Annotated in this window: 51 protein-coding genes and 1 tRNA gene (1 of these 52 cut by a window edge); 35 read left to right on the top strand and 17 right to left on the bottom strand. The window is 61.9% G+C overall.

The features are described 5' to 3' along the window. From ACODR6_RS24625 to ACODR6_RS24605, 5 genes are all read left to right on the top strand, one after another. Window positions 1-420: the 3' end of a carbohydrate ABC transporter permease gene (locus tag ACODR6_RS24625; protein WP_130279045.1), read on the top strand. It extends 594 nt beyond the left edge of the window; 420 of the gene's 1,014 nt are visible here — the last part of the coding sequence; its start codon lies beyond the left edge, outside the window; it ends in the stop codon at window positions 418-420. A 1-nt stretch (window position 421) separates the two neighbouring features. Then, window positions 422-1,585 (top strand): carbohydrate ABC transporter permease, encoded by a 1,164-nt coding sequence (locus tag ACODR6_RS24620; protein WP_112713228.1) that lies wholly within the window; start codon window positions 422-424, stop codon window positions 1,583-1,585. A 35-nt stretch (window positions 1,586-1,620) separates the two neighbouring features. After that, a complete protein-coding gene (gene bglA, locus ACODR6_RS24615; RefSeq protein ID WP_112713226.1) occupies window positions 1,621-3,273 on the top strand; it encodes a beta-galactosidase BglA in 1,653 nt (550 codons plus the stop codon). 20 nt (window positions 3,274-3,293) lie between these two features. Further along, window positions 3,294-4,382, top strand: coding sequence for an ABC transporter ATP-binding protein (locus ACODR6_RS24610; protein ID WP_112713224.1), 1,089 nt, complete (start codon window positions 3,294-3,296; stop codon window positions 4,380-4,382). Between the two features lie 175 nt (window positions 4,383-4,557). Beyond that, complete coding sequence (locus ACODR6_RS24605) at window positions 4,558-4,911, top strand: hypothetical protein (protein WP_112713222.1); 354 nt, start codon at window positions 4,558-4,560, stop codon at window positions 4,909-4,911. A gap of 56 nt (window positions 4,912-4,967) precedes the next feature. On the opposite strand, the gene edd is transcribed toward ACODR6_RS24605, so the two are convergent. The 5 genes from edd to ACODR6_RS24580 form a co-directional block, all read right to left on the bottom strand. Next, window positions 4,968-6,788, bottom strand: a complete 1,821-nt coding sequence (edd, locus tag ACODR6_RS24600) for a phosphogluconate dehydratase (protein ID WP_112713220.1) — start codon at window positions 6,786-6,788, stop codon at window positions 4,968-4,970. A 64-nt stretch (window positions 6,789-6,852) separates the two neighbouring features. Beyond that, entirely contained in the window at window positions 6,853-7,551 is a 699-nt protein-coding gene (pgl, locus tag ACODR6_RS24595; RefSeq protein WP_489024953.1) for a 6-phosphogluconolactonase, read from the bottom strand. 11 nt (window positions 7,552-7,562) lie between these two features. Further along, the gene (zwf, locus tag ACODR6_RS24590; RefSeq protein ID WP_199626196.1) at window positions 7,563-9,038 is read right to left on the bottom strand and encodes a glucose-6-phosphate dehydrogenase; all 1,476 of its coding nucleotides are present in this window, start codon (window positions 9,036-9,038) and stop codon (window positions 7,563-7,565) included. Window positions 9,039-9,173: 135 nt separating this feature from the next. Then, window positions 9,174-10,472 (bottom strand): NAD(P)/FAD-dependent oxidoreductase, encoded by a 1,299-nt coding sequence (locus ACODR6_RS24585; RefSeq protein WP_489024950.1) that lies wholly within the window; start codon window positions 10,470-10,472, stop codon window positions 9,174-9,176. A 13-nt stretch (window positions 10,473-10,485) separates the two neighbouring features. Further along, window positions 10,486-11,922: a glutamine synthetase family protein gene (locus tag ACODR6_RS24580; RefSeq protein WP_112713212.1), complete on the bottom strand. Its 1,437-nt coding sequence runs from the start codon at window positions 11,920-11,922 to the stop codon at window positions 10,486-10,488. Window positions 11,923-12,048: 126 nt separating this feature from the next. On the opposite strand from ACODR6_RS24580, the gene ACODR6_RS24575 reads away from it, so the two are divergent. From ACODR6_RS24575 to ACODR6_RS24560, 4 genes are all read left to right on the top strand, one after another. Beyond that, window positions 12,049-13,230 carry a BaiN/RdsA family NAD(P)/FAD-dependent oxidoreductase gene (locus ACODR6_RS24575; protein ID WP_489024948.1) on the top strand — a complete coding sequence of 394 codons (1,182 nt, stop codon included), beginning with the start codon at window positions 12,049-12,051 and terminating at the stop codon, window positions 13,228-13,230. 151 nt (window positions 13,231-13,381) lie between these two features. Beyond that, window positions 13,382-13,525 carry a hypothetical protein gene (locus ACODR6_RS24570; RefSeq protein ID WP_199626200.1) on the top strand — a complete coding sequence of 48 codons (144 nt, stop codon included), beginning with the start codon at window positions 13,382-13,384 and terminating at the stop codon, window positions 13,523-13,525. A 286-nt stretch (window positions 13,526-13,811) separates the two neighbouring features. Continuing rightward, complete coding sequence (locus ACODR6_RS24565; protein ID WP_489024947.1) at window positions 13,812-16,340, top strand: methyl-accepting chemotaxis protein; 2,529 nt, start codon at window positions 13,812-13,814, stop codon at window positions 16,338-16,340. Window positions 16,341-16,590: 250 nt separating this feature from the next. Beyond that, window positions 16,591-18,435 carry a methyl-accepting chemotaxis protein gene (locus tag ACODR6_RS24560; RefSeq protein WP_203429567.1) on the top strand — a complete coding sequence of 615 codons (1,845 nt, stop codon included), beginning with the start codon at window positions 16,591-16,593 and terminating at the stop codon, window positions 18,433-18,435. Here the strand turns inward: ACODR6_RS24560 and ACODR6_RS24555 are convergent. Then, on the bottom strand, window positions 18,408-18,641 hold the full coding sequence (locus ACODR6_RS24555) for a hypothetical protein (RefSeq protein WP_489024945.1): 234 nt from the start codon (window positions 18,639-18,641) through the stop codon (window positions 18,408-18,410). The two genes, ACODR6_RS24560 and ACODR6_RS24555, sit on opposite strands and share 28 nt — an antisense overlap. An 89-nt stretch (window positions 18,642-18,730) precedes the next feature. Between ACODR6_RS24555 and ACODR6_RS24550 the strand changes: the two genes are divergently transcribed. Next, window positions 18,731-19,600, top strand: coding sequence for a LysR family transcriptional regulator (locus ACODR6_RS24550; RefSeq protein ID WP_489024943.1), 870 nt, complete (start codon window positions 18,731-18,733; stop codon window positions 19,598-19,600). Between the two features lies 1 nt (window position 19,601). Here the strand turns inward: ACODR6_RS24550 and ACODR6_RS24545 are convergent, their stop codons facing one another. The 3 genes from ACODR6_RS24545 to aceA all read right to left on the bottom strand — a co-directional run bounded on the left by ACODR6_RS24545 (window position 19,602) and on the right by aceA (window position 22,334). Further along, window positions 19,602-20,678, bottom strand: a complete 1,077-nt coding sequence (locus tag ACODR6_RS24545; protein WP_489024941.1) for a helix-turn-helix transcriptional regulator — start codon at window positions 20,676-20,678, stop codon at window positions 19,602-19,604. Window positions 20,679-20,784: 106 nt separating this feature from the next. Continuing rightward, window positions 20,785-21,021 (bottom strand): SMc00767 family acetate metabolism repressor, encoded by a 237-nt coding sequence (locus ACODR6_RS24540; protein WP_112713198.1) that lies wholly within the window; start codon window positions 21,019-21,021, stop codon window positions 20,785-20,787. Window positions 21,022-21,044: 23 nt separating this feature from the next. After that, window positions 21,045-22,334 (bottom strand): isocitrate lyase, encoded by a 1,290-nt coding sequence (gene aceA, locus ACODR6_RS24535; RefSeq protein WP_489024939.1) that lies wholly within the window; start codon window positions 22,332-22,334, stop codon window positions 21,045-21,047. Between the two features lie 159 nt (window positions 22,335-22,493). Here aceA and ACODR6_RS24530 point away from each other — a divergent pair, with 159 nt between their 5' ends. The 5 genes from ACODR6_RS24530 (at window position 22,494) to ACODR6_RS24510 (ending at window position 28,110) form a co-directional block, all read left to right on the top strand. Continuing rightward, complete coding sequence (locus ACODR6_RS24530) at window positions 22,494-23,903, top strand: helix-turn-helix domain-containing protein (protein ID WP_489024937.1); 1,410 nt, start codon at window positions 22,494-22,496, stop codon at window positions 23,901-23,903. 133 nt (window positions 23,904-24,036) lie between these two features. Beyond that, entirely contained in the window at window positions 24,037-25,134 is a 1,098-nt protein-coding gene (locus tag ACODR6_RS24525; protein ID WP_112713192.1) for a polyamine ABC transporter substrate-binding protein, read from the top strand. Window positions 25,135-25,231: 97 nt separating this feature from the next. Continuing rightward, window positions 25,232-26,374, top strand: coding sequence for an ABC transporter ATP-binding protein (locus ACODR6_RS24520; protein ID WP_199626206.1), 1,143 nt, complete (start codon window positions 25,232-25,234; stop codon window positions 26,372-26,374). Window positions 26,375-26,376: 2 nt separating this feature from the next. Then, window positions 26,377-27,288, top strand: a complete 912-nt coding sequence (locus ACODR6_RS24515; protein WP_489024935.1) for an ABC transporter permease subunit — start codon at window positions 26,377-26,379, stop codon at window positions 27,286-27,288. 3 nt (window positions 27,289-27,291) lie between these two features. Further along, complete coding sequence (locus ACODR6_RS24510; protein WP_112713186.1) at window positions 27,292-28,110, top strand: ABC transporter permease; 819 nt, start codon at window positions 27,292-27,294, stop codon at window positions 28,108-28,110. On the opposite strand, the gene ACODR6_RS24505 is transcribed toward ACODR6_RS24510, so the two are convergent. After that, window positions 28,111-30,000 (bottom strand): AsmA family protein, encoded by a 1,890-nt coding sequence (locus ACODR6_RS24505; protein WP_130279031.1) that lies wholly within the window; start codon window positions 29,998-30,000, stop codon window positions 28,111-28,113. 163 nt (window positions 30,001-30,163) lie between these two features. Between ACODR6_RS24505 and ACODR6_RS24500 the strand changes: the two genes are divergently transcribed. Continuing rightward, window positions 30,164-32,116: an acetoacetate--CoA ligase gene (locus ACODR6_RS24500; protein WP_489024932.1), complete on the top strand. Its 1,953-nt coding sequence runs from the start codon at window positions 30,164-30,166 to the stop codon at window positions 32,114-32,116. A gap of 226 nt (window positions 32,117-32,342) precedes the next feature. Here ACODR6_RS24500 and ACODR6_RS24495 read toward each other — a convergent pair whose 3' ends face one another. Then, the gene (locus ACODR6_RS24495) at window positions 32,343-35,948 is read right to left on the bottom strand and encodes a sensor histidine kinase (RefSeq protein ID WP_203429559.1); all 3,606 of its coding nucleotides are present in this window, start codon (window positions 35,946-35,948) and stop codon (window positions 32,343-32,345) included. A 212-nt stretch (window positions 35,949-36,160) separates the two neighbouring features. On the opposite strand from ACODR6_RS24495, the gene ACODR6_RS24490 reads away from it, so the two are divergent. The 5 genes from ACODR6_RS24490 (at window position 36,161) to ACODR6_RS24470 (ending at window position 38,018) form a co-directional block, all read left to right on the top strand. After that, window positions 36,161-36,610: a phasin gene (locus ACODR6_RS24490; protein WP_112713178.1), complete on the top strand. Its 450-nt coding sequence runs from the start codon at window positions 36,161-36,163 to the stop codon at window positions 36,608-36,610. A gap of 129 nt (window positions 36,611-36,739) precedes the next feature. Beyond that, window positions 36,740-36,816 (top strand) — tRNA-His (locus ACODR6_RS24485). A gap of 200 nt (window positions 36,817-37,016) precedes the next feature. After that, window positions 37,017-37,262, top strand: coding sequence for a helix-turn-helix domain-containing protein (locus tag ACODR6_RS24480; protein ID WP_112713176.1), 246 nt, complete (start codon window positions 37,017-37,019; stop codon window positions 37,260-37,262). A 127-nt stretch (window positions 37,263-37,389) separates the two neighbouring features. Beyond that, window positions 37,390-37,827 (top strand): DUF4174 domain-containing protein, encoded by a 438-nt coding sequence (locus tag ACODR6_RS24475; protein WP_489024929.1) that lies wholly within the window; start codon window positions 37,390-37,392, stop codon window positions 37,825-37,827. Between the two features lie 29 nt (window positions 37,828-37,856). Further along, window positions 37,857-38,018 carry a hypothetical protein gene (locus ACODR6_RS24470; protein ID WP_165402627.1) on the top strand — a complete coding sequence of 54 codons (162 nt, stop codon included), beginning with the start codon at window positions 37,857-37,859 and terminating at the stop codon, window positions 38,016-38,018. Here the strand turns inward: ACODR6_RS24470 and ACODR6_RS24465 are convergent. Together ACODR6_RS24465 and ACODR6_RS24460 are read right to left on the bottom strand one after the other, a co-directional pair. After that, window positions 38,013-38,894 (bottom strand): LysR family transcriptional regulator, encoded by an 882-nt coding sequence (locus tag ACODR6_RS24465; RefSeq protein WP_449099086.1) that lies wholly within the window; start codon window positions 38,892-38,894, stop codon window positions 38,013-38,015. The two genes, ACODR6_RS24470 and ACODR6_RS24465, sit on opposite strands and share 6 nt — an antisense overlap. Then, a complete protein-coding gene (locus ACODR6_RS24460) occupies window positions 38,891-39,205 on the bottom strand; it encodes a putative quinol monooxygenase (RefSeq protein WP_489024928.1) in 315 nt (104 codons plus the stop codon). The genes ACODR6_RS24465 and ACODR6_RS24460 overlap by 4 nt, the downstream gene beginning before the upstream one ends. Before the next feature lie 170 nt (window positions 39,206-39,375). On the opposite strand from ACODR6_RS24460, the gene ACODR6_RS24455 reads away from it, so the two are divergent. The 8 genes from ACODR6_RS24455 (at window position 39,376) to ACODR6_RS24420 (ending at window position 47,693) form a co-directional block, all read left to right on the top strand. Continuing rightward, entirely contained in the window at window positions 39,376-40,872 is a 1,497-nt protein-coding gene (locus tag ACODR6_RS24455; protein ID WP_489024926.1) for a CoA-acylating methylmalonate-semialdehyde dehydrogenase, read from the top strand. A 173-nt stretch (window positions 40,873-41,045) separates the two neighbouring features. Next, entirely contained in the window at window positions 41,046-41,525 is a 480-nt protein-coding gene (gene rirA / locus ACODR6_RS24450) for an iron-responsive transcriptional regulator RirA (RefSeq protein WP_112713166.1), read from the top strand. Window positions 41,526-41,872: 347 nt separating this feature from the next. Further along, window positions 41,873-43,468, top strand: coding sequence for an ABC transporter substrate-binding protein (locus tag ACODR6_RS24445; RefSeq protein WP_112713164.1), 1,596 nt, complete (start codon window positions 41,873-41,875; stop codon window positions 43,466-43,468). Window positions 43,469-43,555: 87 nt separating this feature from the next. After that, window positions 43,556-44,560: an ABC transporter permease subunit gene (locus ACODR6_RS24440; protein ID WP_112713162.1), complete on the top strand. Its 1,005-nt coding sequence runs from the start codon at window positions 43,556-43,558 to the stop codon at window positions 44,558-44,560. Between the two features lie 9 nt (window positions 44,561-44,569). Next, window positions 44,570-45,460 carry an ABC transporter permease subunit gene (locus ACODR6_RS24435; RefSeq protein WP_112713160.1) on the top strand — a complete coding sequence of 297 codons (891 nt, stop codon included), beginning with the start codon at window positions 44,570-44,572 and terminating at the stop codon, window positions 45,458-45,460. Between the two features lies 1 nt (window position 45,461). Then, entirely contained in the window at window positions 45,462-46,301 is an 840-nt protein-coding gene (locus ACODR6_RS24430) for an ABC transporter ATP-binding protein (protein WP_489024922.1), read from the top strand. Continuing rightward, the gene (locus ACODR6_RS24425) at window positions 46,298-47,131 is read left to right on the top strand and encodes a dipeptide ABC transporter ATP-binding protein (RefSeq protein WP_112713156.1); all 834 of its coding nucleotides are present in this window, start codon (window positions 46,298-46,300) and stop codon (window positions 47,129-47,131) included. The genes ACODR6_RS24430 and ACODR6_RS24425 overlap by 4 nt, the downstream gene beginning before the upstream one ends. A 28-nt stretch (window positions 47,132-47,159) precedes the next feature. Beyond that, the gene (locus ACODR6_RS24420) at window positions 47,160-47,693 is read left to right on the top strand and encodes a gluconokinase (protein ID WP_203429555.1); all 534 of its coding nucleotides are present in this window, start codon (window positions 47,160-47,162) and stop codon (window positions 47,691-47,693) included. Here the strand turns inward: ACODR6_RS24420 and ACODR6_RS24415 are convergent. The 4 genes from ACODR6_RS24415 to ACODR6_RS24400 all read right to left on the bottom strand — a co-directional run bounded on the left by ACODR6_RS24415 (window position 47,690) and on the right by ACODR6_RS24400 (window position 51,911). Then, window positions 47,690-48,910, bottom strand: a complete 1,221-nt coding sequence (locus ACODR6_RS24415; protein ID WP_203429554.1) for a YeeE/YedE family protein — start codon at window positions 48,908-48,910, stop codon at window positions 47,690-47,692. The two genes, ACODR6_RS24420 and ACODR6_RS24415, sit on opposite strands and share 4 nt — an antisense overlap. Window positions 48,911-49,034: 124 nt before the next feature. Continuing rightward, complete coding sequence (locus tag ACODR6_RS24410) at window positions 49,035-50,282, bottom strand: NAD(P)/FAD-dependent oxidoreductase (protein ID WP_112713150.1); 1,248 nt, start codon at window positions 50,280-50,282, stop codon at window positions 49,035-49,037. A gap of 88 nt (window positions 50,283-50,370) precedes the next feature. After that, window positions 50,371-50,862, bottom strand: coding sequence for an isoprenylcysteine carboxyl methyltransferase family protein (locus ACODR6_RS24405; protein ID WP_489024919.1), 492 nt, complete (start codon window positions 50,860-50,862; stop codon window positions 50,371-50,373). Further along, complete coding sequence (locus tag ACODR6_RS24400; protein ID WP_489024918.1) at window positions 50,859-51,911, bottom strand: type III polyketide synthase; 1,053 nt, start codon at window positions 51,909-51,911, stop codon at window positions 50,859-50,861. Before ACODR6_RS24400 ends, ACODR6_RS24405 begins: the two co-directional genes overlap by 4 nt. Before the next feature lie 167 nt (window positions 51,912-52,078). On the opposite strand from ACODR6_RS24400, the gene ACODR6_RS24395 reads away from it, so the two are divergent. The 6 genes from ACODR6_RS24395 (at window position 52,079) to ACODR6_RS24370 (ending at window position 56,180) form a co-directional block, all read left to right on the top strand. Beyond that, a complete protein-coding gene (locus ACODR6_RS24395) occupies window positions 52,079-52,615 on the top strand; it encodes a tetratricopeptide repeat protein (protein ID WP_489024916.1) in 537 nt (178 codons plus the stop codon). Window positions 52,616-52,657: 42 nt separating this feature from the next. Beyond that, complete coding sequence (locus tag ACODR6_RS24390) at window positions 52,658-53,263, top strand: RNA polymerase sigma factor (protein WP_489024914.1); 606 nt, start codon at window positions 52,658-52,660, stop codon at window positions 53,261-53,263. Further along, window positions 53,260-54,057, top strand: coding sequence for an anti-sigma factor family protein (locus ACODR6_RS24385; RefSeq protein ID WP_489024912.1), 798 nt, complete (start codon window positions 53,260-53,262; stop codon window positions 54,055-54,057). The genes ACODR6_RS24390 and ACODR6_RS24385 overlap by 4 nt, the downstream gene beginning before the upstream one ends. 55 nt (window positions 54,058-54,112) lie before the next feature. Continuing rightward, window positions 54,113-54,652: a hypothetical protein gene (locus tag ACODR6_RS24380; protein WP_489024910.1), complete on the top strand. Its 540-nt coding sequence runs from the start codon at window positions 54,113-54,115 to the stop codon at window positions 54,650-54,652. A gap of 94 nt (window positions 54,653-54,746) precedes the next feature. After that, complete coding sequence (locus ACODR6_RS24375) at window positions 54,747-54,908, top strand: DUF1328 domain-containing protein (RefSeq protein WP_112387679.1); 162 nt, start codon at window positions 54,747-54,749, stop codon at window positions 54,906-54,908. Between the two features lie 219 nt (window positions 54,909-55,127). Then, window positions 55,128-56,180 carry a glycoside hydrolase family 25 protein gene (locus ACODR6_RS24370; RefSeq protein WP_489024908.1) on the top strand — a complete coding sequence of 351 codons (1,053 nt, stop codon included), beginning with the start codon at window positions 55,128-55,130 and terminating at the stop codon, window positions 56,178-56,180. The last annotated feature ends 182 nt before the right edge of the window (window positions 56,181-56,362 follow it).

Raw genomic sequence — 56,362 nt, 5'->3', positions numbered from 1 at the left:
TTCTGGAACAATTTCTTCCTGATGGTCATCCTCATCTGGATCCAGACCGGCTTCGCCATGGTCATCCTCTCGGCTGCCCTTCGCGGCATTCCCGAGGAGACGATCGAGGCCGCCGTCATCGACGGCGCCAATGGCTGGCAGATTTTCTGGCGCATCATGGTGCCGCAGGTCTGGGGCACGATCGCCGTCGTCTGGACGACCATCACCATTCTCGTCCTCAAGGTCTTCGACATCGTTCTGACGATGACCAACGGCCAGTGGCAGACCATGGTGCTCGCCAACCTGATGTTCGACTGGATGTTCCGCGGAGGCGGGGATTCCGGCCGAAGCGCCGTCATCGCGCTGATCATCATGCTGGCCGTGACGCCGATCATGGTCTGGAACGTCCGCCGCGCCAACCGCGAACTCGGAGGCCACTGAGATGACTGCGACTGCAAGCTTCTTCAAGATCGGCCCCGCCCGTCTGTTCGTTCACGCCTGCGTTCTCCTGATCGTCATCATCTGGCTGATCCCGACGCTCGGCATCTTCGTCAGCGCGCTGCGTGACAAGGACCAGATCGTCGTCTCCGGCTGGTGGACTTCGTTCGCGGGTTCCACCCGCACCGTCGCCGCCCGCGTCGGCGGCGTCGACCAGCAGAAACAGGAAGGCGCGACCTATGTGATCGCGGGCAACCTGTTGCAGGGCCAGGAAGGTCATTCGCTGACCGCCTTCGGTACCCGCGTCCAGCAGCCCTCCGCCTACAAGGCCGGCGAAACCGCCGATCTCGGCGAGGGCCTGTCGCTGCAGGTCAATGCCGACGGCAGCTACCGCTATTCGAAGCCGGCGGCCTTCACCGATGACGATGCCGGCCGCCGCGTCTATGTCGCGGTCTCGACGCCGCCGGAATTCACCCTCGACAATTACCGCACCGTTTTGACGGGCGAGGGGATCGGCCAGTCCTTCATCAACTCGCTGACGGTGACCATCCCGGCAACCATCATTCCGATCCTGATCGCGGCTTTCGCGGCCTATGCGCTGAGCTGGATGGAATTCCCCGGCCGCGCGCTGCTAATCGCGCTGGTCGTCGGCCTCATCGTCGTGCCGCTGCAGATGTCGCTGATCCCGCTTCTGCGGCTCTACAATCAGGTCGGCATGCTGCTCGACGCGCCGTCCAAGACCTATCCCGGCATCTGGCTGGCGCATACCGCCTTCGGTATGCCGCTCGCCATCTATCTGCTCCGCGCCTATATCGCGGGGCTGCCGAAGGAGATCATCGAGTCCGCCCGCGTAGACGGCGCCAGCGATTTCGAGATCTTCGTGAAAATCGTTTTGCCCTTGTCCTTCCCCGCGCTCGCGTCCTTCGCGATCTTCCAGTTCCTGTGGGTGTGGAACGACCTGCTCGTCGCCATGGTTTTCCTCGGCACCGACAGGCAACACCTCGTGCTTACAGGTGCGCTCAATGCGCTCCTCGGTTCGCGCGGCGGCAACTGGGAAATCCTGACGGCCTCGGCCTTCGTCACCATCATCGTGCCGCTCTGCGTCTTCTTCGCGCTGCAACGGTATCTGGTGCGCGGCCTGCTGGCGGGCTCGGTCAAGGGCGGTTGATCAATCCCAAGACCTGACTTCGCATAGGAAAGCACATGAGCGTGGCATCTCAACCCCAACTGGCTGACGACAAGGACTGGTGGCGTGGCGCGGTGATCTATCAGATCTATCCGCGCTCCTACCAGGACTCCAACGGCGACGGCATCGGCGACCTCAAGGGCATCACCGCCCGGTTGCCACATGTCGCAAGCCTCGGCGCCGACGCCATCTGGATCTCGCCGTTCTTCACCTCGCCGATGCGCGACTTCGGTTACGACGTGTCGGATTACGAGAATGTCGACGCGATCTTCGGCACGCTCGTCGATTTCGACACGCTGATCGCCGAAGCCCATCGTCTCGGCATCCGCGTCATGATCGATCTGGTCATCTCGCACTCGTCGGACCAGCATCCCTGGTTCGTCGAGAGCCGCTCCAGCCGCACCAATGCCAAGGCCGACTGGTATGTCTGGGCGGATGCGAAGCCGGATGGCACGCCGCCGAACAACTGGCTGTCGATCTTCGGCGGCTCCGCATGGGCGTGGGATCCGACGCGCATGCAATATTACATGCACAACTTCCTGACCTCGCAGCCGGACATGAACCTTCATAATCCGGAGGTGCAGAACCGTCTGCTCGATGTCGTCCGCTTCTGGCTGAAGCGCGGCGTCGATGGCTTCCGCCTGGATACGATCAACTTCTACTTTCACGACAAGCAGCTGCGCGACAACCCGGCGCTGGCACCTGAACGCCGCAACGCCTCCACTGCGCCGGCCGTGAACCCCTATAATTTCCAGGAGCATATCTACGACAAGAATCGCCCCGAAAATCTCGAGTTCCTGAAGCGCTTCCGCGCCGTGCTCGAAGAATTTCCGGCGATCGCCGCCGTCGGCGAAGTCGGCGACAGCCAGCGCGGCCTAGAGATCGTCGGCGAATACACGTCCGGAAACGACAAGATGCATATGTGCTATGCCTTCGAGTTCCTGGCGCCCGATCCGCTGTCGCCCGATCGCGTCGAAGAGGTGATGAAGGATTTCGGCCGTGCGGCGCCCGATGGCTGGGCCTGCTGGGCCTTCTCCAACCACGACGTCATGCGCCATGTCAGCCGCTGGGGCTCGCTGGTCTCCGATCACGATGCCTTCGCCAAGCAATATGCATCGCTGTTGATGACGCTGCGCGGTTCGGTCTGCCTCTATCAGGGCGAAGAACTCGGGCTGACCGAAGCCGACCTGGCCTATCAGGATCTTCAGGATCCCTACGGCATCCAGTTCTGGCCGGAATTCAAGGGTCGCGACGGCTGCCGTACGCCAATGGTCTGGGACAGCCAGGTCGCCCAGGGCGGTTTCTCCACGGTCAAGCCGTGGCTGCCGGTTCCGGTCGAACACATCCTGCGCGCCGTCAGCGTTCAGCAGGGTGACGAGAACTCGGTGCTGGAGCATTACCGCCGCTTCCTCGCCTTCCGCAAGCAGTTCCCGGCTTTTGCAAAGGGCGAGATCGCTTTTGCCGAGCCGCAGGGCGACGCGCTGATCTTCATGCGCGAATATGGAAACGAGAAGCTGCTCTGCGTCTTCAATATGGGCGCTGCCGAAACCGCCGTGGCGCTGCCCGAGGGCAACTGGCAGGCGTTGACGGGTCACGGCTTCACCAGCAATAACTACGGTGGGAAGATAGATATTCCGGCGTGGGGCGCATATTTCGCCCGGCTCGCCTAAGAAATCAGAGGGAGGCACTGATGACAGGACTGTCGCTTAAGGAAATTCGCAAGTCATACGGTTCCGTGGACGTGCTCCACGGCATCGACCTTGAGATCAATCAGGGCGAGTTCATCGTTTTCGTTGGTCCTTCCGGCTGCGGCAAGTCTACGCTGCTGCGCATGATTGCCGGCCTCGAGAACATCACTGGCGGCGACATGTACATCGACGGCCAGCACGTCAATGACGTGCCGCCGTCGAAGCGCGGCATCGCCATGGTCTTCCAGTCCTACGCGCTCTACCCGCACATGACGGTCTTCGATAACATGGCCTTCGGCATGAAGATCGCCGGCGAGAGCAAGCAGGAGATCGACCGTCGCGTCCGCGCCGCTGCCGAGAGCCTGCAGCTCACCAAATATCTCGACCGCCTCCCGAAGGCGCTCTCCGGCGGTCAGCGCCAGCGTGTCGCCATCGGCCGCGCCATCTGCCGCAACCCGAAGGTCTTCCTCTTCGACGAGCCGCTGTCAAACCTCGACGCGGCCCTTCGCGTCGCAACCCGTATCGAGATCGCCCGTCTGAACGAGCAGATGGCCGATACGACGATGATCTACGTCACCCACGACCAGGTCGAGGCGATGACGCTGGCGGACCGCATCGTCGTTCTTTCCGCCGGCCATATCGAACAGGTCGGCGCCCCGCTCGAACTCTACGAGCGCCCGGCAAACCTCTTCGTCGCCAAGTTCATCGGCTCGCCGGCCATGAACATTATCCCGGCTGTCGTTGCCGAGGCTGGTAGCGCCACGACGGTGACGCTCACCGGCGGCAAGTCGGTCACGCTCGATATCGCAACTGCGGCGTCGGAGAAGGGCAAGTCGGCAAGCTTCGGTGTGCGCCCCGAGGATCTGATCATCGCCTCGGGCGACGACTACCTGTTCGAGGGCGAAGTCTCGATCGTCGAAGCGCTCGGCGAAGTGACGCTGCTTTATATCGAAGGCCTCGTTCAGGGCGAACCGATCATCGTCAAGCTGCCGGGCACCATCGACATCAAGAAGGGTCAGAAGATGCGGTTCTCGGCCGATCGCCAGAAGCTGCATCTCTTCGATGCCGAAGGCCGCACCTATCGCCGCTGAGGATGTCGCGGCCAAATTTGGGGGCTTTGAAAACAAGCCCCCAAACGTGTCTCTCCAATACCTTCTGTTAAGTCCCGGCTGCTAGCATTCCCCCATTGTATTGAGTGGGGTTACGGTCTTGGGTATTGCCAATCCATCGCCATCTGGGCATTTTTTGAATAAGGAAGAATCCTTCATGTACGACCGCGAACAGCGGTTCAAAATGGAGGACACGATGAACGCGGCGCGTCTCGAATATACCGAGAAGGGCGTCATGCACATGGCCTCGCGCCGTTGCGATATCATCCGCATTTCCATGAGCTCGGCGGTTCTCGCCATCCTGACGCAGTTCAATCTGCCGAAGCAGTTCTATCTGGATATTCCGGATGCGCGCATCACCAAGGTCGGCTGCATGCTGATGCGGGTGAATGCCAACAACACCGTCGAAGTCCGCTTCCTGCGCCTGCTGACGCAGAAGGAGCTGAACAAGATCTTCGTCTACAGCACGCATCCCGCTCATCGCGACTACGTTCTCGACGTACGCGGCTGATCGGCTGCAAGGCACGAAAGAAAAAGCCCGCGATCGTCTCGCGGGCTTTTTTCGTTTCAGTGGAAGAGAACGCTCGCCCCGTGGTCGGAGGCGCCGACCGCCCGGCGGAAGGGCGCGAAGAGCTCGCGGCCCATGCCATATTCGTTCTCGGAGAGGTCGGCCGTCACCGGCTCGCGCTCGGCCATGGTCGCGGCGTCGACGAGCACTTCGAGCGTGCCGCGGATCGCGTCGAGACGGATGATATCGCCATCCTTGATGCGCGCGATCGGGCCGCCCTCGACAGCCTCGGGGGTGACATGGATTGCAGCCGGAACCTTGCCCGATGCGCCGGACATGCGCCCGTCGGTCAGCAGCGCCACGCGGAAGCCGCGGTCCTGCAGCACGCCGAGCGGCGGCGTCAGCTTGTGCAGCTCAGGCATGCCGTTTGCCTTCGGACCCTGGAAGCGCACGACGGCAACGAAATCGCGGTTGAGCTTGCCTTCCTTGAAGGCGTCCTGCAGCTCCTGCTGGCTGTGGAAGACGATCGCCGGTGCCTCGATGATGTGGCGCTCCGGCTTGACGGCGGAGATCTTGATGACCGCCTTGCCGAGATTGCCGCGCAACATCTTCAGGCCGCCATTCGCCTGGAACGGCGTCTCGATGCTGGCGAGCACCTTCGGATCGTGGCTCTTCTCAGGGGAGGGCTCGCGCACGACAGTGTTGTTCTCGCCGAGGCGGGCGTCGATCGTATAGGCTTCAAGGCCCTGACCGGCGACTGTGCGCACGTCGTCGTGCAGCATGCCCTGCTTCAGCAGTTCCTTGATCAGGAAGCCCATGCCGCCTGCCGCGTGGAAGTGGTTCACGTCGGCAAGACCGTTCGGATAGACGCGGGCCAGCAGCGGGATCTCTTCCGAGAGCTCGGCAATATCCTGCCACGTCAGCTGGATGCCGGCGGCGCGTGCCATCGCCACGAGATGCAGCGTATGGTTCGTCGAACCGCCCGTTGCGTGCAGGCCGACGACGCCGTTGACCACCGAGCGCTCGTCGATCATCTCGCCGGCCGGCGTGAACTCGTTGCCGAGCGCGGTGATCGCCAGCGCACGCTTCGCGGCTTCACGAGTCAGCGCTTCGCGCAGCGGCGTGCCGGGATTGATGAAGGACGAACCGGGCAGATGGAAGCCCATGATCTCCATCAGCATCTGGTTCGAATTGGCGGTGCCGTAGAAGGTGCAGGTGCCCGGGCCGTGATAGGACTTGGATTCTGCTTCCAGCAGTTCGGCGCGGCCGACTTTGCCTTCGGCATAGAGCTGGCGCACGCGCGACTTCTCGTCGTTCGGCAAGCCCGTCGTCATCGGGCCTGCGGGCACGAAGATCGACGGAAGGTGGCCGAAGGAGAGGGCGGCGATGACCAGGCCCGGAACGATCTTGTCGCAGACGCCGAGGAACAGCGCCGCATCGAACATGTTGTGCGACAGGCCGACGCCTGCCGACATGGCGATCAGGTCGCGCGAGAAGAGCGAGAGCTCCATGCCCGGCTGTCCCTGGGTAACGCCATCGCACATGGCAGGCACGCCGCCCGCGACCTGGGCGATGCCGCCGGCTTCGGCGGCCGCTTGCCGAATGATCGCCGGATAGGTCTCGAACGGCTGGTGGGCCGAGAGCATGTCGTTATAGGCGGTGATGATGCCGAGGTTCGGAACGCGGTCGCCGGCGAGCGCGTCCTTTTCGGCGGGGGAACAGACCGCGAAGCCGTGGGCGAGGTTGGCGCAGCCGAGGATCGACCGGACGGCACCCTTCGATGCCGCGCCGCGCAGGCGCTCCAGATATCGCTCGCGCGTCGGTTTGGATCTCTCGACAATGCGGGACGTGATCGCAGAAATGCGTGCGTTAGCGGACATGGGAGTTATCCTGCCTTGGTTGCTGTTCAAATTGTATGTTCGCGGCTCGGCCCGAAGGCTTGGTTTACGGAGCCCAGTAGATATCGACAGGCGTCGCCGCCCGCCGCAGCACGGCCCGGATCGGCATCTCTGCCTCGTCTCCGGCGCCTTCAGCCTTCGTTAGCACGTCCTTCTTGCCCTGGCCTTCGATATGAAGCACCAGGAGCTTGGCGTCCTGAAGGCTGGAGAAAGTGAAGGTCAGGCGCGGTTCGCCCGCATCCTGCGCTTCCATGGTGATGATGCCGCGCGGCGTCTTTGGATCCAGCGCAACAGCCAGGTTGTTGCCGCCGGGGAAGAACGAGGCGGTATGACCGTCGCCGCCCATGCCGAGGATGACGATATCGAACGGGTTGCCGATCGATGCCGTCTCCGCGGCGGCAAGCTTCGCGGCCGTTTCCGCGGAGCCCGTGTCGTGGAACAGCGGCAGGAACCGCGCCGCCTTTGCCTTGTTCTGCAGCAGGTTGCTGGCAACCAGCAGATGGTTGGAGCGGTCGCTGGTCGCGGGCACGAAACGCTCGTCGACGAGCGTGATCGTCACCTTCGGCCAGTCGAGGTCCCGCGTCGAAAGCGCCTGGAAGAAGGCTTTCGGCGTGGAGCCGCCGGAAACGGCGATGGTGGCCGTTCCCTTCGCTGCGATCGCCTTGGAAAGCTCGTCCGCTACCTTGTCTGCAAGGTTGGCGGCCAGTTCCGCGGCATTGGCAAAAGCATGCATGGTCGCTGCCATCGCTGTTGATCCTAGATGTTGTCGTGCCAGGTGCGGCCGTCGCGCTCGATGAGTGCGATAGCTTGGCTCGGGCCCCAGGTGCCTGCGGTGTAACCTTGAACCAGCTGGCCGGTGGATTCCCAGCCCTTCAGGATCGGGTCAACCCAGTCCCATGCCGCCTCGACTTCGTCGCGGCGCATGAACAGCGTCTGGTTGGAGCGGATGACGTCCATCAGCAGGCGCTCGTAAGCATCCGGGTTACGGACATGGAACGCTTCCGCAAAGCTCATGTCGAGCGAAACGTTGCGCAGGCGCATGCCGCCCGGACCCGGGTCCTTGATCATCAGCGACTGCTTGACGCCTTCGTCCGGCTGCAGGCGGATGATCAGCTGGTTCTGGCTGATGCGGCCGGCAGACTGGTCGAAGACCGAGTGCGGGATCGACTTGAAGGTGATGACGATTTCCGACATGCGGCCGGCAAGACGCTTGCCGGTGCGGATGAAGAAGGGAACGCCGGCCCAGCGCCAGTTGTTGATCTCGGCCTTGATGGCGACGAAGGTTTCGGTATTGGAAACGCCGCCTTCCAGCTCTTCGAGATAACCCTTGACCGGACCGGTGCCGGACGCGCCGGCGCGGTACTGGCCGCGAACGGTGAACTGCTCGACATTCGAGGCGTCGATCGGCTTCAGGGCGCGCAGCACCTTGAGCTTCTCGTCGCGAACGGCTTCGGAGTCCATCGAGGAGGGAACTTCCATCGCCGTCAGGCAGAGCAGCTGCAGGATGTGGTTCTGCACCATGTCGCGCAGCGCGCCAGCCGTGTCGTAGTAACCGGCGCGGCCTTCGAGGCCAACGGCTTCAGCCACGGTGATCTGTACGTGGTCGATATAGTTGGCGTTCCACAGCGGCTCGTAGAGAGCGTTGGCAAAGCGCAGCGCCATCAGGTTCTGCACGGTTTCCTTGCCGAGATAGTGGTCGATACGGAAGATCTGCTCTTCTTTGAAGACCTTGCCGATCGTGTCGTTCAGCTGCAGGGCGGAAGCCAGGTCGCGGCCGATGGGCTTCTCGACGACGATGCGCGTCGACTTGGTGATCAGCTTGTGCTCGTGAATCTTCTGCGAGATATCGCCGAAAATGCCCGGGGCAACGGCGAGATAGAAGGCGCGAACGCGATCCTTGCCGTCGTCGAGCAGCTTCTTCAGCTTGTCCCAGCCGCCGTCGGAGCGGGCGTCGACCGATACGTAGTGCAGGCGCTTGCAGAACTTCTCGACTTCAGCCTCGTCATACTCGCCCTTCTTCAGGTGCTCCTTGAGAGCTTCCTGGGCGAATTTGCGGTATTCCTCGTCGGTCAGCGGGCTGCGCGAAGCGCCGATGATGCGGGTCGGCTCGGTGAACTGGCCCTCGATCTGGCGGTGATAGAGCGCCGGCAGAAGCTTGCGCTCGGCGAGATCGCCACTGCCGCCGAAGACGACATAGTCAAAGGGTTCAACGGGAATGATTTGGCTGCTCATGAGCTTTTCTCTCAATCAGTCTGGTTGGCGGCCGTTTTAATCTAATCGATTTAAAAAAGCCAGTGTGCGATGCAATGAATCTCTCGGGTCCCGGTTTTAAAGCGAATTGACCCGAGAGGAAATCCCGCAATCGCCCTAAAACTTGTCGCGCAGCGCGAACCAGGACAAGGCTAGAAACAGCAGTGGGGCACGCATTGCCGCACCGCCTGGAAAAGCCGGGATATCGAGCTCCTTGAAGAGATCGAGATCGGCGGATTTTCCAAGCACTGTTTCTGCATAAAGTTTGCCGCAGTAATTTGACAGCATGACGCCGTGCCCGGAATAACCGCCGATCGATGTGACATTTGGCATCACTTCGCGCACGAACGGCTGCCGCGGCATCGTGATCCCGACGGAGCCGCCCCAGGCATGCGTGATCTCGACATCCTTGAGAGCCGGATAGATCTCGGTGATCTGCCGGCGGATATGATCGGAAATGTCGCGCGGGTTATCCGCCGTATAGGCCTCGCGCCCGCCAAACAGCAGCCGGCCATCCCTGGATTTGCGGAAGTAGCGCACCACGAAGCGCGAGTCCGCCACCGCCTCGCTGCCTGGAATTACCGAGGGAAAGCTGTCGAGCGGTGCCGTCGCGCCGATGAAGGAGCGGATCGGCATCACATGGCTTGCGGTGACCGGTTCCAGATTGCCGATATAGCCGTTGCAGGCAATCAGCGCCTTGTCCGCGGTGATCGTCCCCTTCGGCGTATCGATCTTTACCTTGCCGCCTTCGTTGCGCACGGCATTTGCCGGCGTCATCTCGAAGATCTGCGCGCCCGCATTGGCTGCGACACGGGCGAGCCCGATCAGAAGCTTCAGCGGGTGGATATGCCCGGTGCCGGTGTCGCGTACGCCGCAGTAATAACGCTTCGAACCCAGTCGTTCCTGCGTCTCCTGCCTGTCCATGAACTGGACATGCGGATAGCCGTAACGTGAGGCAGCGATCTCCGCGTTTTCGATATAGGAGCGCTTGTAGCTCTCCTTGTGCGCCACGTTGATTTGCCCGGGCATGAACTCGATGTCGATCTGGTGTTCGCTGGCGAAATCGAGAAGATGCTTCTTCGCCCCTTCCGCCAGGTCGAACAGCGCCCTGGAGCGCTCGTAGCCGATCTTCTCTTCTAGTTCCTCCGGCCACCAGCGCTGGCCGGTGCCAAGCTGACCACCGTTGCGGCCGGATGCGCCATCGCCGAAGCGGTTGGCGTCGATCAATACGACCGACACCCCCGCCTTGGCGAGATTATAGGCTGCCTGCAGCCCTGTATATCCGCCGCCGACGATGGCGACGTCGCATGTCTTCGATCCGTCAAGTTCCGGATAGGTCGCCCGCTCGCCCGCCGTTGCCTGATACCAGGAAACGCCGGGCGCGATGGGGCTCTGCCAGTCTTGCTTCACAGCCATGAGGAACGCCTCCTCACACGTTGAGCAACAGGAACTCGCGCTCCCAGGGGCTGATCACTTCCATGAAGGTCTCGAACTCGCCGCGCTTGACGCCGGCATAGAGGCCGATGAACTCTTCGCCAAATACCTCTTCGAAGGCCGGCTCGTCTTCCATCAGCGCGATCGCTTCCAGCAGGCCACGCGGCAGGTCGATCGATCCCTCGTTGGCGGAATCCTCGGTCGGGGCGGTCGGCTCGATCTGCTTGGTGATGCCGAGCAGACCCGATGCCAGCGATGCGGCAAGCGCCAGATACGGATTGGCATCCGAGCTCGGCAGCCGGTTCTCGACGCGCCGCGCCTGCGGATCCGAAACCGGAACGCGGAAGGCGGTCGTGCGGTTGTCGTAGCCCCAGGCGTTGTTGACAGGGCAGGACATGTTCGGTGCCAGGCGGCGGTAGGAATTCACGTAAGGCGCCAGCATTGCCAGCGCGCTCGGCACGTATTTCTGCATGCCGCCGATGAAGTGGAAGAATTCCTTGGAGGGCGAACCGTCCGGATTGGAGAAGATGTTCTTGCCCGTGCCTTCATGCACCACCGACTGGTGGATGTGCATCGCCGAACCCGGCTGGCCCTGCATCGGCTTGGCCATGAAGGTGGCGTAGATGCCGTGCTTCAGCGCCGCCTCGCGGATCGTGCGCTTGAACATGAATACCTGGTCGGCAAGCTCGATCGGATTGCCGTGGCGCAGGTTGATTTCCAGCTGCGCCGGGCCCTCTTCATGGATCAGCGTGTCGATCTCGAGACCCTGCTTTTCCGAGAAGTGATAGATGTCGTCGATCAGTTCGTCGAACTCGTTGATCCCGGCGATCGAATAGCCCTGACCGCCGAGGATCGAACGGCCGGAGCGGCCCTTCGGCGGATGCAGCGGATAATCCGGGTCGTCGTTGGTGGCGACCAGATAGAACTCGATTTCGGGCGCGACGACCGGCTTCCAGCCGCGGGCGCTGTAGAGCCCCATGATGCGCTTCAAGACGTTGCGCGGCGTGTAGGACACCTCGGCGCCGTCGGAATTGACGATATCGCAGATCACCTGCGCCGTCGGATCGGTTTCCCACGGCACCACCGACAGCGTCGAAAGGTCGGGCACCAGCTTCAGGTCGCTGTCGCGCGGCTCGTAGCGGAAGCTTTCGGTCTCCTCGGGATAGGCACCGGAGATCGTGTGGCGGTAGATTGCCGAAGGCAGTGCGAGCGAGGTGTTGGAGGTGAATTTCGATGTCGGCATCATCTTGCCGCGCGGAACCCCGGCAAGGTCCGGCGTGATGCATTCGATGTCTTCGATGCCGCGTGCCCGTAGCCACTGTGCCGCTTCCTTCCAATTCGCTACGCCGCGCGACGACCCAGGGTCAGGGGGAGTCTTGATCGTGGGGCGGACGTTCTTGGCAGGCTTAAGCGTCGTCTTTTTTGGAGACATGACACACCGGTTACGTTGATCGGAAGGCCATCATAGCCAGAGTTTGGCAATTGGCGAGGGGGGTAGAGACGTTGACTTTCGCCATTTGATAGAAAAAGAAGACGCCGTTCAGAGAAGGATCGGGGCGTGGCAGAAAAAAGCGATGTGATCGTCATCGGCGCGGGCGCCGCCGGCATGATGTGCGCCATTCGCGCCGGTCAGCGCGGCCGCTCCGTGCTCGTCCTCGATCACGCCAAGACGCCGGGCGAGAAGATCCGGATTTCCGGCGGCGGCCGCTGCAACTTCACCAATATCCATGCCGGCCCGAAGAATTTCCTCTCGGCCAATCCGCATTTCTGCAAGTCGGCGCTCGCCCGCTTCACCCCCGCCGATTTCGTTGCCATGGTCGATCGCCACAAGATCGCCTGGTACGAGAAGACCCTCGGTCAGCTGTTCTGCGACGACAGCGCCAAGGACATCATCCATATGCTGCTCGACGAGATGCGGTCGGCCGGTGCCGAATGGCAGCTGCGCACCGAGATTACCGGCATCGAGAAGACCGATGGCGGCTTTCGCGTCAGCACATCGGAAGGCGCCTACGATTGCGCCTCGCTTGTCATCGCCACCGGCGGCAAGTCGATCCCGAAGATGGGCGCCACCGGCTTTGCCTATCGCATCGCCGAGCAGTTCGGTCTCGCCATGACCGAAACCCGCCCCGGCCTCGTGCCGCTGACGCTCGATCCCGTCCTGCTTGAAGCGATCGCACCGCTCTCGGGTATCGCCGCCCCGGCAGAAATCCGCCACGGCAAGACGGCATTCCGGGAAGCGCTGCTTTTCACCCATCGCGGCCTCAGCGGTCCTGCCATCCTGCAGATTTCGTCCTACTGGCGTGAAGGCGAGGGAATTACCGTCGATATCGAACCCGATGTCGATCTGCTCCAGCATCTGAAGAAAGCCAAGCAGGTGAACGGCCGCCAGTCGGCGCAGACGGCGCTCGCGGAAATCCTGCCGAAGCGTCTCGCCCAATATCTTACCGAGCGCGAAGGCATCTCCGGCAACATGGCCGATCTCTCCGACAAGGCGCTTTCAAGGCTTGCCGATGCCGCGCAGAACTGGACCGTCAAACCTTCGGGTTCCGAAGGATACCGAACGGCGGAAGTGACGCTCGGCGGCATCGACACATCGGCGCTTGACTCCAAGACGATGGAAGCGAAGGCCGTTCCCGGTCTCTATTTTATCGGCGAATGCGTCGATGTTACCGGCTGGCTCGGCGGCTATAACTTCCAATGGGCCTGGGCCTCGGGCTTTGCGGCAGGTGAATCCTTATAGGGTCGAATCCGGATCAATAGATTCAAGACTTCTTAAGCCGGGTGCGCCATCGTGTCCCAATGGCGTCCATGGAACAAGCTGCCCATTTAAAGCTTTACCGGACAGCCATTTTGATGGATTGTTACAGTATTGAGAAAGTGAGGTCCTTTACATGAATAGGAACACACGCCGCGCTCGCGCCATCGCAATCGCCCAGGCAAAGCCTGATACCAAGCTTGCGACGCTCCGCTTTCTCATGTTGGCCACCGGTGCAACTGCCGCGATTATCGCACTTCTGATCGCCCACACCATCTGACCATTCCCGCAATTGTCATATAAATAGCGGCTAGCCCTTTCGTGCCAGCCGCTTACGGGCGGCCATAAGTACGATTTCAAACGATTTGGCTTATCCGAAAATTAATATCTCTTCTGTCACACTTGCTGAAACTATGGGCATCCCGTTCGCGCGGCGATGACTTGGCAATGACTGCCGCCTGAGCCCTCGGGTTTCCCATTATTCCAAAAAAGTCAGCTCGATGCACTCGGCCGGCGCCGCAACAGCAGCCGGTGGGAGGAGTGGTGTATGGAAGGCCGGTATAGCCATGTTCATTGATAAGATCCTGTCGCGCTTCAAGATCAAGACGAAGGTGTTGATCTTCGTTCTGCCTTTCGTCGTCGCCATCTCGGCCGTCGGCCTTACCGGGCTTTATGCCTCGGGCATGCTGCAAGGGCGCATGGAGATTTCGAACAGCATCCTGCAGTCGCTCAGCGGCTTCAAGGATCTCTACGGTTCGATGGACGACTTCCTGCAGAACACCAATGAGCAGGCTCGCGACAAGCTCTATACGGATATCAAGACGCAGGGCCAGACGCTGAATTCCACGCTGTCGCAGATCGGCGAGAATGCCGGCCGCGAGAACCTGCAGGCCGCGATCGATGGCACCAGCGCCATCTCGGGTACTGTCGGCAAGCTCTGGACGCTGCATGAGCAGGAAGTCACGCTGCGCCAGCAGATCGAAGACTCCCAGAAGGTGATGATCACCAACCGCTTCAACGTCAGCTATGACGCCCGCCAGCTCGAAGAGAGCGTGCGCACCGATGAAGGCAACGCGACCGCGACGCTGCGCGCCGCCGACCGTCTGCTCAAGGGCGGCGACACGCTGGCGACGGCCATGAACGATTTCAGCAAGGCGCAGCTTCCTGCCGACAAGCTGAAAGTGGTGACCACGGCGCTGCCGTCGATCATCAAGGCCCAGCGCATGATCGAAATCTCGGTTCCGCAGAACCAGAAGAGCATGACGCAGTCGATGGCCCAGACCATCAGCGACCTGAAGACCCAGGCAGCCGCACCTGATGCCGGCACCGATGACGGTGTCGCCAATCTCGGCCGCCTCGTCTCGCGCTTCCGCCAGATGTCGACCTACACGCAGCTCACGGCAACGCAGATGATGCGCGAAGCCACCACCACCTTCGTCCAGCTCGACAGCCGCATCGCCCAGACCAACTCGGTTCTGGAAGACACCCGCCGTCTCGAGACCTCGATCTATTCGCTCCAGCTCGTTCTCGCCGATTTCAGCGCCAAGCCGAGCAAGGAAAACCGCGTTCGCCTGAACCAGGAAATCGCCACCCTCAACACCATGCTGAACACCCTGCAGGCCAGCGCCAAGGGCATGGATTTCGCCAGCGACATCATCGCTGCGATCAATCCGGCACTGGTCTCGATGGACAAGGACGCACAGAGCCTCGTCGACGTCATCAACCAGCGCGTTGCCGACTATGCCGCTGCCCGCCAGGAGCTCGACAGTGTCTGGGGCCAGCTGACGAGCTTCGCCGAACTGCAGAAGCAGACGGCCGGCGCCGAGCGCGATCAGGCCAACAGCATCTCCGTCGGCACCACCGGCCTCGGCATCCTGGTCTCGATCATCGGCGGTATCGCCCTGGTCCTGACCCTGCAGCGCCCGATCGGCCAGATCACCGCCGCAATGCGCCGCATCGCAGACGGCGCGCTCGACACCAGCATTTCCGGTGAGCAGCGCTTCGACGAAATCGGCGACATGGCCCGTGCACTGGGCATCTTCAAGGAAAACGCAATCTCCAAGATCCGTATCGAGGAGCAGAGCGACGAGGAGCGTCAGGCCGCCGAACACGAGCGCCAGCGCAACGATGCCGAAAAGCGCGAGATGGACCGCCAGATCGAATTCGCGGTCAACGAGCTCGCTGCCGGCCTCGAGCGCATGTCGCAGGGCGATATCTCCACGACTATCGACACGCCGTTCATCGGCCGCCTCGAGCAGCTGCGTGAAGACTTCAACGGCTCGATGCTCCGCCTCCAGGCAACGATGAGCCAGATCCGCGACAACGTGCAGATGATCCAGGGCAACGGCAACCAGATGGCCCAATCGGCCGAAGATCTCGCCAAGCGTACGGAACAGCAGGCGGCGTCTCTCGAAGAAACCGCCGCTGCCGTCGACGAGATCACCGTCACCGTCCGTTCGTCTGCCGAACGCGCCAAGGATGCCGACCAGATCGTCCGCCAGGCCAAGCGCAGCGCCGATGACTCGGCGACCGTCGTCGGCAAGGCGATCGACGCCATGGGCCGCATCGAGGATGCATCGCGTCAGATCGAGCAGATCATCGGCGTCATCGACGAGATCGCCTTCCAGACCAACCTGCTCGCTCTCAACGCCGGTATCGAAGCCGCGCGTGCCGGTGAGGCGGGCAAGGGCTTTGCCGTCGTCGCCATGGAAGTCCGTGAACTCGCCCAGCGCTCCGCCGCTGCCGCGCAGGAGATCAAGGGCCTGATCAACAAGTCGACCACCGAAGTCAGCTCCGGTTCGCAGTCCGTCCAGGAAACCGGCACGGTGCTCGCGAAGATCAGCGCCCAGATCGTCACCATCAGCCAGCATGTCGAGATGATCGCCCGCGCCAGCCACGATCAGTCCGGTGCGCTGCAGGAAGTCAACGCCACCGTCAACTCGATGGATCAGATGACCCAGCAGAACGCCGCGATGGTAGAGGAAACGACCGCCGCCAGCCGCGAGCTCGCCTCGCAGGCCGACAGCCTGCTGGCCCTCGTGCAGCAGTTCAAGATCGACGGCGAAACGCACGCGACCTACTATCGCGCCGCCTGAGACCAGCGAAAATTCAGACTATGAGAACGGCGCCGCAAGGCGCCGTTTTGTTTGTGCGGAATGTCTGAAATATGGACGCAAAGGTTGTGTTTCGAACGCGACGTCGCTGATTTTCTACCGATGTTCGAAAAGATGCTGACGAATAGTCATATTTATACAAGTTATTACAGCGTTTTCAGATAATTAGCGGATAATTTTCCTTAACGTTTAACGCATAGGATAGCTGCAATTCGTATTGCAGAGGATTGCTATGCTGCGCTTTTTCTCGACATCCATCGTCCGCCAGGCGGTTGCCATCACACTCGGCTTGCTTGTGGTCAGCACCGGCGCGATCGTTGCCGTGACCTATTATGACCTCAGCCGCTATGTCATGGACAATGCGGTGGCCGACGCCAAAGATGCCAGCCGCACGATGGCGATCCTCTACGGCGCGGCCGACGACAGCGCGAAGATCGCCGTCAAGGATGCGCAGCTCTCTACGGTCACCGAAGAAAAGATCCCCGCATTCACCGATCACTCGCTGGTGGATCGTACGGCTGAATCCATTGCCGGTGTCGCGACGATCTTCGACAAGCAGGGCAGCGATTACGTCCGCGTCTCCACCAATGTGAAGAAGGAAGACGGTAGCCGCGCCGTTGGCACCAACCTCGCCGCCGATCACCCGGCGCAGACCGCGCTCGCCAAAGGCGACGCCTATTACGGTCCGGCAGTGCTGTTCGGAAAGAACTACATGACCGGCTATTTCCCGGTGAAGAATGCCGCTGGCGCCAATACCGGCATCCTCTTCATCGGCATTCCGATGGAAGTCTATTTTGCCCGTCTCCAGCATCTGCAGATCCTCGTGATCGGCGCCGGTGCCGCCGTCATGCTGGTCGTCAGCCTGCTCGCCTTCTTCGCGATCCGCCGCACCGTCAGCCCGCTCCAGGCGCTGACCAAGACCGTGCATTCGATCTCCGCCGGCAATCTCTCCGGCGCGATCCCCTGCGTCGACAAGCCGAACGAATTCGGCGAGATCGGCCGGGCGCTGTCGGCCTTCCGCGATAGTGCCAAGGCGCGCCTGGATCTCGAAACGCAGGCCGCCGAGCAGCGTGCGCTGACCGAAGCCGAGCGCACCCGCAACGATGCCGAAAAGCGCACGCTCGACGGCCAGATCGATTTTGCCGTCAACCAGCTCGCCGCCGGTCTCGGCCGTCTGGCACAGGGCGATGTGTCCGAAACCATCGAGACGCCCTTCGTCGGCCGCCTCGAACAGCTGCGCGTCGATTTCAACAGTTCGCTGCTGCGCCTGCAGGACACGCTGACCCGCATCCGTGACAATGCCAACGCCATCCAGCGCAACAGTGGTGCAATGTTGGCTTCTGCCGGTGAGCTCTCGAAGCGCACGGAAGCACAGGCCGCCAGCCTTGAAGAAACCGCCGCCGCCGTCGAGGAGATCACGGTCACCGTGCGCTCATCCGCCGATCGCGCCCGCGAAGCCAACAATACGGTGGCACTGACCAAGAAGACCGCCGACAGCTCCGGCGCCGTCGTCGGCGATGCTGTTGCCGCCATGGGCCGCATCGAGGAAGCCTCGCAGCAGATCGAGCAGATCATCGAGGTCATCGACGACATCGCCTTCCAGACCAACCTTCTGGCACTGAATGCCGGCATCGAAGCGGCGCGCGCCGGTGAAGCCGGCAAGGGCTTTGCCGTCGTCGCGCAGGAAGTCCGCGAACTGGCCCAGCGCTCCGCCGATGCCGCCCGCGAGATCAAGGGCCTGATCGAAAAGTCGAGCCGAGAAGTCACCGCCGGTTCCGAGCTGGTGCAGAAAACCGGCAATGTTCTCGCCTCGATCAGCCAGGAAATCATCGTCATCAGCAAGCATGTCGATACGATCGCGACGGCAAGCCAGGATCAGTCGGCGGCTCTTCAGGAAGTCAACGGCTCCGTCAACGCGATGGACCAGATGACCCAGAAGAATGCCTCGATGGTCGAGGAGACGACGCAGGCAAGCCGCCAGCTTGCCGACGAGGCCGATGCCTTGATGGGCCTGCTTCAGCAGTTCCGCATCGGCAACGGTGCGGCCGCTCACCGCCCGGCAAGGCAGGCTGCCTGATCCAAGCGCTTTACACGAGTATCCTTGGGCCGCGCCTCGACAGCGCGGCCTTTGCTTTTCAGGCCTATGTCGGTCAGCCAGGCGACGGCGCGGATGATGCGCGAGCCGCCATATTGCTCATAGAATTCGTCTTCGGATGTCTGGCAGGCAATCCGGCCGCCCCGTGAGAAGCCGAGCATGCTGGCGATGGCGATCTGGTCGATCATGGTGATGTCCTCCGTTTCAAAGACATCACTTCAGATACACATCAAAAATCGCTTCTTAAACAGCTGAAATCGGCATACGATTTTCACCGATGAAAAACACGGCTTGGGATTCCTATCAGCTCTTCCTCCAGGTCGCCCGTCTCGGCGGCCTCACCGGCGCGAGCGGCACCAGTGGCCTCAGCCCGGCAACCGTCGGCCGCCGCATGCTGGAGCTCGAGCAGGAAACCGGCCGCACGCTCTTCGTCCGCAGCCAGACCGGTTACCGCTTGACGCCGGATGGTCAGGCTCTCCTCGATCACCTGCAGGAGATGGAGGCCGCCGCCCGCAAGGTCGATGCCTGGCGCCAGTCGGGCGAGGGCGGAGCGACGGTAAGGGTTGCGGCGGGAACCTGGGTTGCCTGGCTGCTGACCGAGAATTTCTCGGCGATCCGCATGCCCGGCGATGGCTTTGCCATCTCGCTGACGATCGGCGAAACCCGCGCCAATCTTTCCTACCGGGAGAGCGATATCGGCATCCGCGCCTTCGAACCCGACGAGGCAAACCTTGCCGCGCGTCTGCTCGGAGAGGTCGCCTATGCCGTCTATGTCAGGCGCAATGCTGCCGAGGCTGCGGAGCAATGGGTGGCCGTTGCCGAGGACGAGGCGATCTCCGGCTATCTGCGCTGGCCCTATCGCAACGCATCCGGCCCGATCGCCGCCACCGTCAACCGGCCGCGGTCGCTGCCGGATCTGGTGCGCGCTGGGGCGGGCAGGGCGGTGCTCCCCTGCTTCGTCGGCGATCTCGATCCGGAGCTTCAGCGTCTCGGCGGCGAAATTCCCGAGCTCAAGCATCGCCAGTGGATCGTCATGAACAACGAAGACCGCCACCGGCCGGAAATCCGCGCCGTTGCCGATCGGATGACCAAATTGCTGAAAAGCTATTCCGATCTTTTCGCCGGCAAGCGCGCCAGCCGCAGCTAGCTCACGGTATCAGTCTTCGTACCAAGGCCACCTGGCTGTTGACGCCGAGCTTGGAGAAGATGTTCTTCAGGTGCGAGCGCGCCGTCTCGTAGCTGATGTCGTTCAGCTTGGCGGTATCGCGCAGCGACAGGCCGCTGGCGATCGACGAGGCGATGCGCAGTTCGGCGGCGGTCAGGTGCTCGTTGCCGCTCAGCCTGTCGTTCAGATGGGCGCAGATGCCGCCGGAGCGCTCGATGATCAGCGCCGAGGTCGGCTCCTGCAGGAACTCGCTCATGAAATCGGACTGCAGCCGTACCAGCGTGTATTTGATGTTGCCGATGCGCCCGCTGCAAACCGGCTGCAGCGGCTCGCCGGAGCGGCCGGTGGCGCGCAGCTGCTCGTTGACATTGGCGTCGTTGACGTTCAGCCGCCCGGTCGGGGTCACGCTGATGCCGCATCCCTCCGTCAGCATCATCTGCGCCGCGGTGTTCATCGAGCGCACCTTGCGCTCCTCGCCGAGATAGATCAGTCCGACGCCGATCGCATCGAGCAGCGGCTTGCCGCCTGCCTCGTTGCTTCGCTCGCGGCGCAGGTAATCGAAGGCCCGACGCAGATGCGGGGCGAGTTCGGTCAGCACCTGGGCGTTGGCGCGGTTATAGCCGGCGTCGGTGCTCGATGTCAGCGTCGAGAGATTGAAGGACCGCCCCTTCTCCCGCATGATCGTCACACCGATGCTGCTGCGGCAGCCGATGCTGCGCAGGTAGTCGTGATAGAATTCGGTTTTCAGCAGCTCTTCGTGTGGCAGCATCTGATCGGCGATGACGCCGAGCCCGACGGGGCGCACGGCGGCCTTCGCCATCCACGGGTTCACGGTGCTGAAATGGGTGTTGTAAGCTTTCGCGGCAGCGTCTTCGAGGCCGGATGAAAGCGACAGCCCGCCGGAGCCGAGAACCGCATCATGAAAAAAGAGCGTCGACTTTCCATCCGGCATGCGCGTGTTCAGCGTATCCAGAAAACCCTGCCAGCTGGTTTCCCCGAGCAGTGCCCCATAGACCATATCGGTCAGGGACTGCACGTCCGCGCGTATTGTTGCAGGCATATGACGTCCCATAAGAGCTTGATGATATTATGCTCGCCTTTGCTGGGACTGACAATTGCGTCAAATGACGCAGAAGGCGCCGGTTTTCCCGGCGCCTTCTCACTCTTTAGGTGCGGTTGGCAACGACAACCGGGATCATCAGATCGCCCCAGTTGCCGTCGCCGCCGTGATGGCGGGCGGACCGGACAAGCTCTACCGAAATACCGGATTCAACCGCCTTCATGACAGACTGATTGAGCCGGTGCAGATCGTTGGCGAGCATGCGGATCATGCTCTGCTGGTCCGGCGTCATCGTCGAGGACTGCTCTTCCGCGCGTTCGCGGACACGTGAGATGGAAGCCATGGTCTTCTCCTCCTGTTGCGCGGTCATTCCGCTGCGGGCTTGAACTGTGCGTGCTCGGTGGATTCCCTCATCGCGGTCGTCGAGGACAGGCCGCCGGTGATGGCAAGCGATACGGCATCGAAATAGCCGGTGCCGACTTCGCGCTGGTGCTTGGTCGCGGTGTAGCCGTTGACCTCGGCGGCAAACTCCGCCTGCTGCAGCTCGGAATAGGCGGCCATCTGCCGGCTCTTGTAGCCGCGCGCCAGCTCGAACATGCCGAAGTTCAGCTGATGGAAGCCGGCAAGCGTGATGAACTGGAACTTGTAGCCCATGGCGCCGAGTTCGCGCTGGAACCTGGCGATCGTCGCCTCGTCCAGGTTTTTGCGCCAGTTGAAGGACGGCGAGCAGTTATAGGCAAGCAACTTGCCCGGGTGCACCTTGTGCACGCCTTCGGCAAAGCGCCGCGCCTGATCGAGATCGGGCTTCGACGTCTCGCACCAGATCAGATCGCAATAGGGCGCATAGGCGACCGCGCGGGCAATGCAGGGCTCCAACCCGTTGCGGACCTGATAGAAGCCCTCGACGGTGCGCCCGGCATCGTAATCGACGAAGGGCTGGTCGCGCTCGTCGATATCGGAAGTCAAAAGCTTTGCTGCCTCGGCATCCGTGCGCGCAATCACCAGCGTCGAAACGCCCATGACATCGGCTGCCAGACGCGCCGCGTTGAGATTGCGGATATGCGCCGCCGTCGGGATCAGAACCTTGCCGCCGAGATGGCCGCATTTCTTCTCTGATGCCAGCTGGTCCTCGAAATGGACGCCCGCAACGCCCGCCTCGATATAGGCCTTCATGATCTCGAAGGCGTTCAGCGGCCCGCCGAAACCGGCCTCGGCATCGGCAACGATTGGCGCAAACCAGTTCTCGACGGAGAGGCCCTTGCCTTCGGAGGTCTCGATCTGGTCGGCGCGCTGCAGTGTGCGGTTGATGCGCTTGGCAAGCTCCGGCCCGGCATTGGCGGGATAGAGCGACTGGTCCGGATACATCGCCGAGGCGGTATTGGCGTCTGCCGCGACCTGCCAGCCGGAGAGATAGATCGCCTTCAGTCCTGCGCGGACCATCTGCATGGCCTGACTGCCGGAGAGAGCGCCGAGCGCATTGACGAAATCGTCGCGGTGCAGCAGCTCCCAGAGCCTCGCAGCACCCATTTCTGCCAGCGAGTGGCTGATCTCCACGGAACCGCGCAGCCGTCTGACGTCCTCGGCGGAATAGGGGCGCTCGATGCCGTCGAAACGGCCAGCCGGTGCGTTGCGGATCAGCTTGTCAAACTCAGTCACAATATCCTCCTTCAGCTCGATTGCTTGTGTGACAGAATTTACAAGATCACCGCCAAAAGCCAGAAAAGACTTGCTTAAGTGCCTGAGAAAGAGGTTATATTGGCGCGAGATTTACAAGTTGGCTTTGTCAATTTGTAAAATTTTGTAAAAGGCATCGACATGGAACGGAAGATCTTTGCCGGACCGAAAGTCAGGCGCATCCGCAATGGCCTCGGCGTCACGCAGACGGCGATGGCCGAAGCCCTCGGCATCTCGCCGTCCTATCTGAACCTGATCGAACGCAACCAACGGCCGCTCACCGTTCAGCTGCTGTTGAAGCTCGCCTCGGTCTACAAGGTCGACCTCGATGAGCTCCAGAGCGAGCCGGGCAATAATCTCGCCGAACTGCGCGAAGTCTTTGCCGACCCGCTACTGTCGGGTGAGCTTCCCGGCGATCAGGAGCTGGTGGAGATATCGGACGCTGCGCCCAATGCGGCGAGCGGCATGGTGAAGCTCTACCGCGCCTACCGCGAACAGGCTGCCCGGCTTTCGGATCTCGGCGCGCTGATGGCTGACGGTGCGCAAGTCCCCGCTGCCGGTGCGCGCCTTCCGGCCGACGAGGTGCGCGACGCGCTGGAGCGGCGCCCGGCCTATTTCGCCGTCATCGAGGATGCCGCCGAACAGTTCTTCATGACGCTTCCCTCTGGCGATCTGCAACAGGTGTTGAGGGATTGGCTACAGAAGGAGCGCGGCATTACCGTGCGCGTCCTGCCTGTCCATGTCATGCCGGATCTGCGACGCCGCTTCGATCGCCACTCCATGCGGCTTTTCCTCTCCGAACGCCTGTCGCCGCAGGACCAGCTGCAGGAGATAGCCATCGAGGCCGCAACGCTCGCCCTGAAGGCGGCGATCGGCAAGGAGCTGGAAGGGCTCGCTCTGTCGACGCCGGAAGCCCAGCGCATCGCCCGCTTCGAGCTCGCCCGCGCTGCCGCACTGGCGCTGATGATGCCTTACGAGGCCTTCCTGACGGCGGCAAAAGCCGTGCGCTACGACATCGATCTGCTGCGTAGCCGCTTCGGCTGTTCCTTCGGCCAGGCGGCGGCTCGGCTCACGATGCTGCAGCGGCCGTCGAACAGCGCCGTGCCATTCTTCTTGATGGAGATCGATGCGGCAGGAAGCCGTCTGCGCCGGGCAGGGGCGTCGGGCTTCCCGCAGGCTCGCTTCGGCGGCGGCTGTCCCAAGCTGAATATTCACGCCGCCTTCCTGCAGCCCGGCCAGATCCTGGCGGAAACCGTAGAGACGCCGGATGGCAGCGCCTTTCTGACGATCGCACGAACGCTGGAAGGCCCGGCAGCCCCCTTCGGCGAGAGGGTCAGGCGCACTGCGCTGCTCATTGCCTGCGACGCCCAGTTCAGGGATGCGACCGTCTACGCCCTGGCGGCGTCATCTTCGCCACATGCAGTTGCAATTGGCCCGGCCTGCCGCCTTTGTGAACGAAAGGGCTGTCTTGCCCGCGCCGAGCCGCCGGTCACTCGCCCGCTTGGGCTAGACGAGATGGTGGCCGGTCTCAGCGCCTTTGATTTTCAGTGATAGTTGAAATCATTGAGAGCGCAGGATTTTGCGCTTGTCGGCTCTCAAAATCCTTCTTAGTCTAGCTAAAAATCCAGAGGGAATGGGTGTCCGGGGGCGTGATACCTAATAATTATAAGCCACAGGAGAGATTATGAGGTCAGTCATTGCAAAGCTCGCGGCAACTGTTGCCGTGGCCATTCTTGCCGCCGCGCCGTCCTACGCCCAGGAACGCGTCGTCAATGTCTACAACTGGTCCGATTATATCGACAGCTCGATCCTTGAGGACTTCACCAAGGAAACCGGCATCAAGGTCGTCTACGACACCTTCGATTCCAACGAGACGCTGGAGACCAAGCTGCTCGCGGGCGGCACCGGCTATGACGTCGTTGTTCCGACCGTTTCCTTCATGCAGCGCCAGATCGCTGCCGGTGTCTATCAGAAGCTCGACAAGTCGAAGCTGCCGAACCTGAAGAACATGTGGGACGTCGTCATGAAGGGCGTCGCGACCTTCGACCCCGGCAATGAATACAGCGTCGACTACATGTGGGGCACCACCGGCATTGGCTACAATGTCGACAAGGTCAAGGCCGCGCTCGGCACCGACGAGAAGCCCAACTGGGATGCGCTCTTCGACCCGGCAAAGGCCGAGAAGCTCAAGGATTGCGGCATCTACATGCTGGATTCGCCGACCGACGTCATCCCGTCGGTTCTCGCCTATCTCGGCCTCGACCCGAACAGCAAGAAGCAGGCCGATCTCGACAAGGCGCAGGAAGTCCTGCTCAAGGTTCGTCCCTTCGTGCGCAAGTTCCACTCGTCCGAATATATCAGCGCGCTCGCCAACGGCGATATCTGCATCGCGCTCGGCTATTCCGGCGACATGTTCCAGGCCCGCGACCGCGCTGCCGAAGCCAAGGCCGGCGTGACGATCGACTACTCGGTTCCGAGCCAGGGCGCGCAGATCTTCTTCGATGTCTTCGGTATCCCGAAGGATGCTCCGCATGTCGAGGAAGCGCATGAATTCATCAATTACATGATGAAGCCCGAAGTTGCCGCCAAGGCATCGAACTTCGTCTTCTACGCCAACGGCAACAAGGCCTCGCAGGAGTTCCTGGACAAGGAAGTCATCGGCGATACGGCGATCTATCCGACGCCCGAGGTCATGGCCAAGCTCTTCACGGTGCCGCCGCTCGATCCAAAAACGCAGCGCCTCGTGACACGAATCTGGACAAAGGTCGTCACCGGCCAGTAATCGAGACTTCGGCCCGGACGGCAACGCCCGGGCCTTTTATTGACGTGCCGGCCGTCGGGGGAGCGCCGGTTTCAAATTCATAATTTCGGGGAAAACCATGAAGTCTCTTGGCAATATTCGCCGCTCCTTCGCGCCCTGGGCCGATCCTGCCTCCAAGCCTTTTATCTCATTCAAGAACGTCACGAAGCGCTTCGGCGATTTCACCGCCGTCAACGATCTCAGCCTCAACATTTACCACCGCGAATTCTTCGCCCTTCTCGGCGCTTCCGGCTGCGGCAAGTCCACGCTGCTGCGCATGCTGGCCGGCTTCGAGCAGCCGACCGCGGGCGAGGTCATCCTCGACGGCACCGACATGGCCGGCACGCCGCCCTACAAGCGTCCCGTCAACATGATGTTCCAGAGCTACGCGCTCTTCCCGCATATGACCGTCGAGAAGAACATCGCCTTCGGCCTACGCCAGGATGGCATGGGCAAGGACGAGATCGCCGAGCGCGTGTCGCAGATGCTGAAGATGGTCAAGCTCGAGCAGTTCGCCTCGCGCAAGCCCAACCAGCTTTCCGGTGGCCAGCGCCAACGCGTCGCACTCGCCCGCTCGCTTGCCAAGCGCCCGAAGGTGCTGCTGCTCGACGAGCCGCTCGGTGCGCTCGACAAGAAGCTGCGCGAGGAAACCCAGTTCGAACTGATGGACCTGCAGCAGAATCTCGGCCTCACCTTCGTCGTCGTCACCCACGACCAGGAAGAAGCGATGACGATGGCAGACCGCATCGCCGTCATGAGCCATGGCAAGGTTGTGCAGGTCGCAACGCCCGCCGAAATCTACGAAGCACCGAACTGCCGCTTCGTCGCCGACTTCATCGGTGACGTGAACATTTTCGACGGCAAGGTGGTCTCCGCCGATGGCACGAGTGTCGAGCTCGCCATCGATGCCGGCTTCAGCGTCAAGGTCGCGACATCAGACATGCCCGCCAAGGGCAGCACTGCCGGTTTCGCGATCCGCCCGGAAAAGCTGAAGGTCACCCGCCAGCCACCGGCCAATCCCAATGTCAACGCCTCCTCGGGCGAGCTCTGGGACATCGCCTATCTCGGCGACATGACCGTCTTCCACGTCAAGCTGAAGAGCGGCCAGGTGGTCAAGGCCTCGCTGCTCAATGCCCAGCGCGCCGTCGACGATCCCTTCACCTACGACCAGGAAGTCTGGGTCACCTTCGCCGAAGACGCCGGCGTGCTCTTGAAGGATTGATCATGGGCAAGCTCGGTTCAGCCATCTACAGCCGCCTGGTCATTATCGTTCCCTATGCCTGGCTGCTGATCTTCTTCCTGGCGCCGTTCTTCATCGTCTTCCGCATCTCGCTGTCGACGACCGCGATCGCCATGCCGCCCTATGAACCGGCCTTCTCGTTTAGCGATGGCTGGGCCGGTTTCATGGAGAAGATTTCGACCTTCTCCTTCGACAATTACAGCTACCTGATCGACGACCCGCTCTATTTCAACGCCTATATATCGAGCCTCGTCATCGCCGGCGTCTCGACCTTCCTGACGCTGCTGATCGCCTATCCGATCGCTTACGGCATGGCGCAGGCGCCGCGCAGCATCCGCCCGACGCTGCTGATGCTGGTCATCCTGCCGTTCTGGACGAGCTTCCTGATCCGCGTCTATGCCTGGATCGCGATCCTCAAGCCGGAGGGACTGCTGAACCAGCTGCTGATCGGAACGGGTATCATCGATACGCCGCTGATCATCCTGAACACCAACATCGCTGTCTATATCGGCATCGTCTATTCCTACCTGCCGTTCATGGTGCTGCCGCTCTATTCCTCGCTCGAGAAGATGGACGGCACGCTGATCGAGGCGGCGCAGGATCTCGGCTGCACGCCGATCCGTGCCTTCTGGCGGGTGACGTTCCCGCTGTCGCTGCCCGGCGTCGTCGCCGGCTGCATGCTGGTCTTCATCCCCGCCGTCGGCGAATTCGTCATCCCCGACCTGCTCGGCGGGTCGCAGACGCTGATGATCGGCAAGACGTTGTGGAACGAGTTCAATTCGAACCGCGACTGGCCGGTGTCTTCGGCCGTGGCGACCATCCTTCTCTTGATCCTCGTGGTGCCGATCGTGTTCTTCCAGAATGCCCAGGCCAAAGCCGACGAGCAGGGGAGATAAGAGATGCTACGCTGGACACGCTTCAACATCATCTCGGTCACGCTCGGCTTCGCCTTCCTCTATCTGCCGATCGTGCTTCTGGTGATCTTCTCCTTCAACGAGTCGAAACTCGTCACCGTCTGGGGTGGCTTCTCGACCAAGTGGTACGTGTCGTTGATGCACAATGACGCCCTGCTGGATGCGGCCTGGGTCACGGTCCGCGTCGGCGTCCTGTCAGCAACGGCGGCAACCATTCTCGGAACGCTGGCGGCCATCACGCTGGTGCGCCACACGCGCTTTCGCGGCCGCATGCTGTTTTCGGGCATGGTCTATGCACCGCTCGTCATGCCCGAAGTCATCACCGGCCTGTCGCTGCTGCTGCTCTTCGTGGCGATCGGCCTCGACCGCGGCTTCTGGACGATTACGCTGGCGCATACGACGCTGACCATGTGCTTCGTCGCCGTCGTCGTGCAGTCGCGCCTGATGAGCTTCGATCAGTCGATCGAGGAAGCCGCGCAGGATCTCGGCGCCCCGCCGGTGCGCACCTTCTTCGAGGTGACGCTGCCGATCATCGCACCGGCCGTTTTCTCCGGCTGGATCCTGGCCTTCACCCTGTCGCTGGACGATCTGGTTATCGCCAGCTTCACCTCCGGCCCGGGCGCGACGACGCTGCCGATGAGGATCTACAGCCAGGTGCGATTGGGCGTGACGCCGGAGATCAATGCGGTCTGCACCATCCTGATCGCCGTCGTTGCGGTCGGGGTCATCGCGGCATCGGTGATCACCAAGCGCCGCGAAGTCCAGCGTGAACGCGACGAACGCGCTGCCGCCAACGCGCCCTGATTACTGAGCGCTGGGTGCCGGCTGCGTCAGCACCGGCACCGGGGATATCACCGGATTGGGCCAGGAACCGCCGATGAAGAAGGGGAGCAGCGGTAGCTCGGCTGCCCGCGTATCGTCGGTCGCCTGCAGTGAGCCGGAAAGCGCCAGCCCGTTGGATTCGTAGGGGATGATGCCGGAGAGCGTCAGCGTTTCCACCGCGCCCTTGATGCTGACGCCTTCAAGCTCTGCCGAACCAGCCGAGAAATTCGCCGTCAGCTGCGCCTCGGTGAACGGGAACGAATGATCGCCCGCGGCACTCAGCGGGAAGAACTTCTGCTGCGCAGACTGATTGCGGATCGCTTCGACATCGAGATTGGCGATCGAGCCGGTTCCCGCATGGAAGGTGAGCTGACCGGTCACGTCGCCGAGTCCAGCCGTCCAAAGCGGCTTTGCCGTCTTCAGGTTCAAGTCGAGTGACCCGGTCGTCAGCGGCAAGGGCCCTTTGAGCTGCAGCCGTTCGACCAGTGCGCCGAAATCCGCACCGCGGATCGACATCTGCAGCTTGCCGCCACCATCGAAATCGCCGCGCGTTGCTTCCAGATGCGCCAGCATCGTGCCGCCCTCGAACTGGCTGTCGCCGATATCGAACTTGGCCTCGTTGCTGGAAACGATGACGCTGGCCCCGACATCCGACAGGTTGAAGGGCGCAAGCTGCATCTCCTTGGCGGAGAAGCGCAGATCGAGATCGAGACGCTGCAACGGCCCACCGTCCGGCGTTGCCGTTTCTTCACCGGCCGCAAGGCGCAGCGCGAAGGCGTCGAAGAACGGCTTCAGGTTCATGGTGTCGAAGGCGAGTGTCCCACCGAGCTTCGCCCGGTTGTTGCGCACGCTGGAAATGTCCATCACGCCGGTTGCCGTCGCGCCGTTCAGCCCGAGTGTCACATTGTTGAAGCGCAGGCCATTGGCGGCCGAGAGCACATCGCTGCTGATCGAAAACGACTTGAGGCTCTCGATCCCCGGGATCGACTTGCCCGACCATGCAAGCAGGGCCGGCATGTCGCCGATCGTGGCGCTGATATTGCCGGAGAGACCGGTCAAGTTGGTGATGCTGCCGAGACCCGAGAAAGAGGCGGTGACGAGGTTCGAGGCAAGCGATGCCTTCAGCTCGGTGGTCTTGCCGCCGAAGACCAGCAGTGGATTACGCGAGGAGAAGTCGAGCTTCAAGTCCTGACCGGCGGTCCGCGCAATCAGCACGGCCGACATGCCGCTCGAAAGCCGCGGCCAGTTGATATCGGCCGTCACACCCTCGAAGTGATAGGTCTTGGATGTCGCGAGATCGGTAACATTGAGCGTCCCGTCCTCGACGGTAATGGCGCCGACTTCGGCATCAAGCTTGCGGTCGAGTACCTGCGCATTGCCATCCTGGTGCGCGCCGTCGATCGCCTTGGCGAGCTGGCCGGCATAGGTCCAGTCGATCAGGCCCTGCTGGTCGCGCGTCAGCGAGAGGTTCGGGCGCAAGAGATGGAATTCATGGAAGCTGGCATGGCCGCGCAGCGCCTCAATCAGGCTGAAATCGGCCGAGAGGCTGTCGATCGTGCCAAGCAGCTTGTTGCCGGCGTTCGGCGGCTGACGGATGGCGATCTGGTGTAGCGTGATGCGCGGCGTCGGCCAGAATTCGAGTTCCGGGCTGCCCTTGATCTCGGCCTTGTAGCCGGTCCAGCGCGACAGCGCATCCTCGATGCCGGAGCGCACCATCCCAGTCGAAACCACGAAAGGTGCGGCGACGCGCAGGGCGACAAAGATCACGGCGGAAATAAGCAAGAGCAGGGTTGCGAGACGTGTAATACCCGGAAGCCAGCGGGAAACGGGGGCCATCTTTTTACGCCACTTCGGTTGTCTTGACGTACTCATGAGCTCTGCCAGTATTTTCAGTCGCTTACCCGTTAGGCGCTGATCTTGCGGGATATATGAAATACGCGCCATATGCAATTCGGACGGCCGATCGCAGAGCGCCATGCACACTTTATAATGCAGTGCAGCATGTTATATAGCGAATAAACGGGAGGAAATGGGAATGAACGACACAGTGCCGCTCTGGACGCCGTCGCGGGAGTTCATCGAGAAGAGCCCGATGTATGCCTTCATGCAGCGCTGCAACGAGGCGTTCGGCCTGTCACTTCAAGACTATGCCGGCCTGCATGCCTGGTCGATCGCCGAGCGCGAGCATTTCTGGTCCACCCTCTGGGATTTCTGCGGCGTGCGCGGCGAACGCGGCGAGCGGGTGCTGGCCGATGGCGATCTCATGCTGAAGGCGCGCTTTTTCCCCGATGCCCGGCTGAACTTCGCCGAAAACCTGCTGCGCAATACCGGTGAGGGCGATGCGCTGATCTTCCGCGGTGAGGACAAGGTGCAGGATCGCTGGTCCTGGAACCGCCTGCACGAAATGGTCTCTAAGCTGCAGCAGGCCTACCGGGCGCTCGGTATCGGCGAGGGCGATCGTATCGCCGCGATGATGCCGAACATGCCGGAGACTATCGCCTGCATGCTGGCCGCGGCCTCGATCGGCGCGATCTGGTCCTCCTGTTCTCCTGATTTCGGCGAACAGGGCGTGCTCGACCGCTTCGGCCAGATCGGCCCGAAGCTGTTCATCGCCTGCGATGCCTATTGGTATAACGGCAAGCTGCAGGATGTCTCCGCCAAGGTCGGAACGGTCGCCGGAAAATTGCAGGCGCCGTCGATGATCGTCCATTATGCCGGCGATGCCGATGCCGTGGCCGCTGCTATACCGGGCGCCAAGACCTTCGATGCGATGATCGCGCCTTATCAGGCAAAGCCGGTCGAATTCGCCCAGCTGCCTTTCGCGCACCCGCTCTACATTCTCTTTTCCTCAGGCACGACCGGCGTGCCGAAATGCATCGTCCATTCCGCCGGCGGCACGCTGCTGCAGCACCTCAAGGAACACCGCCTGCATTGCGGCATCGAGCCGGGCGACAAGCTTTTCTACTTCACCACCTGCGGCTGGATGATGTGGAACTGGCTGGCGAGCGGCCTTGCTGCGGGTGCAACCCTCTGCCTCTTCGACGGCTCACCTTTCGCGCCCGATGGCAATGTCCTGTTCGACTATGCCGAGGCGGAGAAATTTGCCGTCTTTGGCACCTCGGCCAAATATATCGACGCCGTCCGCAAGAGCGGTCTGACGCCGCGCAGCAGCCATGACCTTTCGAGCCTGCGCCTGATGACCTCGACGGGATCGCCGCTCTCGCCCGAAGGCTTCACCTTCGTCTATGAAGGTATCAAGGAGGACATCCAGCTGGCCTCGATTTCCGGCGGCACCGATATCGTCTCCTGCTTCGTGCTCGGCAATCCGCTGCAGCCGGTCTGGCGCGGCGAGATCCAGGGCGCCGGTCTCGGCCTTGCGGTCGATGTCTGGAACGATGACGGCAATCCGGTGCGCCAGGAAAAGGGCGAGCTCGTCTGCACCAAGGCCTTTCCCTCCATGCCGGTCGGCTTCTGGAACGATGCCGATGGCGCCAAGTATCGCGCCGCCTATTTCGAGCGCTTCGACAATATCTGGTGTCATGGCGACTTTGCCGAATGGACGGAGCATGGCGGCCTCGTCATCCATGGCCGTTCGGATGCGACGCTGAATCCTGGCGGCGTGCGTATCGGTACCGCCGAGATCTACAATCAGGTGGAGCAGATGGAAGAAGTCGCCGAGGCGCTCTGCATCGGCCAGGACTGGGATGATGACGTCCGCGTTGTGCTCTTCGTTCGCCTGGCGCCCGGGGTCGCGCTCAGCGAGGATCTGGCGAAAGCGATCAAGAACCGCATCCGCACCGGCGCCTCGCCGCGCCACGTTCCGGCAAAGATCATTGCCGTCGCCGATATCCCGCGTACCAAGTCGGGAAAGATCGTCGAGCTCGCCGTTCGCGAGGTGGTTCACGGCCGCCCCGTTAAGAACAAGGAGGCGCTCGCAAATCCTGAAGCGCTTGAGCTATTTGCGGGATTGGCCGAGTTAAACGTTTAAAGTCGCGTAAAATGCGCCCGAAACTACAAGCTTCCACCCTTCAGAGCTTCCCGGTCCCGGCAACCATTCGTTAACGGAGGTCCGTCAAAGGTGATGGCACTTGGAGCTGTGAATGATAGGCAGCTAGGAGCACTTGGCTCCCGTGACATGACGTTGAGCGACTGAGCCCCTTGTTGAACAGCACCAAACTCCAGGCAGCCTAAACCCCAGGCTGCCTTTTTTCGTTTCAGCCGGCCAGAACCCGCTGCGACGGAAAGGTGATCTCCACAAGCGTGCCTTCATTCGGTGCCGAGTTGATTGCAAAGATCGCCCGGTTGGCATCGACCATCGCCTTGGTCAGCGGCAGGCCAAGACCGGTGCCGTCACCGCGGTGGCGCGATTGCGCCGAGACCTGCCGGAACGGCTTCATCGCTTGGTCGAGCTCGCTGCGGGTCATGCCGATGCCGGTATCGCGGACGCGAAGCACGACGCTGCCATTGCTCTCATAGGAAGTCGAGACGACGATCTGGCCGCCTGACGGCGTGAAGCGGATCGCATTCGACAGGATGTTCAGCGCGATCTGTTTGACGGAGCGCAGGTCGGCAACGACATTCGGAACCGATTGCGACAGCGCCGTGCGGATGATCACCCGCTGCCCGTTCGCCTGCGGCTGCACCAGCGCCACGGCCTCTGACACAGCATCGTTCAGGCCGACCGAAGCGAAATCGAGATCCATCTCGCCTGCCTCGATCTTCGAGATGTCGAGCAGGTCGTTGACGATATCCAGCACATGGCGGCCGGAGCGGCCGATGTCGTTGGCATATTCGATATAGCGCGGGTGGCCGATCGGTCCGAAACGCTCGCTCGCCATCATGTCGGAGAAGCCGATGATGGCATTCAGCGGCGTGCGGATTTCGTGGCTGATGCGCGCCAGGAAATCGGTCTTGTGGGCATTGGCGGTTTCGGCCGCGCCCTTGGCGCTGCGCAGCTCGTCTTCCGTTCGCTTCCACTGGGTAATGTCGCGGATGACGGCGCAATAGCCGCTGGAGGAGGTGAGGCGGCCCATCGTCATGAACAGCGGCACGAAACCGCCGGACGCTTCGCGGCCGATCACTTCGCGCCCATCGTTCAGCACGCTGGCAACGCCGTGGCCCGAGAGGCCGTTCAGATAGTCGAGCACCGCCTTCTGGCTTTCATGAGCGAAGAGCATGACGAAGGGTTTGCCGCGCGTTTCCTCTTCGTCGTAGTTGAAGAGCGCGCTTGCCGAGCGGTTCATCGAGCGGATATCGCCCTCGGCGCCGATCACCACGACGCCATCGGTGGCCGTCTCCAGGATCGAGCGCAGTTCCTCGACTTCGACCTGCAGCTTAGCGACCTTCTCGACCATGCGGTCGGAGCGGTTTTCCTGGCGCGGCTCTTCTTCCACCTTCGCGGGCGGCACGTCCTTTGCCTCGACCGGCATCAGCGCCAGCATCAGCGCGCTCGCATCTTCCCAACGAACCGACTGCAGCCGTGCCGTCACCGGCACCAGGCTGTCATCGGCGGTAACAAGCATCATCGCGCCCGGACGGCCGGTATTTTCTTCCAGCTCCCGGCGCTGTAGCAGCGCATCGAGACCGCCGACCTCGTCGAGCGCCTCGAGCGAGGCATAGCCGGTCAGGCGCATGAATTCCGGATTGGCATGCATCAGCTCGTCACCGGCATGGATCAGCACCGCGACCGGCAGCTGATCGACGGTGGCGGAAGACAGCCCGTCCGTCATCTTCACGCGGGGCGGGATGACGCTGCTCAGCATGTCGAGCGGGCTCACCGACGTTTCCGGCAATCCCTCGGTGGCATCGTCATCGCTATCGTCGGCAACGGCCTCGTCTTCTGCGGCTTCTGCAGAAACATCATCGTTTTCGTTGGCAGCCTCGAAGCTCGCAACGTCTTCGGTGCCTGAAATCTCCTCAGCAGGAGCAGCCGTCTCGATCTCCACCGGAGCCGCATCGTTGGCAGCAGCCGGCGTTTCCGGCTGTACCGGTTCGCCGGCTTCATCTTCGGTATCGCGTACGCCAAAAGCCTCGAGGCGCTTGGCGATCTCGCGGAAATTTGCCTGCTCGGCAGCGCTGAGCCCCGGTCCGGCATTGTGCAGCTGCACGATCTTGTCGGTCAGGCGGCGGCTCGGCGTTTCCGCCATGCGCAGCACCGGCGGCTCTTCGCGCGGCAACGGGATTTCGACAGGTGCGGGAGCTTCGGCTTCTACAGTCGCCGGCTCTTCGGCAATCGGTTCCTCCGGCACGTCGACCGGCTGGTCAAGGCTGGCAGCATCCCGGCCGATGCCATCAGGGCCGAGCGTCAGGCCAAGGGCGAGCGGATCTTCCGCCGCATCCGACAGGCGCACGACGCCGAAGCCGCGGAAGCCGTCGAATTCGCGCTGGCGCGTATAGGTTGGCAGGGCCGCGAGATCGACGGGCACGACGAGGCTGGTGCCTTCGATCGGCCAATGGATGGTCTTGCCCGACCAGGTGTCGCGGCGCTCCAGCGCCTCGGCGATCTTGCCTTCGGGGTCGAGATTGAAGAGGGCGGAAATATCGCTGAAGGCAACGCCGATGACATTCGCCGCATTCGGGCCGACCGCCTCGGCAAACTCGTTCGACACTTCGCTGAAACAGCCAGCCGAATCGATCTTCCAGACAAAGCGCGTGGCGCGGCTGTTCGGCTGGAACTTGAAGCCGGAGGAGGGCTCTGCAGCAACGGCTTCAACCGGAGCAACTTCGGGAACGCTCTCTTGTTCGGGCTCTTCCGAAACCGCGCTTACCGGCTCTTCTTCCGCAACATCCTCGGCAGGGGCGTCCAGAGGCTCCGCATCCAGCACGACATTCGGTTCCGGCTCGATCGCGATGGGGCCGTCGTCTTCGGCGGCGGTTGCCTCCAGCTCGGCAGCCTCGGGAAGCGTCTCTTCTTCCTCGACAGCGCCTTCCGCCAGATCCGCCTGCGCCTCTACGTCGGCAACGAGTTCTTCGACTTCGGGCTCTTCGGCAACAGGCTCCTCAGCCTCGGCGACGCTCTCCAGAACCTCTTCGACATCCTCGATGCCGGCGACCGCATTGAGCGCCTCGTCGAATTTCGGTGGCTCGATATGGTTAACGGCGGCTGTGGATAAGGCTGGTTCCGGCACCGCAGCATCGATCGGGTCGAGGTGGCCGAGCACGGTTTCGACGGCGAAAAGCAGGTTGAGGACCGGTTCGTCGCTGAGCTTGCCGACGGCGGCCGGCAGGTAGCCCTTGCCGGTCGCAACAGGGCGCTTCACCAGCCGGTCCGGATGGGCGGCGGCAAGGCCCGTCAGGCTCTTTGCGGTCTGCTGGGTGATTCCGAGAGAGGCATAGCCGGGCGAGGAGGCGATCACTTCGCCCTCTGCGCCGATCACCGCCATATGCGTATCGGGATCGTCGAGACCCTGGATCATCTGCGCTGCCGAAGCGCTGGCCGGCAAGGCCTTGCCCGCAACGGGAACCGAAAACAGGATGGCCCGCTCGCCGGTCGAAAGCGCGATGCGCTCGACCACGGCCTGCACCGGCACGCGCTGAAAGCCCTTGACGATACGGATCATCAGATTGCGGCTGTCGCCGGTCGATGTCAGCTGCCGCGCCGTCGTCTCCAGCTGGCGGAAGGTGATGTCGCCATTGCCGACGCCCTGATCGAGCAGGTCATAGACGGCTGAGTGGCCGAAAAGCTCGGCGCCGGTGCCGTTTGCCCAGAGCAGGCGGGTCAGATCGGCGGAGAACAGCACCATGGCTTCCCCGCGCGAAAAGCGCTCCCGCACCCGCTGATGCACGGCAATATCGATGAACGGGTACTGGACAGCGGGCATGGGAAACCTTGCTACCTTCGGCCTCATTTAAATTAACGGTCTATTAATAACGATGCGCCGGAAAGGGGTCCAGCTTGAGGCCGCCTTTTCGGGCGGAAAGGTTAATGCGTTGTGCGTCGCACAATTATGTTGCAATGCACAATAAGATCGTCTATATAAGCTATATCCAAACTAAAGGGCGTCAAACGCCCGGACTCAAGGAGCTCGCATCCATGGCTACCATAAAGACAGACGACGTTTTTTCAATGGCTGCATTCGATCCGTCCAAGTTCGCAGAATCCTTCCGCGATTTTGCTGAAAAGGGCGCACAGCAGTCCCGTGATGCCTATTCCAAGATGAAGTCTGCCGGTGAAGAAGCTGGCAAGACCCTGGAAGCCACCGTTCAGACGGCTCAGGCCGGTTCTGTCGAGATCGGCCTCAAGGCGATCGACGCCCTGCGCACCAACGCAGAAAACTCCCTGTCGCACATGGAAGCGCTCCTCGGCGTCAAGTCCATTGCCGAATTCGTCGAGCTGCAGACCGCTTTCGTCCGCAAGCAGGCCGAGCTGACCGTCGAGCAGGCAAAGTCGATGCAGGAAACCTCCAAGCAGGTTGCCGAAAAGCTGGCAAAGCCTTCCAAGGAAGCCGCTGAAAAGGTCATGGCCTCCTTCAAGGTCGCCTGATCCGCTGATCGAAAATCAAAGAAAGGCTGGACCCCTCGTCCAGCCTTTTTGTATATTGAGGGGAGATAGGGCTTGAATTAATTTTCAAGTCCTCGTATGTGACCCCCGTCGCGCCGAGCGCGGCATTGTGCGGTTGTAGCTCAGTTGGTTAGAGCGCAGGTTTGTGGCACCTGAGGTCGGAGGTTCGAGACCCCCCAACCGTACCATTCCTCTCAAAACATCGAAGTGAATGGTGCGTGATCGCCCGATCCGCATGACGAATCCCCCGGCTATTGCCCTGTGGCGCCGCCCGCCTATCTACCGGCTGCGGCACAAGTAAACTTTCTCTTATATTGCGTTGCAAAATGTGAGCGGGAGTGCCATTTTGTGCCGGGGGTTACTTGAGTGCTTTTAGAAGGAGACTTTAATGTCCATTTCTCTCAAGAATCTAGATCAATCCAAAGCCACCGCCATTTCAGCCATCAATGTCGCCGCTGAGGTCAAGAAGGCCCGCGAAGCTGTTGGGTACAGTGTTGATGATCTGGCGGTAACCTGTGGCCTGGTGGCTGCGGAAATTACTGAAATTGAAAATGGGGAACATGCCGACCCGGCAAAGCTGAAGCGCATCGCCGCTGCCTTGCAGGTTCCGGTTTCTGCTTTCGTCCCGATGTAATTGCCTTCAGGGCGAACCAAAAGAGCCGGTCGATCTGACCGGCTTTTTTCGTTTCAGGACCTCGTTCCCGGTAATCATGGAACTCCCGGTTCCCTCCAGCCGTTCTATCCGTGGACAGGAGAACGGAATGTCGAAGACGCTTCTATACGGTGCGACCAAGGTGGACGAGACGAATGTCGCCTATGCGGCAATCGCCAGCCTCGAGCAGTTCCAGTGGAAGAACCGCGTCTTCGTGATTTTCTCCGACAGGGATAACAGTCGCGCCGCGCGCCAGGAGAACCAGTTGCTGGCCGACCGGCCGGCACTCGACGAGCGCGACATGATCGTCCTGAAAGTCGCGGGCAACAGCGTCAAGCCGGTCTTCGGTTCCGCCGAACCGATCGCGGCGGAGGCGCTGCGCACCGAACTCGATGCGCCCGATGCCGGAGATTTCCATGCGGCGCTGATCGGCAAGGACGGAACGGTGAAGCTGAAGGTCAGTGAGCCCGTGAGCAATGGCGAGCTGTTCGCCATCATCGACAGCATGCCGATGCGCGCTGCCGAGGCCCTGAAGCCGGACAACTGAACAATCCAACAAGACGGAAGGAGCAGGATATGTCCGTACCGAACGAACCTATCCCCGATCAGCCGCCGATGCCGGGACCCGGCTGGAAGCCGGAGCCGCCGATCAAGGAGCCGGAGCCCGACAGGCTTCCGGATGAGGCTCCCAACCCCAATCCCGACGAGAACGAGGAGCCGCCGAAGCATCTCCTATAGGAAAATGTGCCTGTCGGCGGCGACGAGCTCCTGCAGGAAATCGGAAACGGTGCGCACGCGCACCAGTTCGCGCGCACTCTCGTGGAACGTCGTCCAGTAGGCCCGCCGGATCGAGATTTCCGGCAGGATGCGGATCAGCTTGTCGTGCTGGCGGGCGATATAGTCATGCAGGATGCCGATGCCGGCGCCTGAAAGCACAGCTTCGGTCTGCCCCGTGGCGGATGAAATCTCGAAAGCGGCATCCCAGTTGCGCATCACTTCGCCGGTAAAGTTCAGCGACTGCGAAAAGAGCAGGTCTTCGACATAGCCGATGCGGCGGTGCTGCTTCAGCGCTTCGGCATCGGCAGGCAGCCCATTGGCGTCGGCGTAGCTCTGAGAGGCGTAAAGGCCGAGCGTGTAATCGGTGAGCTTGGCGGAAACCAGCCGTCCCTGTTCCGGCCGCTCCAGCGTGATGGCTATATCGGCCTCGCGCTGCGACAGCGAGAAGGAGCGGGGCACCGGCACCAGCTGGATCTTCAATTCCGGGTGACGCTCGATCAGCCGCCCCATGCGCGGCGCCAGAAACGATACGCCAAAACCATCGGGAGCGCCGACCCGCACCGTGCCGGCGATCGCCGTGTCGGTGCGGCCGAGGTTGGCCTGTGCCGCCAGCATCTCGGTTTCCATCCGTTCGGCGGAGGCCAGGAACACCTCGCCCTCGGCGGTCAGCTCGCAGCCATTGGTCCGGCGCACGAAGAGGCGCGTCTTCAGCGCTTCCTCCAGCGAAGTCAGCCGCCGCGACAGCGTCGCATGGTTCAGCCCCAGCCGCTTCGAGGCGGCAAGGATCTGCCCGGTGCGGGCAACGGCGAGGAAGATGCGAACGTCGTCCCAGTTCATGGCTTGCTGCACATGATGATCGGTTCGACATCGAGAAGCGTCAGTGATGTCACCATGCCGGCCGTGCCGGTCTTGTATTTCAGGAAGTGCGGCGTCTGCAGATGCGCCTCATAGGCCTCCCGGTTGGCATAGACCTCAAGAATGCGGATCTTTTCCGGAGAACCGACGACGGCGACGGCATTGAGCGACAGCACGCCGTCTTCGAAGGCGACCGATGCCGAAATCTCCTCGGCAAGCAGCGCGCGGTAGGCGTCGAGATGCCTGATATCGATCTCGATTTCCGCCATTCTGACGACACGGTCTTCACTCATCGATGGATCGCCTTATCTTGCGTTTTCCCGCTTGCCCGATCATCGGGCGCTTCGGCCGTATTTCGCATCGCGCTATAATTTATGCACAACGGTTGCTTATCTCAGCTCATTGATTTGTGCAAATTGAAGTGCGATTGTTCGCCATCCAAAAAATAGGAGGAGCACTTCTCATGCGTCAGATCGGACATTTCATCGGCGGCAAGCAGGTTGCAGGCACCAGCGGCCGCACCAGCAACGTCTATAACCCGGCAACCGGCGAAGTTCAGGCAACGGTCGCGCTCGCCAGCGATGCCGAAATGGATGCAGCGGTACAGAGCGCCAAGGCTGCTCAGCCGAAGTGGGCTGCCACCAACCCGCAGCGCCGCGCCCGTGTGTTCATGAAGTTCGTTCAGCTGCTCAATGACAACATGAACGAGCTCGCCGAGCTGCTTTCCAAGGAACATGGCAAGACCATCGAAGACTCCAAGGGCGATATCATTCGCGGCCTCGAAGTCTGCGAATTCGTCATCGGCATTCCGCATCTCGCCAAGAGCGAATTCACCGAAGGCGCAGGTCCGAATATCGACATGTATTCGATCCGCCAGGCCGTCGGCATCGGCGCCGGCATCACGCCGTTCAACTTCCCGGCCATGATCCCGATGTGGATGTTCGCCCCGGCGATCGCCTGCGGCAACGCCTTCATCCTGAAGCCGTCGGAGCGCGATCCGTCCGTTCCGATCCGTCTTGCCGAACTGATGATCGAAGCAGGACTGCCGGCCGGCATCCTGAACGTCGTCAATGGCGACAAGGGTGCGGTCGACGCGATCCTGACGCATCCGGATATCTCGGCCGTCTCCTTCGTCGGCTCCACGCCGATCGCCCGTTACGTCTATGGCACCGCTGCCCAGAACGGCAAGCGCGCCCAGTGCTTCGGCGGCGCCAAGAACCACATGATCATCATGCCGGATGCCGATCTCGATCAGGCTGCCAACGCGCTGATGGGCGCAGGTTACGGTTCTGCAGGCGAGCGCTGCATGGCGATCTCGGTTGCCGTTCCGGTCGGCGAGGAAACTGCCAACCGCCTGATCGCCAAGCTGACCCCGATGGTCGAGTCGCTGCGCATCGGTCCCTACACCGACGACAAGGCGGACATGGGCCCGGTTGTCACCAAGGAAGCCCAGGCGCGCATCATGGGCCTGATCAACAAGGGTGTCGATGAAGGCGCAAAGCTCGTCGTCGACGGCCGCGACTTCAAGCTTCAGGGCTATGAAGACGGCTATTTCGTCGGCGGCTGCCTGTTCGACAACGTCACGCCCGATATGGAGATCTACAAGACCGAAATCTTCGGACCGGTTCTCTCGGTTGTCCGTGCCAAGAACTACGAGGAAGCCCTCGAACTGCCGATGAAGCATGAATATGGCAACGGCGTCGCGATCTATACCCGTGACGGCGATGCAGCCCGTGACTTCGCCTCCCGCATCAATATCGGCATGGTCGGCGTCAATGTTCCGATCCCGGTTCCGCTCGCCTACCACTCCTTCGGCGGCTGGAAGTCCTCGTCCTTCGGCGATCTCAACCAGCACGGTACCGACTCGATCAAGTTCTGGACCCGCACCAAGACCGTGACCAGCCGCTGGCCGTCGGGCATCAAGGATGGCGCCGAGTTCGTCATGCCGACGATGAAGTAAGCGATCTTCATTATAGGATCAGGAAAACGGGCTCCCGGCGGGGCCCGTTTTTCGTTTGACGCTATGCGGCGAGGGGCCGCATAAACGTGACTCCGATTTTCATATTTTGGAATTGTTCAAAACTATCAAAGCCACTATATAGGCTTCAGCCCCTATCGAGTCAGGAGAACGGCATGCGATTGACGAAGCAGACCAACTATGCGGTTCGCATGTTGATGTATTGCGCTGCCAATGAAGGACATCTGAGCCGGATCCCCGAAATCGCCAAGGCATATGGTGTTTCCGAGCTTTTCCTTTTCAAGATCCTGCAGCCGCTGAACAAGGCGGGTCTCGTCGAAACCGTTCGTGGCCGCAATGGCGGCGTGCGCCTTGGCAAGCCGGCAACCGATATCAGCCTGTTCGATGTCGTGCGCGTCACCGAAGACAGCTTCGCGATGGCCGAGTGCTTTGAAGATGGCGCGGTCGAGTGCCCGCTGGTCGATAGCTGCGGTCTGAACTCGGCACTGCGCAAGGCGCTGAACGCCTTCTTCGACGTGCTGACCGAGTATTCCATCGACGACCTCGTGAAGGCCCGCCCGCAGATCAACTTCCTGCTCGGCCTCACCGGCGACCAGGCTTTTCGCAAGCCTGCGATACCCGCTCCGGCTGCCTAATATTGGAATAGTCGAAAATCGTCATGAAGCCGCAGCTACTCCCGGTAGCTGCGGTTTCTCGTTTCCGGTCACGTCTTGTTGATATATCACAGCCTCTTGAAACCGCTTTCAATGCCGTCGAGAGACGCGAAATTATACCAAATGCGACAGAATCGCGGGCGAATGTGCCTCAATCTTGCAAATTTTGGCCTATTTTTGACCGAAAATTTCTAAAGTTGCTTTTACGGAAAAATTTTCTGCGGATGGCGTTGCTTTCAGCAAATAAATGTCGTTCCATCGGCCCGCCGATCGGGATAACTAGCGCCGATCTCCAAAGATCAAAAAGAACAAACCTGGGAAACAACATCATGAAAAAGTTCTCTGTCCTGCTGGCAGCGACAGCCCTGGCTTCGGTCATGGCCACCGCCGCCTACTCCAAGACGCTTGTCTACTGCTCTGAGGGATCGCCGGAAGGCTTCGATCCGAGCCTCTACACCGCAGGCACGACCTTTGACGCTTCCTCGCGTACGGTTTACAGCCGCCTCGTCGAATTCAAGCACGGCGGTACGGAGATCGAGCCCGGCGTTGCCGACAGCTGGACCGTTTCGGACGACGGCAAGGAATACACTTTCAAGCTGCATCCGGGCGTAAAGTTCCAGACGACCGACTTCTTCACGCCGACGCGTGACCTGACGGCCGATGACGTCGTTTTCTCGTTCGAGCGCCAGCTGCGCGCCGACAATCCGTGGAACAAGTATGTTGAAGGCGGTTCTTACGAATACGCTGCCGGCATGGGCTTCCCGGATCTCGTCAAGTCGATCGAAAAGGTTGACGACCTGACGGTCAAGTTCACGCTGAACCGTCCGGAAGCTCCGTTCCTGGCGGACCTCGCCATGGACTTTGCATCGATCGTTTCCAAGGAATATGCCGACAAGCTCGCAGCTGACGGCAAGATGGCTCAGCTGAACCAGCAGCCGCTCGGCACCGGTCCGTTCACCTTCGTTGCCTACCAGCCGGATGCCGTCATCCGCTACAAGGCCAACGAAACCTACTTCAAGGGCAAGGAAAAGATCGACGATCTCGTATTCGCGATCACCACGGACGCTTCGGTCCGCGCCCAGAAGCTGAAGGCTGGCGAATGCCACATCGTTCCTTATCCGAACGCTGCTGACGTTTCCGAGCTGAAGAAGGACGAGAACCTCACCGTTGCCGAACAGCCGGGCCTCAACATCGGCTTCCTCGCCTACAACACGCAGATGGCTCCCTTCGACAAGCCGGAAGTCCGCCGCGCGCTGAACATGGCGATCAACAAGCAGGCTATCGTTGACGCCGTCTTCCAGGGCGCCGCCACCGTTGCCAAGAACCCGATCCCGCCGACAATGTGGTCGTACAATGATGCCGTCGTTGACGACAAGTACGATCCGGAAGGCTCGAAGAAGGCTCTTGAAGCTGCAGGCATCAAGGATCTTTCGATGAAGATCTGGGCAATGCCGGTTTCGCGTCCGTACATGCTGAACGCACGCCGCGCAGCTGAACTGATGCAGGCCGACTTCGCCAAGGTTGGCGTCAAGGTCGAGATCGTTACCCATGAATGGGCCGAATACCTGAAGCTCTCCTCCGACGTGAAGCGCGATGGCGCCGTCATCCTCGGCTGGACCGGCGACAACGGCGACCCGGACAACTTCATGGACACGCTGCTCGGCTGCACGGCTGTTGGCGGTAACAACCGCGCTCAGTGGTGCAACAAGGACTATGACGATCTGATGAAGAAGGCCAAGCAGACGGCCGACGTCGCAGAACGCACCAAGCTCTATGAGCAGGCTCAGCTGATCTTCAAGAAGGAAGCTCCTTGGGCAACGATCGACCACTCGGTCGTCTTCGTTCCGATGAGCAAGAAGGTCACGGGCTTCCACATGGACCCGCTCGGTATCCACCGCTTCGACGGCGTGGACATTTCCGAATAATAGAAAATCTGTAAACTGTCCGGCGAGAGCCGGGCTTGGCCGGCGGTCAGGATCATCCTGACCGCCGGAAACTGTTGGACACCTGCCATGTTACGTTTTTTCATCGGCCGCCTCGCGGTGCTGATCCCAACGTTCCTCGGCGTTTCGCTCATCGCCTTTTCGTTCATCCGCCTGCTTCCGGGCGACCCCGTCATGTTGTTGTCGGGCGAACGAGTCATGGCGCCTGAACGTCACGCCCAGATCATGCATGATCTCGGCTTCGACAGGCCGATGTACGTGCAGTATTTCGATTACTTGGGTAAGGTCTTGCACGGCGATCTCGGAACCTCGATCGTCACCAAGCGCCCGGTTCTCGGCGAATTCTTCACGCTCTTCCCGGCTACGCTGGAACTGTCGCTCTGCGCCATCATCCTGGCGGCTCTGCTCGGCATTCCCGCCGGCGTCTTTGCAGCGGTCAAGCGAGGGACCTGGTTCGACCAGAGTGTGATGGGCGTTGCCCTTATCGGCTATTCGATGCCGATCTTCTGGTGGGGCCTGCTGCTCGTCATCTTCTTCTCCGGCTATCTCGGCTGGACGCCGGTTTCGGGCCGCATCTCGCTGATGTATTTCTTCAAGCCGGTCACCGGCTTCATGCTGATCGACAGTCTGCTGTCCGGCCAGGCCGGCGCCTTCAAGTCCGCCGTCAGCTATCTCATTCTGCCGACCATCGTTCTCGCTACCATTCCGCTGGCCGTCATCGCGCGCCAGACGCGCTCGGCGATGCTCGAAGTGCTGGGTGAGGACTATGTGCGCACTGCCCGCTCCAAGGGTCTGAAGCCCTTGCGTGTCGTCGGCGTCCATGCGCTGCGCAACGCCATGATCCCCGTTATCACGACCATCGGTCTTCAGGTCGGCGTGCTTCTCGCAGGCGCGATCCTGACCGAGACGATCTTCTCCTGGCCGGGTATCGGCAAGTGGATGGTCGATGCGGTCTTCAAGCGTGACTATGCGGTCGTCCAGGGTGGTCTTCTGCTGATCGCCGGCATCATCATGCTGGTCAATCTGCTCGTCGACGTCACCTATGGCCTTATCAACCCGCGTATTCGTCACTAGGAGCGGCCCATGAGCACGGTATCTACCAAAACCGGCCAGCCATCCGCCCTCGCGGAGTTCTGGTACTATTTCTCGCGAAACAAGGGCGCCGTCATCGGCCTCTTCATCTTCCTGCTGATCCTCGTCATCGCCATCGGTGCGCCAATTGTCGCCCCGCATGCGCCGGACGAGCAGAACCGCCAGCTTCTGCTGTCGGTGCCGTTCTGGATGGACGGCGGCAGCTTCTCCTATCCGCTCGGCACCGATGCCGTCGGCCGTGATATCCTGTCGCGTCTGATCTATGGCGCGCGCTTCTCGCTGTTCATCGGCGTCGTCGTCGTCACGCTCTCGGTCGTCGCCGGCGTTCTGATCGGCCTCGTTGCCGGTTATTTCCGCGGCCGTGTCGACATCGTCATCATGCGCCTGATGGATATCATCCTGGCCTTCCCGTCTCTGCTGCTCGCCCTGGTGCTGGTCGCGGTTCTCGGCCCGGGCCTGACCAATGCGATGATCGCCATCTCGATCGTCAACCAGCCGCACTTCGTCCGCCTGACGCGCGCTGCCGTCATGAGCGAACGCGAGAAGGAATATGTCGTCGCCTCCCGCGTTGCCGGTGCCGGCACCCTGCGCCTGATGTTCAAGACCATCCTGCCGAACTGCCTGGCCTCGCTGATCGTTCAGGCAACGCTCGCCTTCTCGGCGGCGATCCTCGATGCAGCCGCCCTCGGCTTCCTCGGCATGGGCGCACAGCCGCCGACACCCGAATGGGGCACGATGCTTGCCGAAGCGCGCGAGTTCATCCAGCGCGCCTGGTGGGTGGTCACTTTCCCGGGTCTCGCGATCCTCATCACCGTCGTTGCCATCAACCTGATGGGTGACGGCCTGCGTGATGCGCTCGATCCCAAGCTGAAGAGGTCCTGATATGGCACTTCTCGAAATCGAAAATCTCGTCGTCGAGTTTCAGACGTCGACCGGTGCCTTCCGTGCCGTGGACGGCGTCTCCCTGAAGGTCGATCCGGGCGAAGTTCTCGCCATCGTCGGTGAATCCGGTTCCGGCAAGTCGGTCTCGATGCTGGCCGCCATGGGCCTTCTGCCCTGGACCGCCAAGGTCACCGCCGACAAGATGGTCTTCGACGGCCGGAACCTGCTCGGCATGTCCGGTGCTCAGCGCCGCCAGATCATCGGCAAGGACATGTCGATGATCTTCCAGGAACCGATCGCCAGCCTCAATCCGTGCTTCACGGTCGGCTTCCAGATCGAGGAAGTCTTGAAGATCCATCTCGGCCTCGACAAGGCCGCGCGCCGCAAGCGTGCGATCGAACTCTTCGAGGCGGTCGGTATTCCGAACCCGGCCGAGCGGCTCAACCACTTCCCGCACCAGATGTCGGGCGGTCAGTGCCAGCGCGTGATGATCGCCATCGCGATTGCCTGCAATCCGAAGCTGCTGATCGCCGACGAGCCGACCACCGCGCTTGATGTGACGATCCAGAAGCAGATCCTCGATCTGCTGATGCGCTTGCAGACGGAACATCGCATGGGCCTGATCATGATCACCCACAACATGGGCGTGGTCGCGGAAACCGCCGATCGCGTGATCGTTCAGTACAAGGGCAAGAAGATGGAAGAGGCCGACGTCCTGTCGCTCTTCGAAGCGCCGAAGAGCGATTACACGCGCGCTCTGCTCGCCGCTCTTCCCGACAACGCCACCGGTGATCGCCTGCCGACCATCGGCGAGCTTTTCAATCAGGGAGCGGCTCAATGACGCCAGTCCTCGAAGCCAAGAATATCGTCCGCGACTACTATCTGCCGGGCGGCCTGTTCAAGCAGGCAAAGACCGTTCACGCCGTCAAGGGCGTGAGCTTCAAGGTCGAGCAGGGCAAGACGCTGGCAATCGTCGGCGAAAGCGGCTGCGGCAAGTCCACGCTTGCCCGTATCGTCACCATGATCGACCCTGCCACGGCGGGCGAACTGATGATCGACGGCAAGAAGGTGGATATCGCCGCCGGCGACCTGACGCCGGAGATCCGCCGCAAGGTGCAGATCGTCTTCCAGAACCCCTATGGTTCGCTGAACCCGCGCAAGAAGATCGGCGACATCCTGATGGAGCCGCTGATCATCAACACCAATACGCCCGCGGCCGAACGGCGCGAACTGGCGATGGCGATGCTCAAGAAGGTCGGTCTCCAGGAGATCCACTTCAATCGCTATCCGCACATGTTCTCCGGCGGTCAGCGCCAGCGTATCGCCATTGCGCGCGCTCTGATGCTGAAGCCGCGGCTTCTGGTTCTCGACGAGCCGGTCTCGGCGCTCGACCTCTCGGTGCAGGCACAGGTGCTGAACCTGCTCGCCGACCTGCAGGACGAGCTGAACCTCACCTACGTCTTCATCAGCCACGACCTCTCGGTCGTTCGCTACATGGCAGATGACGTCATGGTGATGTATTTCGGCGAAGCAGTCGAATACGGTAGCCGCGATCAGGTTTTCAGCGATCCGCAGCACAGCTATACCAAGACGCTGTTTGCGGCGACGCCGCGAGCCGATGTCGACACCATCCGGGCACGTTTGGCCCGCAAGGCGGCCGTTGCTTCCTGAGGCACGATACCGAAAACGAGGATCAGAAATGCCGGAGATCAACCGCAAGCCCCATGCCATCATCGTCATGGGCGTCAGCGGCTCCGGCAAATCCTCGATCGGCGAGAAACTGGCGGAGGCGCTCAGCCTCCGCTTCGTCGAAGGCGACCAGCTTCATCCACGCGCCAATGTCGAGAAGATGTCCAAGGGTATCCCTTTGACAGACGACGACCGGATGCCTTGGCTCGATCTCATCGGCGAGACGATCAAGGCCGCGCTCGCCAGGGGCGAGGGCGTCATCGTCTCCTGCTCCGCGCTGAAGCGCATCTACCGCGAGCGGCTGCGCAGTGCCGCCGGCGGCAATCTCTTCTTTGTCTATCTTGACGGCTCGAAGGAGCTGCTGACCGACCGCATGGGTCACCGCACCGGCCATTTCATGCCGGCCTCGCTGCTCGAAAGCCAGCTCGCAACCCTCGAAGTTCCGACCGGCGAACCCGGCGTCGTTACCGTCGATATCGACGATACGATCGAGGGAATTGCGGAAGCGGCGCGAAAGAAGCTCGCGCCGCTCGGTATTTCCTAGCCGTCGATCCGGCGGAGGTTCTTCTTCTCCAGGAAGAAGAACGGACGGAACTTCACGCCGACGATATTCCCCGCAAAGGCCGAGAGCGCCCAGAGGTAGCCATGCAGGCTGCCTGATGCGATGCCGGAGAAATAGGCGCCGATATTGCAGCCATAGGCGATGCGCGCGCCATAGCCGAGCAGCAGGCCGCCGACGACGGCAGCAACGACCGAGCGCAGCGGAATATCCCAGCTCGGCGAGAAACGTCCGGCAAGCGACGACGCGAGCATCGCACCGGCAATGATGCCGAAATCCATGACCGAGGTGATATCGGCAAAGACGCTATCGGAAAGCGCCTTGGCATTGGCCGGCGTCTGCCAGTAGGCCCAGGCGGTCGGGTCGATGCCGAGCAGCAGCGCGCCCTTCGCACCCCAAAGCGCGAAGGCCGAAGTGATGCCCCAGGGGCGGCCGGCGATCGCGAGCGTCACGAAGTTGAGAAGCGCAAGCGCCACGGCACCGAGCACCAGCGGCCAGGGACCGCGCAGGAAGCGCGAGAGGCCCTGGCGCGGCGAGGGGGCCGGCTGCTCAAGCGAGCCATGCCAGCGCTTTTCGACGATGACGCTGATCCAGGCGACGGCGGCGAAGATCAGAAGCGAAACCGCGATACCGCCCACGGCGCCGAAGCTCTGCACGAGCGAGGTCGGCGGCAGCGACGGCAGGCTCACCCACCAGTCGAAATTCACGGTGCCGAGCACAGAGCCGATGACGAAGAACAAGAGCGTGATCAGCATGCGCGCATTGCCGCCACCGGCGGTAAACAGCGTGCCCGAAGCGCACCCGCCGCCAAGCTGCATGCCGATGCCGAACATGAAGGATCCGGCGATGACGCCGAGGCCCGCAGGCGAAACCGAGCCCTTCACCTCATGGCCGAACAGCGTGCCGCTTGCGAGGAACGGGAAGAACAGCACCACGGCGATCGCAAGCAGGATCATCTGCACCCGCAAGCCGCGGCCGCGGCCGTCGAGAATGAGAACGCGCCAGGCAGAAGTGAAGCCGAAGGCGGCATGATAGAGCGCCATACCGAGCGCCCCGCCGACGAGGAAGAGCGCGCCCTGCGCCGGTCCGTAGTAATAGCCGAGCAGCAGCGTGCCGAGAACGAGGACGGCAAGCGAGCCGAGGCCCGGCGTTCCGAGCGATGGTTCTTTCAGCCCGGGAAGGCTGGGTGAAGCGATGGACATGGGATTCTCCTGAAATTCTAGCGCAATACTAGAACTTCAGTCTCCACATTTGGAGGAATCCTATTTCCTTGAAGCGGCGCGATGCGGATTCATCTGGCGCCGAAAAGCTAAATTACGCAAGCGCTTAGGCATTGAAGCGCTGCGGCGAATAGGCCGAGATATCGATGAACGGCGTCTCGCCGGTGATCAGCTCCGCCAGCACCCGGCCGGTCACCGGCCCGAGCGTCAGCCCGTGATGGGCATGGCCGAAGGCGAACCACAGGCCGTTATGGCGCGGCGCCTTTCCGATGATGGGCATCATATCCGGCGTGCAGGGGCGGGCGCCCATCCACGGTTCGGGGTCGAGGCGCTCGCCGAGAGGGAAGATGGTGCGGGCCACCTTCTCGGCGCGATCGAGCTGCACCGGGGTCTTCGGCGCATCGAGCGTTGCGAATTCCGCTCCGGTCGTCAGGCGGATGCCCTTGTTCATCGGTGCCAGGAAATAGCCGCGCTCGGCATCGAGCGTCCAGTTGTTGAGCACGGTATTGCCCTGCGCGGCGTAATGCATGTGATAGCCGCGCTTGACGCCGAGCGGGAAGGAGTAGCCGAGCCGCTTCGTCGCCACCGCCGCCCAGGGGCCAAGCGCCAGCACCGCGTCATCGGCATCGACCGGCCCTTCGACGGTCGCGATCCGCCAGCCGGAACCGGCCTGTCCCAGCGAGTTGGCATCACCGCTGACGAAGCGGCCGCCGATGCTTTCGAAATAGGCGCAATAGGCGGCCGTCAGCGCATGCGGATCCAGCACGGACCACGGATCGCGCCAGCGCAGGCCGCCCTTGAAGGTCTGCGTCAGCCCCGGCTCGATGCCGGCAACATCGGCGGAACCGAGCTTGTCATAGGTGACGCCGAATTCGCGCTCCCAGAGCGCTGCCTCGGCCACCGCCTCATCGAACTTCTCCTGGGTCCGGAACACCCGCATCCAGCCGTCCTTGCGGATCAGCGCCTCCGCATTCGAGGATTCGATCAGGTCGCGGTGTTCGGAAACCGAGTTCTCGATCAGCGGCGCATAGGCGCGGGTGATCGCCTCGTGGCGGCGCGCATTGGAGTTCCACCAGTAGCGGGCGAGGAACGCCACCTGCTTCGGCAGCGTCTTCAGGTGATAATGGGCGTCGATGCGGTTGTTCAGCGCATAACGCAGCAACAGGCCAAGCTGCTGCGGAAAGCCGTAGGGCACCACGCCCTCGCGCTGGATGAGACCGGCATTGCCGAACGACGTTTCGTTGCCGGGTGCCTTGCGATCGACCAGCACCACCTGCCGCCCGCGGCGTTGCAGATGAATGGCAGTCGAAACGCCGATGATGCCGGCACCGAGAACGATCGCAGTCTTGGTCATTTTTTCTTGCAGCCCACTGAGTTCCAAGACCCGAAAATGCCCTTAGGCTGGCCGCGGTGCAAACGAAAAATCGCCTTTCATTTCAATTTCATTGCCCGCTCAGTGCGGCATTTTCAACGCGGATGCGCACCCACAGCATCGCCGCGTTGAGAATGGAGAAAAGCAGGGCGTAGAGGGGGAGGCCAAAGGCAAGTGGCAGCGCCGCGATCTCGCCTGCCACGATCACGTAATTCGGATGCCTGAAGAGCCTGTAGGGGCCCGCTGTCACCAGCTGCTCGCCGGGCAGCACGATCACCCGCGTCGTCCATCGCCCTTTCAATGTCATCAGCACCCAGACTCGCAGCGCCTGCAGCAGCAGAAACACCGCCAGCCAGCCAACCTGCACCTGATGCCCAAGCGCCAGTAGCCACAGACCGCCGAGCCAGGCCAAGTGCAGCGCGACCATGACAGGATAATGCGCGGCCCCTGCCTCTCGTGCACCGCGGGCCATGAGCGCCCGCGTGTTGCGTCTCGCAATCAGCAGTTCGGTCAGCCGCTGCAGTGTCACGAAGCCGAGAAGAAGGAGGGAAGGCATCATCATCCGATCCTCTTCAGCGTCACGCAGCTTGCCGAAAAGCCGGGTCCCATGGCGATGACGGCGGCGCGCTCCGGCAGGTCCGCGCGGATGGCGCGCTCCAGCACGAAGAGCACTGTCGGCGACGACATGTTGCCGAATTCGGCAAGCACCGCGCGCTCGTGATCGAGACTTCCCGGCTCCAGCCCAAGCGTCGTCTCCATCGCGCCGATCACCTTCGCGCCGCCCGGATGACAGATGAAGCGGCCGATATCCCGGCGGGCGAGCCCGCTGCGCGAAAGGATGCCATCGATCGCCGGACCAAGCTCGCGCTCGGCAAAGGGCGGTAGCGATTGCGCCAGGAGGATGCCGAAGCCGGTATCGTCGATCTTCCAGCCCATGATATCGAGCGTATCCGGAAAGAGATGCTCGCCCGAGGACTCCACCTCGGCGATCCCGCGCTCGCCATTCTGCAGCACGCAGGCAGCCGCCCCATCGGCAAACAGCGCGGTGGCGATAATGTTCGGCCGCGTCAGCTCGTCCAGCCGGAAGGCCAGCGTGCAGAGCTCAAGCGCCACGAAAAGCACCGTCTTGCCCGGCCGCACCGCCGCCATCCGCGACGCAATCCCGAGACCGGAAACACCGGCCGCACAGCCGAGCCCGAAAACGGGCACACGTTCGATATCCGCCCTGAACCCTAGCTTTCTGGCAAGACGCGCATCGAGGCTCGGCGTCACGATCCCGGTCGAGGAGACCGTCACCACGCAGTCGATGTCGCTTCCGGACATACCGGCCTGCGCCAGCGCCTTTTCCGCCGCCTCGGCAAAGAGCTGGCTGGCGACCTCAGTATAGGCCTCCATCCGGTCCTGCCAGCCGTGATGCGCCTCGAACCATTCGAGCGGCCGTGCTGCATACCGCTTGCTGATCCCGGCATTCTCGAACACGCCGGCAAGATGCCGGAAATCCTTGAAGCGATGCGCAAACAGCCGCGCGGAGGCAGCCGCGGCCTCCTCCTGCGTGATGATATCAGTCGGAACGGCGGTCGCGAGACTGAGCAGTTTTACCGTTGGGTTCACGGAGTTCTCCTTGTTCTGCCGGCGGGCGGAGAACACCCGGGCACCGGCTTTATTCGGCGCGCGGCCCTCACAAAAAGGTGATCGGAGAAAATCGTCAGCCCCGCCGAATAAAATCCCGGCGAGCGGTGTTCTCGGCGTGCAACGTCATTTTCCCTGGAGATTTTCCCATGACGACCACGACTGTCCGTATCGCTTCTCTCGTCCTCGGCGGCCTTATTGCCGCATCGGCATTCTCCGTCCCGGTCTTCGCTGCGGGCGACGACAGCGAGACCATGCCGGTCTGCAAGAAGGGCGAGGTCTACGACAAGAAGGCCAAGAAGTGCGTGAAGCAGAGCAGCGCCAACATCACCGACGAGAACCGCACCGACTATGCGTATTCGCTGGCAAAGGCCGCCCGCTATGACGAAGCGCTCGCCATGCTCGACACCGTCAAGGGCCAGAACAATGCCGAAGTGCTGAATTACCGCGGCTATGCCACCCGCAAGCTCGGCCGCACCGATGAAGGCATTTCCTACTACCTGCAGTCCGTGAAGCTCGATCCGCAATATGCCAAGGTTCGCGAATATCTCGGCGAGGCCTACGTCATCAAGGGCCAGCTCGACATGGCCAAGGACCAGCTGGCAACGATCAAGACGATCTGCGGCACCGGCTGCGAGGAATATCAGGATCTGAACGCCGCGATCATCGATCCCTCGAAGATCTGAGGGCCAGGAAATGGGCGAAGCCGGCTGCAAAGGATTGCTCTGATGGCGGTCGCACACGCCCCGTTTCTTGCCTATAGTCGCGCGAAATCGGAGTCGCCGGTCAAACCGGCGGCACCGCCGAAAACAGCAGGCGCGGAGGCGGCTATCGCGAGCGAAGCGGATATCAGGACGGGCCTGACGGAGCACCTCTCCCGGCTCTGGCGCTACGGCCTCGTGCTGTCGCGCAAGCGGGATACCGCCGAGGATCTCGTGCAGCAGACCTGCGTGCGGGCGCTGGAACGCGCCGCCCAGTTCGAGCCGGGCACCCGGCTGGACCGCTGGCTGTTTTCCATTCTCCATTCCATCTGGCTGAACGAGATCAAGGCCAGCAAGGTGCGGCAGGGCCAAGGCTTCGCCGATGCCGAGGAAGCCCTGGTTTTCGATGGGGCAGAGGCAACGGAAACCCATGTCGCGGCCGCCCAGCTGCTGCGCAAGGTCGATGCCCTGCCGGAGGCTCAGCGCAGTGCCGTCTTCCTGGCCTATGTCGAAGGGCTCGCCTATCGTGAGGTCGCAGAAATCTTGAACATACCGATCGGAACCGTGATGAGCCGCCTTGCCGCCGCCCGCGCCAGGCTCTCCGCCGAAACAGCCGAAGGAGGGCGCCCATGACCAGCGATATCCGCATGCCTTCCGACGAACAGCTGACCGCTTTCCTCGACGGCGAACTGCCGCAGCAGGAGATGGCGCGCATCGAAGCGCTTGCCAATGAAGACGAGGAAGTCGCCGCCCGTATCGAGTTTCTGGCAAATGGCAGCATGCCGTTCCGCGACGCTTTCGCGCCGCTTCTCGACGAAGCGCCGCAGCAGCAGCTCGAGGCCATGCTCGCCGCGATCCCGGCGCCCGCTGCCGCTGCCACGGTGGAGCGCTCCGCCATCACCCGCCGCAGTCTCTTCGGCGCGCTCGCCGCATCGCTTGCCGTCGGGATCATCGCGGACCGCGCCTATCTCGGGATTGGCCGCAGTCTCGGCCGTGACGAGGGGAGCGAGTGGCGCAGCGTCGTTGCCGAATATATCGCGCTCTATACACCGGATACGCTGGCAGGCCCGGTTCCCCCCGCCGATGTCCAGGCCGCCCAGCTTGCCCGCGTCGATGGCAAGCTCGGCCTCAATCTCTCGCCGGAGGCCGTCGCCCTGCCGGGTGTCGATTTCAAGCGCGCCCAGCTGCTCGAATATGACGATCAGCCCCTGGCGCAGATCGCCTATCTCGATCCCGAGACCGGGCCTATGGCGCTCTGCATCGTCCGCTCCGGCAAGGGGGCCAAGGAGCCCGATATCGAGGGACGAAAGGGCATGAACGTCATCTACTGGTCGACGGCCACCCATGCCTTCATGCTGATCGGCCATGCACCGGTCGATCGCATGCGCGAAATTGCCGATGCAGTCAGGCCAAAACTGACGGCTTGAGGCGCTCTCGCCATCTTCATGCCGATTTTGCGTGGTTTTGGCTGAGCCTCTCCTAATGAAGGGGCGCATCAGCGTGGATTGGATCAATCGTTATATCGACGAGCCGTTGCTTGACGGCGCGGCGAGCGTGCTCAGGGCATGGCATATCCGCACCGGCCAGGCGCCGGAGCGGCTGGAGCCGGTCTGGAATCTCACCGTTATCTCGCTCCTGACAGCAGGCTGCTGGTATGGCCTCTCGGGCATGCCGCTGGCGCTCAGCATCGCTGCGCTTGTGGCGCTCGCTCTGCCGTCGCTGCGCAAGCTGCTGCGGCTGAAGAAATCCAATGCCTATGATGCCCGCCAATACAAGTCGGCCCGCGCCCGCGCCGTCTCGAAGCGTGAGGCCGAATGGTCGCTGCGCATGACGGTGCTGTCGGTCTCCGGCGGCCTTCCGTTCCTTGCCGATAGCGACGATCCTGTCGGTCACGCCTTCATGGCGGGCGCCTGCGTCTGGTTCGTGCTGACGGCTCCCGTGAAGTTCTATTTGGATGCTGCCGAGCCGCCCGCACCCGATCAGGGCGACCGCGCCGAACGCGCCGTTTTCAACTTCGGCTGAGCCTCTTAGCCAATCTGTGCCGGATCCGGCCGCCCGATGGAACTAAGTCCTTGGGCGGCCGTTATTATGTCAGTCCAACGCATAGGAGATCGCCATGCTGTATTACGCTCTGGTATTCCTCGTCGTGGCACTGATTGCCGGCGTGCTCGGCTTCGGCGGCATTGCAGGCGCTTCGGCGTCCATAGCGCAGGTTCTTTTCTTCATATTCCTGGTTCTCTTCGTCGTATCGCTCGTCATGCGCCTGATGCGCCGCTGACGGCACGAATGAACAGGATCGCATCCGGACCCGGCGGTGAAACGCCGGGTTTTCTGCGTCTGGATCAGCCCGCCTTCGTGCGGAAATGACACGCCCGTCCGGAAAATTCCGGCGTAAAGATTGGATTCAACATTTCCCAGTAAACTGCCGTTAGCCATTCGTCCGGCCTCGTTCAGGCTGGATGTGTCAGTGTCGTTTTCTGTGTTGTGTACGAGTTCCATGCGTTTTTCGGCTGTACCCGCGATCTTTCTTGCCTGCCTGACCATTTCGGGCTGCGCATCCAGCACGACCCCGGAGGGCCTGGTATCAGGCGTCGTGTCGAAGGAAACGACGAGCTCGGTTTCCGCTTCACCGCCGCCTGCCGCCGTTCCGGCAGCCCCCGTCATGGCCGAAGCCGCCCCGCCCGCCGCCGTTCCGCATCAGGAAGAACTCGCCTGGGCAGGCCGCGTGCCGCAGCCGCAGGCTTTCGAGCCGGTTGACCGCATGGTCGGCGCCCCTGTTCCGGCAGAGCGCCCCGAAGCGCTGATGGCAGCACCGCCGCCCGTTGCCGAACCCGCCTACTCTCCGCGCACCCGCTCGCGCATCTATGCCCACCGCTTCCGCGATGCCAAGCCGATCAATTTCGGCCGCGCTTCGCCGCGCAAGCTTGCCGTTCACGGCGTCGACGTCTCGCGCTGGCAGGGCGATATCGACTGGGTGACGCTGCGCAGCCAGGGCGCCAATTTCGCCTATATCAAGTCGACCGACGGCGGCGACCATCTCGACCCGATGTTCCGCACCAACTGGCAGCGCGCCAAGGCCGCCGGCATGAAGCGCGGCGCCTATCACTTCTTCTACTGGTGCCGCACCGCCGGCGAACAGGCCGACTGGTTCATCCGCAACGTCCCGCGCGATCCGGACGCCCTGCCGCCGGTGATCGACGTCGAATGGAACGGCGAATCCAGCTGCAAGCGCCGCCCGTCACCCGAGCGCGTCGTCGAAAAGATGCAGGTCTTCATGGACAAGCTGGAGCGCCACTACGGCAAGCGCCCGATCATCTACACCGCGCCCGACTTCTACCGCGACAACCTGCGCGGCCAGTTCCAGAACCACCCCTTCTGGCTCCGCTCCGTCGCCGCCCACCCCGCCACGGTCTATCCCGGCCGCCGCTGGATGCTCTGGCAATATTCGGGCTCTGGGCTTTCCCAGGGCGTGGAAGGGAAGATCGATCTGAACGTGTTCCATGGGTCCGAGGCGGAATGGCATGAGTTTGCCTCGCCGCGGGAGGGGTGACAAACCATAGCAAGCGTCACGTATATGGTGCCTCGTAGCGACGGCTAAACCATCACACCAAATACTCCACGTGATTCTGTAGGCTATGGTCGAATCTAAAATGCCACACTAGCAAAAGGGGGCGCATGTGACCTTGCCCCGTTGAAATAATCCATTTTGAAGTAAGCTCTGGCCCATCGAGA

This window comes from Rhizobium sp. FG96 (assembly GCF_057808655.1).
The sequence above is the reverse complement of the archived record's forward strand: the minus strand, read 5'-3'. Positions and strand labels throughout refer to the sequence as shown.

Excerpts from the sequence above, each read along its gene's own strand:
- ACODR6_RS24620 (WP_112713228.1), top strand. The coding sequence starts at position 422 with ATGACTGCGACTGCAAGCTTCTTCAAGATCGGCCCCGCCCGTCTGTTC.
- bglA (WP_112713226.1), top strand. The coding sequence starts at position 1,621 with ATGAGCGTGGCATCTCAACCCCAACTGGCTGACGACAAGGACTGGTGG.
- ACODR6_RS24610 (WP_112713224.1), top strand. The coding sequence starts at position 3,294 with ATGACAGGACTGTCGCTTAAGGAAATTCGCAAGTCATACGGTTCCGTG.
- ACODR6_RS24605 (WP_112713222.1), top strand. The coding sequence starts at position 4,558 with ATGTACGACCGCGAACAGCGGTTCAAAATGGAGGACACGATGAACGCG.
- edd (WP_112713220.1), bottom strand. The coding sequence starts at position 6,788 with ATGTCCGCTAACGCACGCATTTCTGCGATCACGTCCCGCATTGTCGAG.
- pgl (WP_489024953.1), bottom strand. The coding sequence starts at position 7,551 with ATGGCAGCGACCATGCATGCTTTTGCCAATGCCGCGGAACTGGCCGCC.
- zwf (WP_199626196.1), bottom strand. The coding sequence starts at position 9,038 with ATGAGCAGCCAAATCATTCCCGTTGAACCCTTTGACTATGTCGTCTTC.
- ACODR6_RS24585 (WP_489024950.1), bottom strand. The coding sequence starts at position 10,472 with ATGGCTGTGAAGCAAGACTGGCAGAGCCCCATCGCGCCCGGCGTTTCC.
- ACODR6_RS24580 (WP_112713212.1), bottom strand. The coding sequence starts at position 11,922 with ATGTCTCCAAAAAAGACGACGCTTAAGCCTGCCAAGAACGTCCGCCCC.
- ACODR6_RS24570 (WP_199626200.1), top strand. The coding sequence starts at position 13,382 with ATGAATAGGAACACACGCCGCGCTCGCGCCATCGCAATCGCCCAGGCA.
- ACODR6_RS24565 (WP_489024947.1), top strand. The coding sequence starts at position 13,812 with ATGTTCATTGATAAGATCCTGTCGCGCTTCAAGATCAAGACGAAGGTG.
- ACODR6_RS24560 (WP_203429567.1), top strand. The coding sequence starts at position 16,591 with ATGCTGCGCTTTTTCTCGACATCCATCGTCCGCCAGGCGGTTGCCATC.
- ACODR6_RS24555 (WP_489024945.1), bottom strand. The coding sequence starts at position 18,641 with ATGATCGACCAGATCGCCATCGCCAGCATGCTCGGCTTCTCACGGGGC.
- ACODR6_RS24550 (WP_489024943.1), top strand. The coding sequence starts at position 18,731 with ATGAAAAACACGGCTTGGGATTCCTATCAGCTCTTCCTCCAGGTCGCC.
- ACODR6_RS24545 (WP_489024941.1), bottom strand. The coding sequence starts at position 20,678 with ATGCCTGCAACAATACGCGCGGACGTGCAGTCCCTGACCGATATGGTC.
- ACODR6_RS24540 (WP_112713198.1), bottom strand. The coding sequence starts at position 21,021 with ATGGCTTCCATCTCACGTGTCCGCGAACGCGCGGAAGAGCAGTCCTCG.
- ACODR6_RS24530 (WP_489024937.1), top strand. The coding sequence starts at position 22,494 with ATGGAACGGAAGATCTTTGCCGGACCGAAAGTCAGGCGCATCCGCAAT.
- ACODR6_RS24525 (WP_112713192.1), top strand. The coding sequence starts at position 24,037 with ATGAGGTCAGTCATTGCAAAGCTCGCGGCAACTGTTGCCGTGGCCATT.
- ACODR6_RS24520 (WP_199626206.1), top strand. The coding sequence starts at position 25,232 with ATGAAGTCTCTTGGCAATATTCGCCGCTCCTTCGCGCCCTGGGCCGAT.
- ACODR6_RS24515 (WP_489024935.1), top strand. The coding sequence starts at position 26,377 with ATGGGCAAGCTCGGTTCAGCCATCTACAGCCGCCTGGTCATTATCGTT.
- ACODR6_RS24510 (WP_112713186.1), top strand. The coding sequence starts at position 27,292 with ATGCTACGCTGGACACGCTTCAACATCATCTCGGTCACGCTCGGCTTC.
- ACODR6_RS24505 (WP_130279031.1), bottom strand. The coding sequence starts at position 30,000 with ATGAGTACGTCAAGACAACCGAAGTGGCGTAAAAAGATGGCCCCCGTT.
- ACODR6_RS24500 (WP_489024932.1), top strand. The coding sequence starts at position 30,164 with ATGAACGACACAGTGCCGCTCTGGACGCCGTCGCGGGAGTTCATCGAG.
- ACODR6_RS24495 (WP_203429559.1), bottom strand. The coding sequence starts at position 35,948 with ATGCCCGCTGTCCAGTACCCGTTCATCGATATTGCCGTGCATCAGCGG.
- ACODR6_RS24490 (WP_112713178.1), top strand. The coding sequence starts at position 36,161 with ATGGCTACCATAAAGACAGACGACGTTTTTTCAATGGCTGCATTCGAT.
- ACODR6_RS24480 (WP_112713176.1), top strand. The coding sequence starts at position 37,017 with ATGTCCATTTCTCTCAAGAATCTAGATCAATCCAAAGCCACCGCCATT.
- ACODR6_RS24475 (WP_489024929.1), top strand. The coding sequence starts at position 37,390 with ATGTCGAAGACGCTTCTATACGGTGCGACCAAGGTGGACGAGACGAAT.
- ACODR6_RS24470 (WP_165402627.1), top strand. The coding sequence starts at position 37,857 with ATGTCCGTACCGAACGAACCTATCCCCGATCAGCCGCCGATGCCGGGA.
- ACODR6_RS24465 (WP_449099086.1), bottom strand. The coding sequence starts at position 38,894 with ATGAACTGGGACGACGTTCGCATCTTCCTCGCCGTTGCCCGCACCGGG.
- ACODR6_RS24460 (WP_489024928.1), bottom strand. The coding sequence starts at position 39,205 with ATGAGTGAAGACCGTGTCGTCAGAATGGCGGAAATCGAGATCGATATC.
- ACODR6_RS24455 (WP_489024926.1), top strand. The coding sequence starts at position 39,376 with ATGCGTCAGATCGGACATTTCATCGGCGGCAAGCAGGTTGCAGGCACC.
- rirA (WP_112713166.1), top strand. The coding sequence starts at position 41,046 with ATGCGATTGACGAAGCAGACCAACTATGCGGTTCGCATGTTGATGTAT.
- ACODR6_RS24445 (WP_112713164.1), top strand. The coding sequence starts at position 41,873 with ATGAAAAAGTTCTCTGTCCTGCTGGCAGCGACAGCCCTGGCTTCGGTC.
- ACODR6_RS24440 (WP_112713162.1), top strand. The coding sequence starts at position 43,556 with ATGTTACGTTTTTTCATCGGCCGCCTCGCGGTGCTGATCCCAACGTTC.
- ACODR6_RS24435 (WP_112713160.1), top strand. The coding sequence starts at position 44,570 with ATGAGCACGGTATCTACCAAAACCGGCCAGCCATCCGCCCTCGCGGAG.
- ACODR6_RS24430 (WP_489024922.1), top strand. The coding sequence starts at position 45,462 with ATGGCACTTCTCGAAATCGAAAATCTCGTCGTCGAGTTTCAGACGTCG.
- ACODR6_RS24425 (WP_112713156.1), top strand. The coding sequence starts at position 46,298 with ATGACGCCAGTCCTCGAAGCCAAGAATATCGTCCGCGACTACTATCTG.
- ACODR6_RS24420 (WP_203429555.1), top strand. The coding sequence starts at position 47,160 with ATGCCGGAGATCAACCGCAAGCCCCATGCCATCATCGTCATGGGCGTC.
- ACODR6_RS24415 (WP_203429554.1), bottom strand. The coding sequence starts at position 48,910 with ATGTCCATCGCTTCACCCAGCCTTCCCGGGCTGAAAGAACCATCGCTC.
- ACODR6_RS24410 (WP_112713150.1), bottom strand. The coding sequence starts at position 50,282 with ATGACCAAGACTGCGATCGTTCTCGGTGCCGGCATCATCGGCGTTTCG.
- ACODR6_RS24405 (WP_489024919.1), bottom strand. The coding sequence starts at position 50,862 with ATGATGATGCCTTCCCTCCTTCTTCTCGGCTTCGTGACACTGCAGCGG.
- ACODR6_RS24395 (WP_489024916.1), top strand. The coding sequence starts at position 52,079 with ATGACGACCACGACTGTCCGTATCGCTTCTCTCGTCCTCGGCGGCCTT.
- ACODR6_RS24390 (WP_489024914.1), top strand. The coding sequence starts at position 52,658 with ATGGCGGTCGCACACGCCCCGTTTCTTGCCTATAGTCGCGCGAAATCG.
- ACODR6_RS24385 (WP_489024912.1), top strand. The coding sequence starts at position 53,260 with ATGACCAGCGATATCCGCATGCCTTCCGACGAACAGCTGACCGCTTTC.
- ACODR6_RS24380 (WP_489024910.1), top strand. The coding sequence starts at position 54,113 with ATGAAGGGGCGCATCAGCGTGGATTGGATCAATCGTTATATCGACGAG.
- ACODR6_RS24375 (WP_112387679.1), top strand. The coding sequence starts at position 54,747 with ATGCTGTATTACGCTCTGGTATTCCTCGTCGTGGCACTGATTGCCGGC.
- ACODR6_RS24370 (WP_489024908.1), top strand. The coding sequence starts at position 55,128 with ATGCGTTTTTCGGCTGTACCCGCGATCTTTCTTGCCTGCCTGACCATT.